The 57671-nt window shown below is 35.7% G+C and carries 59 protein-coding genes and 1 other annotated feature (2 of these 60 running past the window's edge); of the genes, 43 read left to right on the plus strand and 16 right to left on the minus strand.

The genetic code is table 11. From position 1 onward, the window contains the following. The 3 genes in view from AC1DMU_RS20695 to AC1DMU_RS20705 are tightly spaced (at most 56 nt apart) and all read left to right on the plus strand, a layout consistent with a single transcriptional unit that may run on beyond the window. On the plus strand, nt 1-656 hold the 3' portion of the coding sequence (locus AC1DMU_RS20695; RefSeq protein ID WP_088061618.1) for an MFS transporter. 577 nt of this gene lie to the left of the window's left edge; the window shows 656 of its 1233 coding nt (coding positions 578-1233); the start codon falls outside the window, past its left edge; the stop codon is at nt 654-656. A gap of 56 nt (nt 657-712) precedes the next feature. Next, nucleotides 713-964, plus strand: coding sequence for a helix-turn-helix transcriptional regulator (locus AC1DMU_RS20700; protein ID WP_074651450.1), 252 nt, complete (start codon nt 713-715; stop codon nt 962-964). Nucleotides 965-976: 12 nt separating this feature from the next. Continuing rightward, nucleotides 977-1369: a hypothetical protein gene (locus AC1DMU_RS20705; protein WP_000514014.1), complete on the plus strand. Its 393-nt coding sequence runs from the start codon at nt 977-979 to the stop codon at nt 1367-1369. A gap of 44 nt (nt 1370-1413) precedes the next feature. On the opposite strand, the gene AC1DMU_RS20710 is transcribed toward AC1DMU_RS20705, so the two are convergent. Beyond that, nucleotides 1414-2697, minus strand: coding sequence for an MFS transporter (locus AC1DMU_RS20710; RefSeq protein WP_000738835.1), 1284 nt, complete (start codon nt 2695-2697; stop codon nt 1414-1416). A 107-nt stretch (nt 2698-2804) separates the two neighbouring features. Next, entirely contained in the window at nt 2805-4118 is a 1314-nt protein-coding gene (locus AC1DMU_RS20715) for an alkaline phosphatase family protein (RefSeq protein WP_088061620.1), read from the minus strand. Nucleotides 4119-4272: 154 nt separating this feature from the next. Between AC1DMU_RS20715 and AC1DMU_RS20720 the strand changes: the two genes are divergently transcribed. Together AC1DMU_RS20720 and proS are read left to right on the plus strand one after the other, a co-directional pair. Continuing rightward, the gene (locus AC1DMU_RS20720; RefSeq protein WP_060486918.1) at nt 4273-4566 is read left to right on the plus strand and encodes a YesK-like family protein; all 294 of its coding nucleotides are present in this window, start codon (nt 4273-4275) and stop codon (nt 4564-4566) included. A gap of 93 nt (nt 4567-4659) precedes the next feature. Beyond that, nucleotides 4660-4866: a binding site (T-box leader), on the plus strand. Between the two features lie 46 nt (nt 4867-4912). After that, complete coding sequence (gene proS, locus AC1DMU_RS20725; protein WP_088061622.1) at nt 4913-6343, plus strand: proline--tRNA ligase; 1431 nt, start codon at nt 4913-4915, stop codon at nt 6341-6343. Nucleotides 6344-6457: 114 nt separating this feature from the next. On the opposite strand, the gene AC1DMU_RS20730 is transcribed toward proS, so the two are convergent. After that, nucleotides 6458-7507 carry an LPXTG cell wall anchor domain-containing protein gene (locus AC1DMU_RS20730; protein ID WP_476941559.1) on the minus strand — a complete coding sequence of 350 codons (1050 nt, stop codon included), beginning with the start codon at nt 7505-7507 and terminating at the stop codon, nt 6458-6460. Here AC1DMU_RS20730 and AC1DMU_RS20735 point away from each other — a divergent pair. The 8 genes from AC1DMU_RS20735 (at nt 7425) to AC1DMU_RS20770 (ending at nt 14289) form a co-directional block, all read left to right on the plus strand. Next, nucleotides 7425-7640 carry a hypothetical protein gene (locus AC1DMU_RS20735; protein WP_088609559.1) on the plus strand — a complete coding sequence of 72 codons (216 nt, stop codon included), beginning with the start codon at nt 7425-7427 and terminating at the stop codon, nt 7638-7640. The genes AC1DMU_RS20730 and AC1DMU_RS20735 overlap by 83 nt on opposite strands. Nucleotides 7641-7708: 68 nt before the next feature. After that, nucleotides 7709-8578, plus strand: a complete 870-nt coding sequence (locus AC1DMU_RS20740; protein ID WP_088061624.1) for an ROK family protein — start codon at nt 7709-7711, stop codon at nt 8576-8578. A gap of 137 nt (nt 8579-8715) precedes the next feature. Further along, a complete protein-coding gene (locus AC1DMU_RS20745; protein WP_001121585.1) occupies nt 8716-9309 on the plus strand; it encodes a TerD family protein in 594 nt (197 codons plus the stop codon). Nucleotides 9310-9335: 26 nt separating this feature from the next. Continuing rightward, on the plus strand, nt 9336-9920 hold the full coding sequence (locus AC1DMU_RS20750; protein ID WP_000146727.1) for a TerD family protein: 585 nt from the start codon (nt 9336-9338) through the stop codon (nt 9918-9920). 82 nt (nt 9921-10002) lie between these two features. Further along, on the plus strand, nt 10003-10581 hold the full coding sequence (locus tag AC1DMU_RS20755; RefSeq protein WP_000236650.1) for a TerD family protein: 579 nt from the start codon (nt 10003-10005) through the stop codon (nt 10579-10581). A gap of 73 nt (nt 10582-10654) precedes the next feature. Next, a complete protein-coding gene (locus tag AC1DMU_RS20760) occupies nt 10655-11446 on the plus strand; it encodes a TerC family protein (RefSeq protein ID WP_000025692.1) in 792 nt (263 codons plus the stop codon). 110 nt (nt 11447-11556) lie between these two features. Next, nucleotides 11557-13188 carry a YceG family protein gene (locus AC1DMU_RS20765; protein ID WP_000492830.1) on the plus strand — a complete coding sequence of 544 codons (1632 nt, stop codon included), beginning with the start codon at nt 11557-11559 and terminating at the stop codon, nt 13186-13188. 18 nt (nt 13189-13206) lie between these two features. Further along, a complete protein-coding gene (locus AC1DMU_RS20770) occupies nt 13207-14289 on the plus strand; it encodes a toxic anion resistance protein (protein ID WP_001064402.1) in 1083 nt (360 codons plus the stop codon). Between the two features lie 82 nt (nt 14290-14371). Here AC1DMU_RS20770 and AC1DMU_RS20775 read toward each other — a convergent pair whose 3' ends face one another. After that, complete coding sequence (locus AC1DMU_RS20775; protein WP_088061627.1) at nt 14372-17038, minus strand: cation-translocating P-type ATPase; 2667 nt, start codon at nt 17036-17038, stop codon at nt 14372-14374. 193 nt (nt 17039-17231) lie between these two features. Continuing rightward, nucleotides 17232-17456 carry a DUF1128 domain-containing protein gene (locus tag AC1DMU_RS20780; protein ID WP_000366197.1) on the minus strand — a complete coding sequence of 75 codons (225 nt, stop codon included), beginning with the start codon at nt 17454-17456 and terminating at the stop codon, nt 17232-17234. A gap of 173 nt (nt 17457-17629) precedes the next feature. Here AC1DMU_RS20780 and AC1DMU_RS20785 point away from each other — a divergent pair, with 173 nt between their 5' ends. From AC1DMU_RS20785 to AC1DMU_RS20795, 3 genes are read left to right on the plus strand one after another with little or no spacing between them, the layout of a single operon-like run. Further along, nucleotides 17630-18094, plus strand: a complete 465-nt coding sequence (locus AC1DMU_RS20785) for a low molecular weight protein-tyrosine-phosphatase (protein ID WP_000250910.1) — start codon at nt 17630-17632, stop codon at nt 18092-18094. 53 nt (nt 18095-18147) lie between these two features. After that, nucleotides 18148-18663, plus strand: coding sequence for a DUF4075 domain-containing protein (locus AC1DMU_RS20790; protein ID WP_001085384.1), 516 nt, complete (start codon nt 18148-18150; stop codon nt 18661-18663). Nucleotides 18664-18669: 6 nt separating this feature from the next. Then, the gene (locus AC1DMU_RS20795; protein WP_001226530.1) at nt 18670-19539 is read left to right on the plus strand and encodes a YihY/virulence factor BrkB family protein; all 870 of its coding nucleotides are present in this window, start codon (nt 18670-18672) and stop codon (nt 19537-19539) included. A gap of 186 nt (nt 19540-19725) precedes the next feature. Here the strand turns inward: AC1DMU_RS20795 and AC1DMU_RS20800 are convergent, their stop codons facing one another. Then, nucleotides 19726-21651, minus strand: coding sequence for a heavy metal translocating P-type ATPase (locus tag AC1DMU_RS20800; RefSeq protein ID WP_088061631.1), 1926 nt, complete (start codon nt 21649-21651; stop codon nt 19726-19728). 270 nt (nt 21652-21921) lie between these two features. Between AC1DMU_RS20800 and AC1DMU_RS20805 the strand changes: the two genes are divergently transcribed. The 3 genes from AC1DMU_RS20805 (at nt 21922) to lepB (ending at nt 24430) form a co-directional block, all read left to right on the plus strand. Beyond that, nucleotides 21922-22872 (plus strand): DMT family transporter, encoded by a 951-nt coding sequence (locus AC1DMU_RS20805; RefSeq protein ID WP_088061633.1) that lies wholly within the window; start codon nt 21922-21924, stop codon nt 22870-22872. Nucleotides 22873-22994: 122 nt separating this feature from the next. Then, nucleotides 22995-23675 (plus strand): lysoplasmalogenase, encoded by a 681-nt coding sequence (locus AC1DMU_RS20810; RefSeq protein WP_088061635.1) that lies wholly within the window; start codon nt 22995-22997, stop codon nt 23673-23675. A 218-nt stretch (nt 23676-23893) separates the two neighbouring features. Continuing rightward, complete coding sequence (gene lepB / locus AC1DMU_RS20815; protein ID WP_087982334.1) at nt 23894-24430, plus strand: signal peptidase I; 537 nt, start codon at nt 23894-23896, stop codon at nt 24428-24430. A gap of 42 nt (nt 24431-24472) precedes the next feature. On the opposite strand, the gene AC1DMU_RS20820 is transcribed toward lepB, so the two are convergent. Next, on the minus strand, nt 24473-27235 hold the full coding sequence (locus AC1DMU_RS20820) for a tetratricopeptide repeat protein (protein ID WP_088061637.1): 2763 nt from the start codon (nt 27233-27235) through the stop codon (nt 24473-24475). 474 nt (nt 27236-27709) lie between these two features. Here AC1DMU_RS20820 and AC1DMU_RS20825 point away from each other — a divergent pair, with 474 nt between their 5' ends. After that, on the plus strand, nt 27710-28306 hold the full coding sequence (locus tag AC1DMU_RS20825) for a DedA family protein (protein WP_046953695.1): 597 nt from the start codon (nt 27710-27712) through the stop codon (nt 28304-28306). A gap of 8 nt (nt 28307-28314) precedes the next feature. Here AC1DMU_RS20825 and AC1DMU_RS20830 read toward each other — a convergent pair whose 3' ends face one another. From AC1DMU_RS20830 to AC1DMU_RS20840, 3 genes are all read right to left on the minus strand, one after another. Further along, nucleotides 28315-28743, minus strand: coding sequence for an EamA family transporter (locus AC1DMU_RS20830; RefSeq protein ID WP_088061639.1), 429 nt, complete (start codon nt 28741-28743; stop codon nt 28315-28317). A 144-nt stretch (nt 28744-28887) separates the two neighbouring features. Next, nucleotides 28888-29034 (minus strand): BH0509 family protein, encoded by a 147-nt coding sequence (locus AC1DMU_RS20835; protein WP_000817786.1) that lies wholly within the window; start codon nt 29032-29034, stop codon nt 28888-28890. 154 nt (nt 29035-29188) lie between these two features. Then, a complete protein-coding gene (locus tag AC1DMU_RS20840; protein WP_000550224.1) occupies nt 29189-29605 on the minus strand; it encodes a pyridoxamine 5'-phosphate oxidase family protein in 417 nt (138 codons plus the stop codon). A gap of 179 nt (nt 29606-29784) precedes the next feature. Between AC1DMU_RS20840 and cax the strand changes: the two genes are divergently transcribed. Both cax and AC1DMU_RS20850 read left to right on the plus strand, forming a co-directional pair. Continuing rightward, nucleotides 29785-30840: a calcium/proton exchanger gene (gene cax / locus AC1DMU_RS20845; protein WP_142291666.1), complete on the plus strand. Its 1056-nt coding sequence runs from the start codon at nt 29785-29787 to the stop codon at nt 30838-30840. 81 nt (nt 30841-30921) lie between these two features. Beyond that, nucleotides 30922-31719 carry a YfkD famly protein gene (locus AC1DMU_RS20850; protein ID WP_088061643.1) on the plus strand — a complete coding sequence of 266 codons (798 nt, stop codon included), beginning with the start codon at nt 30922-30924 and terminating at the stop codon, nt 31717-31719. A gap of 118 nt (nt 31720-31837) precedes the next feature. Here AC1DMU_RS20850 and yfkAB read toward each other — a convergent pair whose 3' ends face one another. Next, nucleotides 31838-32965, minus strand: a complete 1128-nt coding sequence (yfkAB, locus tag AC1DMU_RS20855) for a radical SAM/CxCxxxxC motif protein YfkAB (protein WP_000156029.1) — start codon at nt 32963-32965, stop codon at nt 31838-31840. A gap of 212 nt (nt 32966-33177) precedes the next feature. Between yfkAB and AC1DMU_RS20860 the strand changes: the two genes are divergently transcribed. The 6 genes from AC1DMU_RS20860 (at nt 33178) to truA (ending at nt 39103) form a co-directional block, all read left to right on the plus strand. Continuing rightward, nucleotides 33178-33360, plus strand: coding sequence for an SE1561 family protein (locus AC1DMU_RS20860; protein WP_000513547.1), 183 nt, complete (start codon nt 33178-33180; stop codon nt 33358-33360). A 206-nt stretch (nt 33361-33566) separates the two neighbouring features. After that, the gene (fumA, locus tag AC1DMU_RS20865; protein ID WP_000413499.1) at nt 33567-35087 is read left to right on the plus strand and encodes a class I fumarate hydratase; all 1521 of its coding nucleotides are present in this window, start codon (nt 33567-33569) and stop codon (nt 35085-35087) included. Between the two features lie 126 nt (nt 35088-35213). Then, on the plus strand, nt 35214-35996 hold the full coding sequence (gene pdaA / locus AC1DMU_RS20870) for a delta-lactam-biosynthetic de-N-acetylase (RefSeq protein ID WP_000875960.1): 783 nt from the start codon (nt 35214-35216) through the stop codon (nt 35994-35996). A gap of 59 nt (nt 35997-36055) precedes the next feature. Beyond that, nucleotides 36056-36919: a DNA-3-methyladenine glycosylase family protein gene (locus tag AC1DMU_RS20875; RefSeq protein ID WP_000269433.1), complete on the plus strand. Its 864-nt coding sequence runs from the start codon at nt 36056-36058 to the stop codon at nt 36917-36919. A 10-nt stretch (nt 36920-36929) separates the two neighbouring features. Then, nucleotides 36930-38309, plus strand: coding sequence for a 23S rRNA (uracil(1939)-C(5))-methyltransferase RlmD (rlmD, locus tag AC1DMU_RS20880; protein WP_000615214.1), 1380 nt, complete (start codon nt 36930-36932; stop codon nt 38307-38309). Between the two features lie 56 nt (nt 38310-38365). After that, nucleotides 38366-39103: a tRNA pseudouridine(38-40) synthase TruA gene (gene truA, locus AC1DMU_RS20885; protein ID WP_075313210.1), complete on the plus strand. Its 738-nt coding sequence runs from the start codon at nt 38366-38368 to the stop codon at nt 39101-39103. 53 nt (nt 39104-39156) lie between these two features. On the opposite strand, the gene AC1DMU_RS20890 is transcribed toward truA, so the two are convergent. Together AC1DMU_RS20890 and AC1DMU_RS20895 are read right to left on the minus strand one after the other, a co-directional pair. After that, nucleotides 39157-39354, minus strand: coding sequence for a hypothetical protein (locus AC1DMU_RS20890; RefSeq protein ID WP_000063921.1), 198 nt, complete (start codon nt 39352-39354; stop codon nt 39157-39159). Between the two features lie 106 nt (nt 39355-39460). After that, the gene (locus AC1DMU_RS20895; protein WP_088061645.1) at nt 39461-40864 is read right to left on the minus strand and encodes a sigma-54 interaction domain-containing protein; all 1404 of its coding nucleotides are present in this window, start codon (nt 40862-40864) and stop codon (nt 39461-39463) included. A 274-nt stretch (nt 40865-41138) separates the two neighbouring features. On the opposite strand from AC1DMU_RS20895, the gene AC1DMU_RS20900 reads away from it, so the two are divergent. From AC1DMU_RS20900 to AC1DMU_RS20910, 3 genes are all read left to right on the plus strand, one after another. After that, nucleotides 41139-41393 (plus strand): biotin/lipoyl-containing protein, encoded by a 255-nt coding sequence (locus tag AC1DMU_RS20900; protein WP_000784766.1) that lies wholly within the window; start codon nt 41139-41141, stop codon nt 41391-41393. 99 nt (nt 41394-41492) lie between these two features. Continuing rightward, nucleotides 41493-42914, plus strand: a complete 1422-nt coding sequence (locus AC1DMU_RS20905; RefSeq protein ID WP_000969239.1) for an amino acid permease — start codon at nt 41493-41495, stop codon at nt 42912-42914. Between the two features lie 60 nt (nt 42915-42974). Continuing rightward, nucleotides 42975-44297, plus strand: a complete 1323-nt coding sequence (locus AC1DMU_RS20910) for an acetylornithine deacetylase (protein ID WP_142291667.1) — start codon at nt 42975-42977, stop codon at nt 44295-44297. A 99-nt stretch (nt 44298-44396) separates the two neighbouring features. On the opposite strand, the gene AC1DMU_RS20915 is transcribed toward AC1DMU_RS20910, so the two are convergent. Then, on the minus strand, nt 44397-45050 hold the full coding sequence (locus AC1DMU_RS20915; RefSeq protein ID WP_001123723.1) for a DUF1232 domain-containing protein: 654 nt from the start codon (nt 45048-45050) through the stop codon (nt 44397-44399). 130 nt (nt 45051-45180) lie between these two features. On the opposite strand from AC1DMU_RS20915, the gene AC1DMU_RS20920 reads away from it, so the two are divergent. Both AC1DMU_RS20920 and AC1DMU_RS20925 read left to right on the plus strand, forming a co-directional pair. Next, entirely contained in the window at nt 45181-45792 is a 612-nt protein-coding gene (locus AC1DMU_RS20920; protein ID WP_000100745.1) for a manganese efflux pump, read from the plus strand. Nucleotides 45793-45907: 115 nt separating this feature from the next. After that, nucleotides 45908-46066, plus strand: a complete 159-nt coding sequence (locus AC1DMU_RS20925; RefSeq protein WP_000532409.1) for a hypothetical protein — start codon at nt 45908-45910, stop codon at nt 46064-46066. Nucleotides 46067-46088: 22 nt separating this feature from the next. On the opposite strand, the gene AC1DMU_RS20930 is transcribed toward AC1DMU_RS20925, so the two are convergent. After that, complete coding sequence (locus AC1DMU_RS20930) at nt 46089-46430, minus strand: DUF3969 family protein (RefSeq protein ID WP_000766602.1); 342 nt, start codon at nt 46428-46430, stop codon at nt 46089-46091. Nucleotides 46431-46605: 175 nt separating this feature from the next. Further along, a complete protein-coding gene (gene glsA / locus AC1DMU_RS20935) occupies nt 46606-47535 on the minus strand; it encodes a glutaminase A (RefSeq protein ID WP_001149862.1) in 930 nt (309 codons plus the stop codon). Nucleotides 47536-47604: 69 nt separating this feature from the next. Between glsA and AC1DMU_RS20940 the strand changes: the two genes are divergently transcribed. The 10 genes from AC1DMU_RS20940 to AC1DMU_RS20985 form a co-directional block, all read left to right on the plus strand. Beyond that, nucleotides 47605-47718: a transcriptional regulator gene (locus tag AC1DMU_RS20940; protein WP_074651593.1), complete on the plus strand. Its 114-nt coding sequence runs from the start codon at nt 47605-47607 to the stop codon at nt 47716-47718. 142 nt (nt 47719-47860) lie between these two features. Beyond that, the gene (nagE, locus tag AC1DMU_RS20945; RefSeq protein WP_048567302.1) at nt 47861-49363 is read left to right on the plus strand and encodes an N-acetylglucosamine-specific PTS transporter subunit IIBC; all 1503 of its coding nucleotides are present in this window, start codon (nt 47861-47863) and stop codon (nt 49361-49363) included. Nucleotides 49364-49617: 254 nt separating this feature from the next. Then, the gene (locus tag AC1DMU_RS20950; protein WP_088061664.1) at nt 49618-50871 is read left to right on the plus strand and encodes a serine hydrolase domain-containing protein; all 1254 of its coding nucleotides are present in this window, start codon (nt 49618-49620) and stop codon (nt 50869-50871) included. A 239-nt stretch (nt 50872-51110) separates the two neighbouring features. Further along, complete coding sequence (locus AC1DMU_RS20955) at nt 51111-51926, plus strand: sugar ABC transporter ATP-binding protein (protein ID WP_088061651.1); 816 nt, start codon at nt 51111-51113, stop codon at nt 51924-51926. Nucleotides 51927-52093: 167 nt separating this feature from the next. After that, a complete protein-coding gene (locus AC1DMU_RS20960) occupies nt 52094-52495 on the plus strand; it encodes an LSm family protein (protein ID WP_000335522.1) in 402 nt (133 codons plus the stop codon). Between the two features lie 16 nt (nt 52496-52511). Then, the gene (locus AC1DMU_RS20965; protein ID WP_000899469.1) at nt 52512-52706 is read left to right on the plus strand and encodes an LSm family protein; all 195 of its coding nucleotides are present in this window, start codon (nt 52512-52514) and stop codon (nt 52704-52706) included. 13 nt (nt 52707-52719) lie between these two features. Next, nucleotides 52720-54264, plus strand: coding sequence for a glycosyltransferase family 2 protein (locus tag AC1DMU_RS20970; RefSeq protein ID WP_088061666.1), 1545 nt, complete (start codon nt 52720-52722; stop codon nt 54262-54264). Beyond that, nucleotides 54257-55498 carry a nucleotide sugar dehydrogenase gene (locus AC1DMU_RS20975; RefSeq protein WP_075313226.1) on the plus strand — a complete coding sequence of 414 codons (1242 nt, stop codon included), beginning with the start codon at nt 54257-54259 and terminating at the stop codon, nt 55496-55498. Before AC1DMU_RS20970 ends, AC1DMU_RS20975 begins: the two co-directional genes overlap by 8 nt. Continuing rightward, the gene (locus AC1DMU_RS20980) at nt 55495-56460 is read left to right on the plus strand and encodes an NAD-dependent epimerase/dehydratase family protein (RefSeq protein WP_060486943.1); all 966 of its coding nucleotides are present in this window, start codon (nt 55495-55497) and stop codon (nt 56458-56460) included. Before AC1DMU_RS20975 ends, AC1DMU_RS20980 begins: the two co-directional genes overlap by 4 nt. After that, a protein-coding gene (locus tag AC1DMU_RS20985; RefSeq protein ID WP_476941560.1) for a glycosyltransferase family 2 protein crosses the window boundary here: on the plus strand, nt 56453-57671 show its 5' portion. It continues 329 nt past the right edge of the window; 1219 of the gene's 1548 nt are visible here — the first part of the coding sequence; it begins with the start codon at nt 56453-56455; the stop codon falls past the right edge of the window. Before AC1DMU_RS20980 ends, AC1DMU_RS20985 begins: the two co-directional genes overlap by 8 nt.

The following is a 57671-nucleotide window of genomic DNA, read 5'->3' on the forward strand; positions in this document are numbered from 1 at the left end:
AGCAAGTGGCGAGAGATTCATTAAAAAATGATATAAAAGAAGGATGGAAATACGTTCTTCATACGAAAAATTTACGTATGATTACGATCACTTTCACCGTTATGGGCTTAGCTGTTGGATTAACGAATCCATTAGAAGTGTTTCTTGTAATAGAGCGTCTTGGAATGGAAAAGGAAGCAGTTCAATATTTAGCCGCAGCTGATGGGATAGGTATGTTAATCGGTGGTATTGTTGCTGCAGTTTTTGCTTCAAAAGTGAACCCGAAAAAGATGTTTGTATTCGGTATGAGCATATTAGCAATGTCATTTTTAGTAGAAGGGCTATCTACATCATTTTGGATTACTAGTTTCATGAGGTTTGGAACAGGTATTTGTTTAGCTTGTGTTAATATCGTTGTCGGTACGCTTATGATTCAACTTGTACCAGAAAATATGATTGGAAGAGTAAATGGAACAATTTTACCACTGTTTATGGGGGCAATGTTAATCGGAACTTCACTAGCTGGAGGATTGAAGGAGATGACCTCACTAGTTACTGTATTTTGTATAGCAATGGCACTTATTTTATTTGCGATAGGGCCAGTTCTACGCATGCAAATAAATAAAGAAGATGTCGCTAATAAAGAGGAACTAACAAATTCGTTAGCTTCGAAATAATCATTGTAAGGGAGCAGGATTGCTCCCTTTTCTTGTGGCAATCTTTTGACAATGACATGCCCCAACTATATACTGATGATGTAAAAACGAGTTTACAGGTTAGGAGAAATGGTGTGAAAAATCAAATCTATGAATTACGCACTGAAAACAATATTTCACAAGGTGCATTGGCTGATAAGTGTAAAGTTTCTAGACAGACGATAAATGCAATTGAGAATAATAAATATGATCCAAGCTTAGCGTTAGCATTCCGTTTAGCTGAAGTATTAGGAACAACTGTTGATAAACTATTTTTGTACAAGTTGTAGGGGGAGTAGTTGTTGGGGAAAGAGAAAATAAGCCTTGTAGTTACGGCATTAGTAGCTATAAGTACGTTAGTGTTTGCACTCTATTATTGGTTAACTGAACTTCAAGTAAACTGGTATGCACTATTTATTTGTAGCATCGCATTACATTATATGTTTAAAAGTTTGGCATCGCATAATGTGGAAGGGACAACGGAGGAGAAAGAAGATGTAGAAAAACATGTATTAAAAATAAGTGCAAATGTTACGTATTATGTACTTGTTGTATTAATTTTTGGTTTGTTTTTCGCATCGGTAGGTTTTAATAAATGGATTGATTTTCATAACATACCGCTTTTGTTTGCGTTATGCGCTGCGATAGTTGTAAAGCCGGCTGTAGAATTTTTAATTGTAAGACGTTATCGCTAAAAATAAAGAAAAGATCCTCTTCTCATGAGAAGAGGATCTTTTTCTTATAGCGTTTTAGTTTTTGGACTAGGTGGTGTAACGGACGTATCATTTTCGGGAACTCTAGTTAGTAAGAATCCACCGATAACGAACAGTACAATAATACTAAGGACACCAGCGTTGGTTTTTCCTGTTAATTGCGTTGTAACACCGACTAATACTGGACCCATAATTGCCGCGAATTTACCAAAGATATTATAAAATCCGAAGAATTCATTTGCAGATTCTTTTGGTACTAGTTTTGCAAAATAGGACCGACTAAGTGCTTGAATACCACCTTGAGAAGTGGCAACTAACATTGCTAAAATCCAGAAATCGAGTGTCGTTTTTAAGAAATAAGCATATATGCAGATAATGATATAAATAATAATACCGACGTATAGCATTTTTTTACCTGTAAATGTTTCTGATAACTTTCCGTATAATAAGGCGAATGGACAAGCTACAATTTGTGTGACAAATAAGATGATTAATAGATTCGTTGCACTAATACCGAGATCTGTTCCGTAAGCGGTAGACATAGTAATAATTGTATCGACCCCGTCAATGTAGAAGAAGTAAGCGATTAGGAACATAAATACGGTTTTATATTCTTTAATATTTTTAAAAGTATCAGCAAGGCGTTTGAAGCTCATTGCAATTGGTCTTGGATGACGTTCAATATAATGTGTTTGCTCTACATTTTTTAGCATTGGAATTGTAAATAATCCCCACCAAAGAGCTGTTATTGCGAACGAAATTTGACTAGCAATGCCGACTGATAAAGGGATAGTTCCTTTTTGAGCAAGAATAATAAGAGCGATACAACCGATAAAAGGAATTGTGCTTCCAATATAACCTAATGCAAAGCCTCTTGTAGAAATTCGGTCCATTCTATCTTTAGAGGTAACATCTACTAAAAATGCATCATAAAAAATGTTTGCTCCCGCAAAACCGACTAATGCGAGCATATAGCAGCCTAGTAATAAGTACCACTGAGATGTTGGGACGACTGCTAGCATACTTGTAAATACGATACCGAGTCCAAAGAAGAATGTGAAAAATCGTTTTTTAAATCCTTTATAATCAGCAACTGTGCCGAGAATAGGGGCAAGTATAGAAATTAAAAGTGTAGCGAAAGAGTTTGCATATCCCCAATATGCCGTTGAAGTTGCACCAGATAGTCCGGCTTCTTTTGCAGCTGCTTTAAAGTAAATTGGGAATAATGCAGTTGTAATGACGAGCGAATATACCGAGTTCGCCCAATCGTATAATATCCAGCTTTTTTCTTGTCTGGACATTTTTTTCATATAATGTTCCCCCTTAAATTGTTCTACTAACAGTGTACAAAAATAAAAATTATAAAAAGAGAAACAGTTATGATTTTTACATAACTTTTACATATATACACAGTTCTTTACAATTGAAGTAAATCCTCTACAATTGATCCGTCTGTTTCACCTAAGTGTAAACCGAGTAGTCTAGCGATAGTTGGACCTTCATCAATAAGTCTCATGTACGGAATGGTAACGCCGCTTTTTATCCCTTTCCCAGCAGCGATAAAAATTGTTTCATAGTTAGGTTTTGTTGGAGAGTACCCATGCGTACCAAATGTATATTTTTTACTGGGCGTAACATCTTTTTCAGTAATTTCTTTTATAAAATCGCCTGTATAGTTTTCAGTGAAATAATATCCTTCTTGTGCTTCCAACATAAATAAACAATTACCATCTGCACCGCAGTCTTTTGCAGCTTCATCATGAAGCATAAATTCAATACCGTTTTGTTTATTTTGAAGTAACTCTTCAAGTAGTAGTTGTACTTTTCGAATTGTATCCGTATCATTTTTGTCTTTCACATATACATAGGCAGAGCCGTCGCAACTTTGGCAATAGACCTTCCAGTCTACTAATTTTCCTTTTGAATTTATAAATATAAGCCCATTTTGATGAAATAGTACATTTAATTGAATGGCTTTGTTTTCACTTAAAGCGCTATGATCACCGAGAGCGATAATTGTACTTTCTTCGTATAGGTCACTGTCTTTTAAAGCTTGAATAATTTTTCCTAGCCGTTCATCATGTCTTTGGATAGCAGCTATTGTTTCGTTAGATTCAAAGCCGTGATAGTGTCTTTGAGTGTCTAAATCGGTGAAATGTATAAACATGACATTAGGCCTCTTCGTCTGGATTGTATGCACAGCAGATGCAAGTACGAAATCATCGAGTTCAGGCTGTGATAAGCCATTTCTTATATGACCAAAACGCTGATTCAAATCTAATTGATATAGTGGGCTACCGCTAAATAATGAAACTAAGATTTGATTTTGCCACGGTCTATTTGGAAAAATTTCAGGTAAATTGTAATCAATATTTGCTCTGCCGGTAACAGGCCATAGAAGGGCAGCTGTCGTTAAATTTGCTTTATGTGCTTCATCGTATAACGTTGTTCCTTTAATGGATTTTCGGTACCAATGCCAATCTGGTGACTCGCGTCCAGGTTGAAGTAACGTATTGCTAACTACGCCATGTTTATTAGGGTAGTTTCCAGTAACGATTGTTGAGTGACTTGGATATGTTACAGAAGGATAAATAGGTTCCACTTTTCTCGCCATCGCGCCCTTGTTTATTAATGTTTGAAAATTAGGGAGTTTTTGTAATATAGGAAAATCTAAAGCTGATAAGCAATCGAAAGATAAAATAATGACGTGATTTGTTAATGCTTTATCCATAAAGTTCCCTCCTGATTATATAAAACCTATTCTTATATATTACTATTAATACCTAGTAATAAAAATATATTTCTAGGTAAAAATTTATTATTTATTTTCAGAAAAATTAAACATATAATTAAGTATAAGGGAATGAATGGAAGGAGGGAATACTATGGATTGGCTAGATGGATTTAGTATCTTTTACATCATTGGCGGAATTACGATTATCCTTGTATTTACTATTTCGTATTTACTAAAGAAACGGTTTCCAAACAAACAGTTCGATATTATATTTGCACTTAGTTTAATACTTCTTTGCTTAGCATCCTTTCCCGTTACAATGATGGTGATTGGTGGATGGGAAGGAATGGGATATGGATTTATTGGTTTCTTCGTTCTACTTGGTACACTTATCGGTATGATTGCACATCAACTGGTAAAAATCTCGCGAAAAAGCTACGTATAAAACTGCAGAAAATGAAAAGAATATATAAAAATGAGAAAATTAGCTATTGTTTAAAAAAAGAATTTGTATTATGATAATCAACAAATTTATTTCGTTATAACGATGAAAAAGGACTAGTACATGTTCAACCTTTTTAGCAGAGAGAGAATCCGCTAGGCTGAAAGATTCTTAAAAAGGCGATATGGAACCTACCTTTGCGTTCTGCATATGCAGCGGGAATTTCCCGTTATCAAAAAGAGAGCATGCACAATTTTTGTGCATGAATCAGGGTGGTAACGCCGGCAAAGCTCGGTCCCTATTTAGGGACACGGGCTTTTTTGTATTTTCAAAAGGAGGAAGATTGACTATGGCAAAAGAACAAGTACAAGCGATTACGAAGATGGAAGAGGATTTTGCACAGTGGTACACAGATATTGTAAAAAAAGCAGAACTTGTTGATTATTCAAGTGTAAAAGGATGTATGATTCTACGTCCGTACGGTTATGCCTTATGGGAAAATATGCAGAAAGTTATGGATGAAAAGTTAAAAGCAACTGGTCATGAAAATGTATATATGCCAATGTTTATCCCAGAGAGCTTATTGCAAAAAGAGAAGGATCATGTAGAAGGATTTGCTCCTGAAGTAGCATGGGTGACACATGGCGGGGATGAAAAATTAGCGGAGAGACTTTGTGTACGCCCTACATCTGAAACTTTATTCTGCGAGCATTTTTCAAAAATTGTGCAATCCTATAATGATTTGCCAAAGCTATATAATCAGTGGTGTTCAGTAGTTCGTTGGGAGAAAACAACGAGACCATTCCTTCGTACAACGGAATTCTTATGGCAAGAGGGCCATACAATTCATGAAACAGCAGAAGAATCGCAAGCTGAAACGTTACATATTTTAAATCTATATGCTTCTTTCTGTGAAGATTATTTAGCGATACCAGTAATTAAAGGGCAAAAAACAGAAAAAGAAAAGTTTGCAGGAGCAAAGGCAACTTATACGATCGAAAGTTTAATGCATGATGGGAAAGCACTTCAAACAGGAACATCCCATAACTTTGGAACGAATTTCTCTGAAGCATTTGATATTAAATTTTTAGATCGCAACGGTAAGTGGCAATATGTACACCAAACATCTTGGGGTGTATCAACAAGAATGATAGGTGGACTTATTATGGTTCATAGCGATAATAATGGTCTTGTAATGCCTCCTAAAGTTGCACCAGTGCAAGTTGTTATTGTACCAATTGCGCAGCATAAGGAAGGAGTTTTAGCGAAAGCAACAGAGTTACAAGAACATATTCAAAAGGTTGCACGAGTAAAAATAGATGCTAGTAATAAAACACCAGGCTGGAAATTTAATGAGTATGAAATGAAGGGTATTCCAATTCGATTAGAAGTTGGTCCTAAAGATATTGAAAAGAATCAAGTTGTACTTGTAAGAAGAGATACGAAAGAAAAAGAATTTATATCAATAGATCAATTAGAAGAGCGTATTCCAGCACTACTTGAGGAAATTCATAATTCTTTATTTAATAAGGCAAAAGTATTCCGCGATGAGAATACATATAGTGTGACGAATTTCGAAGAGATGAAAAAAGTAGCTGATGAAAAGCAAGGATTTATTAAGGCAATGTGGTGCGGAGAATTAGCTTGTGAAGAGAAACTAAAAGAAGAAGTTGGAGTATCTTCTCGCTGTATGCCTTTTGAGCAAGAGCATTTAGCTGACGAATGTATTTGTTGTGGTAAAGAAGCTAAACAAATGGTGTATTGGGGAAAAGCGTATTAATGCTTTTTTGATAGATGATAAAAAGGACTTTGGGCTGCATAATAAAATGCAATCCAAAGTCCTTTTTAGTTTTGCAATTTGTTTCATGTATGTTTTAGATGGAAGGATGTGTTTTTATTTTGCGTTTTTACGGCGAATAAATAGTAACATACCGATTAGGAATGTTGAAAGTCCCATTAAAATAGATGCAGGATAATGTGTTGCCGTATTAGGTAACTTATCGCCTTGTTCTTTCGCATTATCTTTTACATTGCCACCTTGAGAGCCGTTGCCACCCTGAGAACCGCTATCGTCTTTAACGCGGTTGCCGCCTTGAGAGCCATTGCCACCCTGAGAACCGCTATCGTCTTTAACGCGGTTACCGCCTTGAGAGCTATTGCCACCTTGAGAGCCGTTGCCACCCTGAGAACCGCTATCGTCTTTAACGCGGTTACCGCCTTGAGAGCTATTGCCACCTTGAGAGCCGTTGCCACCCTGAGAACCGCTATCGTCTTTAACGCGGTTGCCGCCTTGAGAGCCATTACCACCTTGAGAGCCACTGCTGCCAGAACCACTGCCACCCGAGCCATTGCCACCCGAGCCATTGCCACCCGAGCCATTGCCACCCGAGCCGTTGCCGCCAGAACCGTTACCACCGGAACTGTTGCCACTAGAACCACCGCCATCAGAACCGTTACCGCCTGAGCCGTTGCCACCAGAACCGTTACCACCAGAACCGTTACCACCAGAACCGTTACCACCAGAACCGTTACCACCAGAACCGTTACCACCAGAACCGCTACCACCAGAACCGCTGCCGCCAGAACCATTGCCACCAGAACCGTTACCACCGGAACCGTTGTCGCCAGAACCATTGCCACCCGAGCCATTGCCGCCAGAACCGCTGCCGCCAGAGTCGTTGCCGCCAGAGTCGTTGTCGCCAGAACCATTGCCACCCGAGCCATTGCCACCCGAGTCATTGCCGCCAGAACCACTATCGTCCTGAGAACCATTGTTTCCTGGTGGTTTATTATTATCTTTTGAGTTGCCTTCTGCTAAATGATCGTTATTTTGTACAATCGCATTTGTTACTGGAGAGAAGTTGTCTGTTGCTGCATTACCGATATTTAAACCACTAAAAAAAGATAAAGAAAGAGTTGATGCTAAAATGAAGATTTTTGTCATTGATTTCCTCCTGAAAATTAATATTCCATCTAAAATACATCCCTTTGTAATATTTCATAGGAAAAAGAGTTTTATGCAAAAAAAACTATATATAGAAAAAGGTGGTGTATTTCTGAAGAGAGAAAAGAGTTAGTGTAAATTCTTTATAATAGTAGAGTGGTGGGAATTTTACACTCATTACAGTAGAGGAAGTGACAGCAGATGAAAGAATATATTGCATTTGATATTGGTGGTACGCAAATTAAATATGGGATTGTTTCAGAAACAGGGACGGTATTAAAGCATAAAACAGTTTCAACAGAAATTCATTTGGGCGGGGAACAAATCATTCAAAAACTTATTCTTCTATCCAAAAAATTAATGAATGAGCATACGATTTCGGGAATTGGTATTAGTACTGCGGGAATTGTTAATATTCATAAAGGGGTTGTAACGGGAGGGGGGGAGCATATTCCGAACTACGCGACTATTCCTATTATTGATAGATTGCAAAGGGTATTACAAGTTCCTGTGTCCATTGAAAATGATGTGAATTGTGCAGCTTTGGGAGAGAAATGGAAAGGTATTGGAAACCGAAAAAGAAATTTTATTATGCTTACTCTTGGAACTGGTATTGGAGGAGCAATTTTTATAGATGGAGATTTATATAGAGGGCATTCGTTTAGTGCTGGCGAATGGGGAAATATGTTGATAGAAGGAAGGCCGTTTGAAGAGGTCGCTTCCATTTCAGGGTTAATTTGTCTTGTGCGAAAATATAAAGGTGAAAGTGATTGGAATGGAAAAACGATTTTCGAACTGTATGATAAAGGAGATAGAGAAGTTACGCAAGCAGTTGAGGTTTTCTTTAAACATTTAGCGATTGGAATTAGTAACCTTGCTTATATTTTTAATCCAGAAATGATTGTTATAGGTGGAGGAGTTACTGATAGGGGAAAGCAGTTCTTAAAAGAAGTAAAAGGAGAGGTAGAAAAATATTTAAATAAAGAGATTTATAATAATTGTGAGATTGAACTTGCACAAAACGGAAATTGCGCAGGAATGGTTGGTGCTATTTACCACTTCTTACATTAGCATAAATAAGTTATATGAATGTTTTCATATAACTGAGAATTTATCCTTTTTATCACTAGGTAAATAATGCTACAATATAAGGGAAGAATACAATATTTTCCGATTTGGAAAATGCTTTGTAGAAAGGAAGAAACTTCATGCCTATTATTTTAGAAAAAGGTCAAAAGATCGATTTAACGAAAGGACAACCAAAAGTAGCAAAACTACAGGTTGGCTTAGGCTGGGATCCAATTGGACAATCAGGTGGGTTTCTGTCTTCATTATTTGGAAGTAAACCAAATGTAGATTGTGATGCATCTGTTGTTATGTTAGAAGGGGATCGCTTTTTAAACAAAAACGATTTAGTTTACTTCGGAAACAAACTTTCTACTTGTGGTAGTATTATTCATTCAGGAGATAATTTAACAGGTGAAGGCGCTGGTGACGACGAAACAATTTTCGTAGAATTACATAAAGTTCCAAGCCGTATTAATCGTTTAGTATTCGTTGTAAATATTTATGACTGTGTAAATCGTCGTCAAGATTTCGGGATGATTCGTAATGCATATATTCGTATTCAAAACCCGCAAACTGGTGAAGAATTAGCACGCTATAATTTATCGGATAATTATGCTGGCAAAACGACTCTAATTGCAGGTGAAATGTATCGCCACGGAAGTGAATGGAAGTTTTCAGCTGTTGGAGAAGGCACACAAGATAAAAACTTAAGTGAGATTGTATCACGTTATTAATAAAATAAACCGAGGAGGAATTGAATATGGCATCAATTTCATTGAAAAAAGGACAAAAGGTAGACTTAACAAAAACAAATCCAGGTCTTTCAAAAGTTCTTGTAGGACTTGGTTGGGATACGAATCGTTATGACGGACAAAACGATTTCGATTTAGATGTTAGTATTTTCTTAGTAGGTGCTAACGGTAAAGTTTCAGGTGCAGAGGATTTCGTCTTCTATAATAATCCAAAAGGTGCGAATGGTGCTGTCGAGCATTTAGGAGATAACCGAACTGGTGAAGGTGAAGGCGATGACGAATCGATTAAAGTAGATTTAAAAAATGTACCTGCACATATCGAACGTATTTGTTTCTCAATCACAATTTACGATGGAGAAGGTCGTAGCCAAAACTTCGGACAAGTTTCTAACTCTTTCGTACGTATTTTAGATGAAGAAAAGAATGCAGAGTTAATTCGTTACGATTTAGGAGAAGATTTCTCTATTGAAACAGCTGTTGTAGTAGGGGAATTATACCGTCATGCAGGTGACTGGAAGTTCAATGCAATCGGAAGTGGGTTCCAGGGCGGATTAGCATCTCTATGTAATAATTTCGGTTTAGATGTAGAGTAATAGATTTTATATATCCATCGGTGAAACAGGTGTTTACTGATGGATATATTTTTAAAGATATAAAATATAGAGGTGAATATAAATGGTTATTCAATTGCAAAAAGGACAGAAGATTGATTTAGGTAAGACAAGCCCTGGCTTAACAAAAGCAGTAATTGGTCTTGGATGGGATATTAAATCTTATGACGGTGGATCAGATTTCGATTTAGATGCATCAGCATTCCTATTAGATGCGAACGGAAAATGTACGAAGGAAACCGATTTTATTTTCTATAATAATTTACAGTCTCCTTGTGGATCTGTTCTGCATACAGGGGATAACCGGACAGGTGAAGGTGAAGGCGATGATGAACAACTTGTTGTGGACTTAAAGAAAGTTCCGGCAGATGTGCACAAAATTGCTATTACAGTTACAATTTATGATGGAGAAGGCCGTAATCAAAACTTTGGACAAGTTGGAAACGCATTCGTTCGTTTAGCGAATGAAGAAACTAGTGAAGAAGTTCTTCGTTTTGATTTAGGGGAAGATTTCTCCATTGAAACAGCAGTTGTCTTTTGTGAATTATACCGTCATAATGGACAGTGGAAGTTTAATGCAGTAGGAAGCGGTTTCCAAGGTGGCTTAGGTGCGCTTGTAAGAGCGTATGGCTTGGATGCATAAGAAGGGAAACGATATTCGTTTCCTTTTTTTGACCTTTCTATAAATCTAGCAAAGAATAGGGGATAAAGGTAAGATGAGTATTTTGCAAGGGATCCTTGATACGTATGCTCAGTTTTTCGACTTGGACATGTGGATTAAAGTGTTGCAAGATCCAGTATCTTGGGGATTAATAGGTACACTTGTTGTACTTGAAGGTTTGTTATCTGCTGATAATGCACTTGTATTAGCAGTAATGGTAAAACACCTTCCGGAAGAAAAACGTAAAAAGGCATTATTCTATGGACTTATTGGAGCTTATGTATTCCGATTTATTGCGATTGGAATTGGAATGTTCTTAATTAAATTAGCTTGGGTAAAAGTGTTAGGTGCACTTTACTTAGCTTGGCTTTCAATTAAATACTTCATTGATAAAAGAAAAGGTAATGCAGAAGAAGAGGAAGCTCATGGTATGAACCAAAACAGTATTCTCTTCAGAATGTTTGGTGTCTTCTGGGGAACAGTTGCGATGGTTGAATTAATGGATATCGCGTTCTCTGTAGATAGCGTACTTGCTGCATTTGGTGTATCAAATGAAGTTTGGATTCTATTATTAGGTGGAATGCTCGGTATTTTAATGATGCGTGGTATCGCTGGTGTATTCTTAAAATTGTTAGAGCGTATTCCAGAACTTGAAACGACAGCATATATTTTAATCTTAATTATTGCAGCAAAAATGTTACTGTCTGTTATTCATATTGAAATAAGTCATATGCTATTCTTTATCATTTTAGTTGTAGCATTTGGAGCAACGTTTATACTTCACTACATGAAGAATTCTGGACAAGCTAAAGAAGAAGTTGCAGCTACTAAAAATAATCATAAATAATTGAAATGGGTTTGCTCGTTATGCGAGCGCCCATTTTTTATAACTAAAAATAGTTTATAATAGAAGAGAGACTTTATAAAAAAAGTAAATGTTTTTGGAGGTGAACTGTTGTGTTTTCACGTTTTACACTTCAACCATGTGCATTAAAAGACGAATCAGATTTAAAGCAATTTGAAGCGCTTTTAGAAAAACGCCCACAATATGAACTGACAGAGAATGAGATGAAGTTTAGTTATATAGCAACTCGTATTCTTGGTGTTCCTAATGATGTAGATGAATATTTCAATGAGCTATTTGATTATAGCGAAGTGAAAGGGATCGTGGTTTTGCATGAACAAAATTTAAATAAGGTGATTGATCCCGAAAAACTGCGCCATATTCAAGAGGTTTTTACATTACATCAAGAAGCACCGAATGGCCTTACAGTAAATAGGCTTGTCGCCCATCTGTCTGGAAAACAACTATTACCACAAGTAGACAATCCTGACTTACAGCATTATATACATACGACGTTTATTTCTGTATTGAAATTGTATGAAAAACAACATAACCAATCATTAAAAACAGAAGGGTTCCGTCGTTTCTTAATCGATATGATTAAGTTAAGTGACAATTACGTAGCGAAGTGGTTCTCTACGATTAATTATAAGAAACAAATGCCGCGCATTATTTGGTACGGTGATGCACAGGAAAGCCGTATATATTTCTTATACTTTCTTATTATGCTCGGTTGCGATGTACTTTATTATCACCCAGAAGGAAAAGATGGATTTGAGAATGTTGATGAGGAAGGAAGAAGTTTTGTTGTGTCTCATCCAGGTCGCATTTCTCTTGAGCCATTTCCAGATCGCCGCCGTGAGCGAGTTGCGACAGTAGCGTATCAGGCTTCAAAAGAAATTGAACAAGTACTTCACCACGATAACTCACTGCTGTACAAGCCATGGCAATTTCGTTCCTATACGCCTGTAGCTCGTACGCTCAAAACAACGTATGATGAACTCTTTTTAATTACGAAAGAAAAGGCATTTGTGCGTCCAACATTCTTTGTTGAAAATAAACACATTTATATCCCTTCTTTATTTGCGAAAATATCAGGTGTCTCAAAAAATGATAAAGAATATTTTCAGCGATTAAAGGCTATTACATCATTTGATAACAGTTTATTAATTAATACATTTCCGTTTACGAAAGAACAAAAAGCGAATTTCCAATATCATTACCGAGATGCGTTAGACCGCGGGGGGAAATTACACCCTGATTTAATTATGAACAGTCATTGGTGGCCACATAAACGTTTGCCAGAAGGATTGCAACATGGTATTGCAGAGGCGATCATCCATACGTGCGAAAGTGAAATGTGTAAACCCATTGCGAAAGAGACGAAACAAGATGTAGCACTGTATGTTTTCGCACAGCTTTCTCAAATACCGCCGAACATTTTAGAGCAACTTGAGAAATTTGATTACTCGCAAGAAGTACCGAAAATTGTTATATTTAATAATGAGAAGAGCGGAGAATTAAGCCGTTCAGATGCTGTTTTATTACTATTTTTAAATCAAATTGGAGTAGATGTATTCCATTTCAATCCAACGGGAAGAAACGATATCGAACCGTATATTGAAGCAGGAGCATTTGATTCCCATTGGCTTGAAGAAGTTAATTTCGATCTTGAGTTTCATGGTTCATCAGCCTATAAAAATTTATCACAAACAATAAAAGGACTATTTCGTCCATTTTTATAAGGAAAGGGAGAATACCATATGAATAACCCAGTCATACTAGATTCGAAAACAGAATTAAATGAGCAAACGGCACAAGATGTTCGTTTACAACTTAGACAAGATGCAGAAGTACAACGTATTTATAATGCAGTAGATATTAAAGATCAGTTAGAATTAATCGAGCTTGGAAAAGAACCATCTATGGAAATTTCACGTTTCGCTGATCAAATTTTACATACAATGTCTTTATCAAAAATAGAAGACTCTGGAGAATTATTAAAACAGCTTGGTAAAATTATGGACAGATTCGATAGCAAAGACTTTGCGGAAGAGAAAAGCGGTTTCTTCTCACGCATGTTCAAAAAAGCTGATAAAATGATTGAACAGATCTTTAGTAAGTACCAAACAATGGGTCGCGAAATGGATAAAGTATACGTAGAAATTACAAAGTATCAAGATGAAATGAAAAAATCAATCGGTACGTTAGATGGTTTATATGAGCAAAATTTGAAATATTATTTAGACTTAGAAAAGTATGTAGTAGCAGGGGAAATGTTATTAGAGCGTTTAAATACAGAGTTGGTTCCAATGTACGAAGAGCGTGTGCGTAACAATGACCAATTAGCAGGTATTGAATTAGAATCACTGAAAAACTCTGTTGAAATTTTAGAGCAGCGTATTGATGATTTAGAAAAAGCACGTATGGTTGCGCTACTTACAGCACCACAAATTCGTATGGTTCAACGTGGTAATAATAAATTAATTGGTAAAATCAATACAGCATTTATTACAACGATTCCTATCTTTAAAAATGGTATTATTCAAGCGGTAAATGCGAAACGTCAAAAGCTTGTTGCAGATTCTATGGCTGAACTTGATCGCCGCACAAATGAATTACTTAAGAAAAATGCACAAAATATCGCAACGCAAAGTGTGGAAGTAGCGAGATTATCAGGTTCTTCTAGTATTAAGATGGAAACACTTGAGGAAACTTGGAACATTATTTCAAGAGGTATGCAAGAAACACAACAAATTGAAGAGCAAAATAAACGTGAGCGCGAAGAAAGCCGCAAGCGTATGGCTACGTTAACAGAGAACATAAAAAAAGAATTACAAGGATAAAGTGAAACTTTAATCAGCGGGGACATCTCCCACAAATAGTGAAATAAATGAAAAGGCAATGAGGAATAATCCTCATTGCCTTTTAGTTTCTCTTTACTAATTTAATGATCTCATTCACAACAAGTGGAATGATACTTAAGAAGAGAACAAATCCCCAATCTCGCATCGTTAATGCATGTACACCGAATATATTTGCAAGAGGTGGGATGGAGATAATACACACTTGCATAAGAACACCGATAAGAAGGGAGAAGACTAAATATTTATTTGTAAAGATCCCAATTGAAAAAATGGATTTCGTTCTTGAACGCAAGTTAAATGAATGAACGAGCTGAGAAAAACTAAGAACGACAAATGCCATTGTTTGAGCGTGTAATAGAGCATCTTCATCAATTTTCTCTGGGAAAAGAGGAAATAAATTTGTATCTCCGGTATAGAATTTTGCCCCGATGATAAAGGCTGTTAGCGTTAAAAGTCCAATGACAACTCCATTGAAAATAAGAAAAGGAACGCTACCACTAAATAAGCTTTCTTTCGCATGTCGTGGTTTTTCCTTCATCACATCTGGATCTTCAGGGTCAACCCCAAGTGATAATGCAGGCAGTGTATCTGTAATCAAATTGACCCACAAAATGTGAATAGGTCGTAGTGGTGTTGCCCAACCGAGTAAAATAGCTAAAAATAAAGCGATAATTTCTCCAAAGTTACAAGAGAGTAGGAAGAGAATTGATTTTTTTATGTTACGATAAATATTTCTACCTTCCTCAACAGCTTTCACTATAGATGAGAAATTATCATCTGTTAACACTACATCCGCTGCCCCTTTTGCAACGTCTGTTCCTGTAATGCCCATCGCTACGCCAACATCAGCCTGCTTTAAAGATGGAGCATCATTGACACCATCACCAGTCATAGAAACGATATTTCCTTTTGCACGTAATGCTTTTACAATCTTTACTTTATGCTCTGGAGAGACCCTAGCGAATACATTTAAGTGATCAATTTTGCTTGCTAGCTCTGTATCTGAAATGTTATCTAATTCAGTTCCAATCATAATTTCAGATATGTCTTCAGCAATGCCAAGTTCTTTGGCAATTGCAAAGGCGGTATCTTTATGGTCACCAGTAATCATAACTGTGCGAATACCGGCCTTTTTACATTCTGTAATTGAATCTTTTACTTCAGTTCGCGGTGGATCAATCATACCGACAAGACCAATAAAGATGAGATTTTCTTCAAGATGATCTATAACCACATCGTTTGAATTGTATTGTTTAAATGCAAATGAAAGTACTCTTAAAGCCTCTTGAGACATTGCCCCGGCAGCTTCTAATATTTGATTTTTATTAGCATCTGTTAGAACCTCGATTTTACCGTTTTTAAATATGTGGGTACATCGAGGTAAGAGTTTATCAATAGCACCTTTTGTCATGCTATAGTAGCTTTCATCGTATGTATGAACGGTTGACATCATTTTACGATCTGAATCGAAAGGCAGCTCGTTAACGCGTTCATGTATCTTTTCTAAATGATCTTTTTGCATGTTAAAAGTGTTTCCGGCAACAAGAAGGGCGATTTCTGTAGGGTCCCCTGTTTGTGAATCGGAACCGTAAGACGCATCGTTGCATAGCACCATATTTTCTAACAATAGACGTTGTACATCATTATTTACATTTAAGTTTTCTAAGTGGTCGTATGTGTTATCACTATAAAAGTGAGTAACGGTCATTTTATTTTGCGTTAACGTACCTGTTTTATCTGAACAAATAATTGTGACAGAACCGAGAGCTTCGACAGCTGGTAGTTTACGAATGATAACATTTTGTTTAATCATTCGCTGCACACCAATTGCAAGAACGATGGAAACGATAGCCGGCAAGCCTTCTGGAATAGCTGCAACGGCTAAACTAATAGCAGTCATAAACATTTCTAAAGTATCTCGTCCTTGTAAAAAACCGATGATAAACATAATGACGCAAATAGATACAGCGACAAAGCCTAAATACTTTCCGACTTGTGCTAAGCTCTTTTGAAGTGGTGTCATATCATCGTCGGCTTCATGTAAAAGGGTAGCAATCTTACCAATTTGTGAGTTCATTCCCGTTTCAACAGCGACACCGACTCCGCGCCCATATGTTACTAGTGTCGACATAAAGGCCATATTTTTTTGATCGCCCAGTGGTACTTGCTCATCGCTTTGCATAGAAGGGTGGTAAATTGCATCTTTATCAACAGGGACGGATTCACCAGTTAGAGCAGATTCTTCAACTTTCAAATTTGCGGTTTCGATAAGCCGTAAATCACATGGGATATAACGTCCTGCATCCAGCATGACAATATCACCTGGAACGACTTGTTCAGATGGAATTTCTTTTAGTTCACCATCTCGCTTGACGATAGCTTTAGGTGTCGCCATCTTTTTCAATGCCTCTAAAGCTTGTTCTGCTTTCGATTCTTGGATGACACCGATAACAGCGTTTAAAACTACAACGAGCGCGATAATACTTGCATCAGCCCATTCACCTACAAAGGCAGAAATAAGGGCAGCAATAATAAGGACATATACGAGGACGTCATTAATTTGGGCGAAAATACGCTGCCATAACGTGCGTTTTTGTTTTGTAGCTAATTCATTAGAACCGTATTGCTTTAAACGTTCATTTACGATTTCATCTGTTAAACCGTGTTGTTCGTTTGTTTCTAAGTCGATTAATGTTTGATCTTTCGTCTTACTGTACCAATTGCTCATAAGTAAGCACCTCCAGTAAAAACAGTTAGCAATGGTAGTGTTGCTATTATTTGTGAGTAGTATGTATGGAGAAAAAATCTAAGGTGAGGTTCTACTTCCATTGTACAGTATTTTACAGTTGGTTGAGGGAAAGAGAAGAGTTGTCATGAATTTGTTGGAAATAAAAAAAAGCCTCATATAAACGAGGCTTTTTTTACTTTTTAATTAATGTACCTAATTCTTCTGTAATAGCTTGCATTTCACTGATGCTGAATGTTTCACGTTTCATAACATGCTCATAAATGTCACGTAAGTCTTCGTACATTTCTTCATTAAAGCTAGCAGCTCTCATCGCTCCAGCATTAACCATACGTAATTTTTCTTTAATAGCTTCGACCATATATTCAACGTTTTCTTCTGACTTTACGGATAAATCCACCGAAGTGTCCCCCTTTAAAATAACATAAGGATATCTTAACATTTTTTATCATTTTCGTTAATGAATCTTTTCAATCCTATTAAATTAGTAGGGATTTCCTTTATAATTAATAATTGGTTGTTTATACTATAAGTATATATAAAGAAATGCACCAAGAAGGGAAGAACAAAAATATGGTTCAAGTATTGTTTGTTTGTCTTGGGAACATTTGCCGTTCACCGATGGCAGAAGCAATTTTTCGAGATCTTGTCGTAAAAGAGGGACTCGAGGAGAAAATTGTCATTGATTCTGCAGGAACTGGAGATTGGCATGTTGGCCATCCGCCACATAAAGGAACACAAAAAATTTTAAAAGAAAATGCAGTCACTTTTGAAGGAATTAAAGCAAGGCAAGTAGAAAAAGAAGACTTAACAAAGTTTGATTATATTATTGCCATGGACAACAAGAATATAGCAGATTTAAAAAGTTTAGGTAAAACTGGAGGCTATATTGGTAGACTGTCCGATTTTGTTCCAGACGGTGGCTGGACAGACGTTCCCGACCCTTACTATACAGGGAATTTCCAAGAAGTATATGACCTTGTAACAGAAGGGTGTGCAAAGCTATTAGCTTTCATTCGAAATGAACAAGGAATATGAGGAAGCTTAGAAAGAAATACTTTCTAACATAAGAAATGAAAGGGTGAAGGAATATGGCAAAGAAAAATAATATTGCTCGAAACATTGCGATTGGTGTAGCTGCAGGTGTGGCTGTATCTATGTTGAAGAAGGAAAACCGTGAAAAAGTAAAAAATACTGCGGAAAAAGCAAAAACAAAGATGATTGAAATCGGTGAAAATGCGAAGATAAAAGAAAAAGTGCAAACTGTTACAGATAAAGGACGCGAACTCGCTGACTTCAATGTAGTAAAAGCGAAAGTAGCAGAAATTAAAAAATTGACGCCGTCTGTTGTAGAGACGTTAAAAGAAACGAAAGAAATTTTTAGTAAGAAAAAGGTTGAGCCAGCAGAGAAGCCAGAAACGATTGAAATTCAAGCTGTATCTTCAAAGGTAGATGAGCTGAAAGCAGAAGAAGAGCCAATAGTTGCTGAAGAGGGCGGTATGAAAGAAGCGCGTGAACTATTTATGAAAGACTCAAATGTAGAGGAAAAAAAAACTGAAGCGTACATTGAGTTGAAGCAAGATAAAGAAGAGAAGAAAAGCGTTTAAACATATATGAGAAAAATTTTAGAAAAGGTGAGAAGAAATCGTACTTATTCGTTTGGTAAAGATTTGTATGACCGGACGATGCGCGATGATGTAGCGGGCTTGGCAGCACAGCTCGCTTATTTCTTCTTGCTTGCGATTTTTCCTGGGCTTGTTTTCTTAATTACGCTTCTTGGATTCATTGACCTTCAAACAGAAAGTGTGCTCAACTTATTAGAACCGTACGTACCCGAAGATGCAATGTCTTTAATTGAAGTAAACGTTGATAAAGTTGTAAATGAGCAAAATGGTGGTTTATTATCATTTGGTTTATTATCAATGCTATGGTTTGCTTCAAACGGGGTAAATGCGGTTATGAATGCTTTTAATCGTGCGTATGATGTAACAGAAACACGTTCCTTTATTAAAACGAGAGCTTTATCCATTGTGTTTACATTAGCGATTATTTTTATGATTGTGTTTGCGCTAATTGTTCCAGTGTTTGGACAAGTCATTGGAGCAGCGGTATTTAAAGCAATTGGGTTATCGGATAGTTTTTCTTACGTGTGGAGTATTACGCGATTAGTAGCGAGTTTTTTCGTGCTATTTGCATTGTTTAGTTTTTTATATACATTTGCACCAGATCGAAAGTTAAAAAGAAGAGAAGTCATTTCAGGAGCAACATTTGCTACTGTGGGATGGATTGTGGTATCGTACTCATTTGCTTATTATGTAGATAAGTTTGCGAATTACGCCAATACATATGGTGGTCTCGGTGGTATTATTATTTTAATGTTATGGTTTTATTTGACTGGATGGGTCATTTTACTTGGCGGTGAAATTAATGGTTTACTCCATCATTATAGGACGGGTGACAATAATTCCCGTAATGAAAAGTGAGCTCTTGTTCCATAATAATAGGGAACAGGGGGGATATTTCATGAGTAATAATAAAAAGAATCACAACAATAAAAATAACAATAAACAAAAGAGTAGTTCGCATCCAAAGCATAAAACGAGTGGGAGTGCGAACGGGCATAATAGCTACCATTAAAAAAAACGGGTCCTCTATGAGGGACCCGTTTCTTATTTGTTTCCTTTTAATAATCGTAAGCCATTCAAAATGACAAGAATTGTACTTCCTTCATGCCCAATAACACCGAATGGAAGAGCTAAAAATTGCAAGAAGTTTGAACAAATCAGCATTGCAATTACAGCTAGTGAAAAGATTACGTTTTGCTTTACAATACGATTCATTCGTTTTGATAAGCGGATCGCTTGAGAAAGTCGAGATAATTCGTTTTTCATAAGTACAACGTCTGCAGTTTCTAAAGCTACGTCTGTTCCTTCTCCCATTGCTACACCAATGCTAGCAGTAGCGAGTGCAGGGGCATCATTTATACCATCTCCGACCATTGCTACTGTCCCGTATTTTTCCTTTAGCTTTTTAATCGTTTCAACTTTTGTTTCTGGTAAGCATGATGCGTAATATTCTTTTATATTACTTTCAGAGGCAATAGCTTTTGCCGTTTCTTCATTATCTCCAGTAATCATAATTGCCTCGACACCGATGCTTTGTAATTCGCGAATAGCAGCTATTGTTTCTTGGCGAAGTGTATCTTTTAAAGCGATAAGTCCAAGAATGCCTCTCTCATCACTAATATAAACGACAGTTTTACCTTCTTTTTCAAGTGAGGCAGAAATACCATTATGAAATGTCTTTGTTTCTTCACCGATAAAATCAGCTTTACCTATTTTATAAGCTTTGTTTTCAAATATTCCTTTGAGTCCAAAACCAGTTACATCTTCAACATTTTCTGGTTTTTTTAATGCAATGTCATACGCATGTTGTGCATATTTAACAATAGATTCAGCTAAAGGGTGTGTAGAGTGACTTTCAATTGATGCTGTAATAGAAAGTACTTCTTTTTCTGTCATACTTTCTCGAACATATACATCTGTTACGGTAGGTTTTCCTTGTGTTAATGTTCCTGTTTTATCAAAGGCGATCGCTTTTACTGAAGCGAGGCGTTCTAAATGTATGCCACCTTTAAAGAGAATTCCATTTCTTGCTCCGTTAGAAATTGCAGATAATGTTGCTGGTGTAATGGCAGCAACGAGTGCACAAGGAGATGCGACTACAAGTAAGATCATAGCGCGATAAAACGTTTCATTCCAGCTCCAGTCAAGTAAGAAATGAGGGACGAACATCATAAGCGCAACAACGAGTAGTACACCTTTTACGTATGTTCCTTCAAACTTTTCGATGAATAGTTGTGATGGTGATTTTTCACTTTGTGCACTTTGGACGAGACGGATAATCTTTTGGAATAATGTTTGATCGCTCGGCTTCGTAATTTTAACTTCGATAGCACCGCGTAAATTTACAGTACCGGCAAATACTTCATCGCCATATTTTTTTTCATTTGGAATAGGTTCTCCAGTAATTGCTGCTTCATCGATATTTGTTTCACCGTTATGAATCGTACCGTCAGCAGGAACGCGCTCACCTGGCTTAATTAAAATAATGTCGTTAATTTGTAATCGTCCAACAGGAACACGTTCCTCGGTTCCATTAGAAATACGTAATGCTTCTTCTGGTTGTAAATCAAGAAGCGCTGAAATTTCTTTTTGACTTTTACTTAATGTATAAGACTCCATCGCACCGCTCAGTGCAAAGATAAAGATTAAAATCGCGCCTTCTGCCCAGTAGCCAATGATTGCAGCACCGATAGCAGCGAAGAGCATGAGCATTTCGACATTTAGCTCTTTCTCTTCAATTGTATCTTCAATACCTTCTTTCGCCTTTGCATATCCACCAACTATATAAGCAAGGATATAGCAAGTAATGCCTACATTCACTGCATCGTTCTTTGTGAATAACCAACCAGCTAAAATGAAAATACCAGATGCGATTGCAAATATAAGTTCATGATGTTTCTTTAATGTATCCCATAAAGAGGGATGAGAAATAGACTTTTGTACTTGTAATGTTTTTACTTCTGAGTTCATTCTACTCGCTCCTTCCAAATTCTTATTGAGAAAAAGAATCAAAATCGAAACCCCTATAAAACGACGAAAGCTGCCATCCATAATGGATAGCAGCATTTCTGTTGAATCTGATTTTAATAGTTATTATGTTGTAATTATTCTATAGTATATCATATCTTTTTATAAGATGGCACAGTTTTGTTTCAAGTATAAACGGAAAACTTGTGTTTTCGCAATACCTTTGGTATATATGAATATTGTTCATATAAAGATCGGAAAGGAAGACAACAAGTGAAGACAGAGAAATTTTTTACCCATCCGATTGGCGTACTAATTGCTGCAATAGTAGCGACTTTTTTATGGGGGAGCGCATTCCCATTTATTAAATTAAGTTATGCTGAACTTGGAATTCAGCCACAAGAAGTTGGGGAGCAAATATTATTTGCTGGTTATCGTTTCTTTTTATCTGGAGTCATGCTCTTATTATTCTTTAAAGTATTAGGAAAAGATATGAGCTTCAAAAAAGGAACGGGGAAACAGTTAGTACAAATTGGTTTATTTCAAACATTTCTTCAATATATATGTTTTTATATTGGAATGAGTTATAGTTCTGGCATTGAAGGAGCTATCATTTCAGGAACATCATCATTCTTTCAAATTTTACTCGCTCACTTTTTATATAAAGATGACGCTCTCAATATGAGAAAAATAATTGGGGTCTCTATCGGCTTTTGTGGTGTCATTTTAGTAAATGTACCGAGTGATGGTAGTTTGTCATTCCATTTCGGAATCGGTAGCTTATTACTTCTTAGTGCAGCAATGTTGTATTCATATGGAAACATATTGGCGAAAGAAGGTAGCAAAACATTAGATGTTGGCTATATGACAGCATACCAAATGATTTTTGGTTCTATCGGGCTATTATGTATAGGGGCTTTGCAAGTTGGAGCCATGCCATTTACATTTAGTGTACATGCAATACTTATGCTTCTCTACTTATCTTTCTTATCCGCAGCAGGCTTTTGCATTTGGAATACAATTATGAAGTATAACAAGGTTGGAAAAGTATCAATGTACATGTTCTTTATACCCGTATTTGGTGTGTTATTATCGAGCATGATTTTAGGAGAAGCAATTCATTCATTTGTATTATTCGGTTTGGCATGTGTAGCCGCGGGAATTATCGTGGTGAATCGAACGACAGCTAAGCAGAAAAGGGCGAACGAAAAACAAGTAGCATAGATAACAGGAAAACGATTACAATGGAAGAACAGTACTGTTCTTCTTTTTTTATATAGAAAAAGGATAATAGACTAGGTGTAACGAAAAAAGATACAAAAAGCATTTATTGAGGAGAACATGTTATGAATCTATTTTACATGGTGTTAATTGGACAAATCATTCTTTTTTTAATTGGTGCAATGTACGCAATAGGACAGACAAAAAAAACAAGAAATAATATGCCGTTACCTTTAGCGGTGCGTCTTATTCTTAGTTTTTCTTTAACAGCAAGTGCAATTTGGATATGGTTACAAGATCCATCAGTAGAGTATAGTACGTGGGTTGCACTAGGTATGACGTTATCAACTGTAGGAGATTTATTTATGGCAGGTTTGATTCCAATTGGTCATCGATTAATTGGAGGTATGATTACTTTTGCCCTTGCGCATTGTTTTTATGTAAAAGCATTTTTGCAAACAGGCATCTCATGGAATGGTTTTTGGATTGGTTTACTCGTATACGGACTCTTTCTAATTATAGGATGGTTCTTTTTTATACGAAATGATAAACAAGATAAATTGTTTACGATAGGAGCTCTAATTTACGGATTGTGGGTTGGAGGAATGGCTTGCTTTGCATTCGCCCTATACTATGAGAATATAGGAATATGGTGGATACCGGCTTTTGGTGGTTTACTATTTGTGATTTCTGATTTTATTATAGGTGTGACAGATATTGGAGGACGCAAATTAAAGTATGAACCACTTTGGATTTGGTTTACATATGTAGCGGCTCAAATGTGTATTGTATATGTGGGAATATAAAAAGATACTCTCAAAATAGTGGATAGACTATTTTGAGAGTATCTTTTTTACTGCTCGCAAATAGTGAGATAAATATAGATTATGGTATATAAAAATAATAAATTTATGAGGATGTTATTTTTAAGTTTGTAATATTACAATTTTATAATTCGGAATTTTGTGGAAATTTTACAGTTGAATTCCTTATAATAAAAGTAAAAAGATGATGAGATGGTGGAATGATGCAAAAGAAAAAACGTTTGCGTGAATTCTTTGGAACAATTGCAATTGCATGTTTGTTAGTGTTTTTAGCGAAAATTTTTGTGTTTTTTCCTACGACTGTAAAAGGAGCGTCCATGAAGCCGACGTTACAAGATGGGGATAAGCTGATTGTTAATAAGTTAGCAAAGCAGTTTGAAAGTTATGGGAGAGAAGATATTATTGTTGTGAAGACGGATAATTTTTATGTGAAAAGGGTTATTGGTTTGCCTGGCGATGTAATCGAGGTGAGAAATGATCAATTATATGTGAATCATGAAGTGACACAGGAAGCGTATTTGTATAGTAATAAAAAACAAGCTGAAAAAAAACTTATGAATTTAACAGAGGACTTTGGACCGATTACAATTCCTAAAAATAAGATTTTTGTTATGGGAGATAATCGCTTAATAAGCAGAGATAGTAGAAATGGTTTAGGACTTATTGATAGAGAAGATGTATTAGGAGAATTAGCGGCAATTTATTATCCATTTGAACATATGAAAATAATGAATTAAAGTAAAAAACCAAGCAAACTGAAATTTGCTTGGTTTTTTATGTTAAATCGTAGGAGACTCATTAAATTCATAGACGTCTTCATTGTTTTTGTTTGTACTTAAAACGAATTTGTGTTGCAATAGTTGCAGTTTAAAGAATGCTAACGGATCGTGATAAGTTTCTGGGTTGCTTCTTAATGTTGCTAATGTTTGCTCGTCTTCCTGTATTTCAAGTTGAGCTGCTTCTACATTTTGTTTCAATATGCTAAGTGGATCTTTAAAGAACATCATGATATCTCGTTCTAATGCGCCTTCAAATACTTCAAATTGAAGGAAGAATTGTTTTGAGATTGTTTGAGCAATTTCCGTATAGTCTTCCGTTTCAATGTATTGTTTATATTTGTTTGCGAGCATAGACTGATTTTTTTGCATGTTACCAAATAGTTTTCCCGCACTTTTTAAGAAAAATTGTGTCGGTGTAAAGCGTAATAAAATATTGATGTTCGTTACTGTAATTCTATTTGTCATGCGTACAACATCTCGATGCCAGTCATCTAGTAATTTGAAATCACAAGGAAGTTTCATGCGTTCTTCTTTATATAATTTATTAAACGTTTCACTCATTTCATCTAAATAAGATTGAGCTTGAATAAATTCATTATGAGCTGTTTCAATCCATTCCTGAATAGAACCAGTAAATTTAGGAAGAAGCACTTGTTGTACATGTTTTTGAACTCGTTCGTTCATCGCAGTATTTAATTCTTCATGAACTAATTTGAAGTCGCTATCTTCTTGAACGAGGTCAGAACAACTCTGTAATAATTCAGGAATTTGAGAATGGATATCTCGTGTGATTTCTTCTTTCGTTAAAAGATAAGATTCTGTAATAGAACGAATTTTATCTTTTTCAAGAGCAGTAAGGTTGTTAATAAATCCATTTAATTTAACTGAGATATGTTTATTCCAGCGTACGGATTTCACTAATGTATTTTCTAACTCCACACGTTCATTTACAAGGTATGCGATTGTCTTTTGAGTAAACCATATTAGTTTTTCTATACGTTCTTGTTCCATGTTACGTTCTGCTAGATTAGAAAGAATAGACTCTGTCACGTCTCCAAGTTGCTGGCTACTCTCTTGTGAAGGAGAGTATGGGAAGAACTGTGCATTTGGGAAATGGACTTTAATTTTACTCATTAGTTTTTCGTTATTGGTCGTATTATTTGTGTGTAATACGAAATGAATTTGTAAATTTGGCACTTGTTCACGTAAATAAAGTAATGTATCAAGTTCTTCACCATGTAATGGTGAAGAAGAATTTAATACGTAAATAAGGCTATCTGCTGCTTGTAAGTATTCAAAATATGAGCTGTTTTTATCCACTTGCCCTTGAACAGGTGGCGTAACAAGAAATGCAAATTTATTTTTTCTTAAAAATCTACTTGGTAACTTAATTTCTATACATTTTTTCTCAAGTTCTGATTCGGAAGGTGTAGCCATTCTTTGATGGAATTCATCAAAGCTAGGTATATTGTGTACATCTAACGCAGTGAATTCTGTTATTTCAGTTTGGCTATCATCTTTAAATAGAATAGGAGTTGTTACAGTCTCAGTTAAGATGTTCTCTCCTAGTATAGAATTGATGAATGATGATTTATCCTGGTCACTAGTTCCCGCTATTAGTAATTGTGTAACATTTAAATCACACAGTTCGTGAACGAGTAACGTAAATTGATGACTTAAATCCACATCGTTTTTTTCAGCCCATACAGCAATTGTTTCGAATAAATGAGAAACTGTTTCCATATTTACATTTGTTTCAGCTGTTGAATTAGAAAGTAGGGCTCCCGCACTTTTTACGAGTAATGACTCTAAAGTTGTAGGTGAAACTTCATTCCATGCTAACACTGCAGCAGAGACAAATAGGGCATCTTTTGCTTTCGTTAAACTAAACCAATTGGTTAATAAATCTGGTACAAGTCCCTGCATTTCATGCATGAAATGCTCACCAGTAATTAACTCAAAGTACGTATCTTGATAGCGTTCAACAATTTCATGCCAATCGTCATTGTTGTCTGTTTCAATATGTAAGAATAAATGATTTATTGTTTGAATCCAAGGTAGATGCAAGTTTTCATTTTGATAGCTGTTCCAAAGCGCAATAACAAGTTCTTTAAATTGGACTTGATCAATTGCATATAATGCTTTTAAAGATTCATAGAAATATTCTGGTTTGATTTGTTTCGTGAATCCTTGATTCACATAATTGATTAAAGTATCGAACCAGTGTAACGATTTTGTTCGAATTCCTTCTTGAACGGCAAGTTCGATAGCATTATTCCAATCTTCTTGTTTTTCATAGAATGAGCGAGCAATTGCAGTAATATTAGGATAGTCAGGTTGAAATGCAACGGCCTCACTAATCGTCTTAAATGCTAGACCTAAACGATCTTGTTCGATGTACAGAGAAAGAAGTTGTAAGGAAACTTCCATTGTAAGAGTTGTATCTTCCGTTTGAATAGATTGATAAATCTCTTCTGCTTTTGGCAAGAATCCTAGTTCAAAATAAGAATCTGCAATATTTTTGGTTGCCCAAAGTGCAAGTTCGTTATTTACTTTCTCCCATTTAAATATCGCTGCTTCAAAGTCTTTATTTTGGTAATAAAATTCACCTTGAGCAAAGCGGATATTAGAAATGTTGGAGAATTCATTTGTAGATTCATTTATATATGCTTCACCGAGTACTTCTGATACTGGAGTAGAAGTTTCTTCTGTTAAAAATGTTTTATAGTAAACCTTTTGGATAAATTGATTTTCAATGGTCATGTTCGTTCCCCCTGTATAATTTAGAAAAATGATGTTGTATGTAAAGGGTGTATGTTCTTTTAATAGGTAGAAGTTGCATTATATCGACCAAACTATGTTTTTGCTAGATATATCATTTTTCCTGAGAGTTAAACCGTTGCGAAAAGTAACTTTCCTTTATTGTAACAAAAAAACAAGCATATGAATTTTTATTTTTTAATCCCACTATTTACAGATAATAAGACTAGCACTTTAAAAAGCGGTGAATACAAGGGAAGTAGGAGGGAGTCGGGCGCACAATTGGTGTGTGCTAAAAATTAGTTAGGATGAACAAATCACCACTGATTAATGGTTCACTTTCTTCCTGCTAAAGGAATGGATAGAAGTAGAGTTCATTATAAAAACAATGTATAGTGAATATGTATACCATGTTTGTCTGAAAGATAGAAAGGGCACAATGTGGAATAACGATCGTGCATAGGATGTGTTTTCCGAATGGAACAACATATTGGCGAGTTAATCGCGCATTATGGGTATTTTGGAATTATTATAGCGTTGGCCGGTGGAATTGTTGGATTACCGATACCAGACGAGTTTTTATTGACCTTCGTTGGTTATAATGTTTCTAAAGGAGTTATGTCAGGAACTGCTGCTTTTTTAAGCGGGATGGCTGGTGCGATGTTAGGTATTACATTAAGCTACATATTAGGTTTAAAACTTGGACTCCCTGTTTTAAAAAAATATGGACCGAAGATTAGAATTAAAGAACATCACATTGAAAAAACGCATATTTTATTTGAAAAATATGGACCATTTCTTTTAATGATTGGTTACTTTATCCCGGGAGTACGTCATTTAACAGCATATTTTGCTGGGATGTCGAATTTAACACTTTGGCGTTTTTGTTTGTACGCTTACGGTGGTGCGCTTATTTGGATAAGTGTTTTTATTGGACTTGGCTGGAAGTTAGGAGAGAAGTGGCGTTTCGTTGAGTATAGCCTACATCATTACGGAGTATGGATTTTATTCATTTCAGTAGTTGTTACATGTATTGTATGGTTTTATATAAAGAAAAAGAAAAACCGCTATTAGCGGTTTTTTTAGCTGAAAGCAATAAATAATACACCAGCTGTAATAAAGACTACACCAACGCCAGTCATAAAGTTTAACTTTTCACCGAGTATAATCATCGCGAGGATGATAGAAAATACGACGCTTAATTTATCGACAGGAGCCACTTGTGAAACTTTCCCTGTTTTAAGGGCAAGAAAATAAAATAGCCATGACGAAGCACCTGCAACCCCACTTAATGTGATAAAGAGCAGTGCTTTTTTATTTAGCAGTACGTCGCTGATATTTTGAAATTTACCTTGGATAATAATAACGCCCACCATAAATAATGCCATAATAATAGAACGAACCGTTGTTGCAACATTGGCATCGATTCCATCTAAACCAATCTTTCCGAAAATAGATACAAGGGCAGCAGCGATTGCTGATAATAGTGCGAATAAGAGCCATGAACTCATAGTAAAATTCCTCCAATCTTACATTATTATACATGAAAACCATTCTCACGTATAAAGCGAAACTTTAATCAGTGGGATTTTACCGCTCCGCAAATAACGAAATAATCCCCACCTTATATTTCTAATAAGGTGGGGATTATTATACTACTCTGCAATTTCTTCATACAAAAAGTACGTTACATTATAAATATGTTCTACTTCATCGTCTGTCATAAACAATAATTCATCACGCTCAATCCCTTTTTTCTTTTCAATAAACTCAATCATGTTTTTGCGTTCTTCTCTTTTCATCAATTTGATTTCTCCTCTCAATCTGTTTTAATACAGTTTATTTAAGTTACTGCTATTATATAACAGAATCTTTAGAAAGTTCCACCTATTTTATTGTTTTTTTCAGAAGAACTTTTCGACAAAACAAGCCCACCTAAAGGGGGCTTGTTTTATTTTATAGTCGTAAAAACTCGGGCTCCGTCGTACCAGCACCATCGATGTAATAAATTGTGTCGGGATTGATTTTTATTAATACGTAATTAGGGTCTTCAGGACCAAGTAACCAGCGTTTTAAGCTATTATTCCAAAACTTGTTTTTTAATGTGGAGTCTTCCTCGATGGAGGCTAAGCCTTCAACTTCAATATAATCTTCATCTAATTTTTTTCCTTCACGTCCAAGTAGTACATGTACATTTGGATTGTTTTCGATATCTGTTATCTTTTTTGATTTCCGATCTGTTGCAACATATAACACAAAATCTTCGTGGAAAAACATCATAAAGGTACTATGAGGCTTATTTTCACGTACAGTAGATAATACACCAGTTCGTTGACCGCAAATAATAGTTTCAATTTTTTCTTTTAAATGCATGCTTTTAACCCCTGTTCATAATTTATTGTTTTCTCCGTTTAAACAAGATAATTTAAATATCTTTTATACTGTTTTCTTCAATCCGATTTTTTAAACGTAATTGTGATGAAATCGGACAAGTTAGGAGAAGAATAATAATAATATCGAGGAGAAATACATACGATGGAAGGATGAAAAGCATGTTTAATAAAATATTTCTTATAGTAGCGCTGATCGGGGTACCACTTTCTGTACTTGGAAAAATGCTTCATTGGCCTCAAACAATTATGTTCGCTGTGTATTGCATTACTATTATCGCCTTAGCGGGTTTTATGGGGAGAGCGACAGAAAGTTTGGCAATTGTCTCTGGACCTAGAATAGGCGGATTATTAAATGCTACTTTTGGTAATGCTGTTGAACTAATTATTTCGATTTTTGCACTTCAGGCGGGATTAATTGAGGTTGTATTAGCCTCTTTAACGGGTTCTGTACTTGGGAATTTATTATTAGTAGGAGGGCTATCCTTCTTTATAGGAGGGCTTAAATACAAAAGACAAAGTTTTAATGTATATGATGCAAGGCATAATTCAGCTTTATTAATCTTTGCGGTAGTAGTAGCTTTTGTTATTCCAGAGATTTTTTCAATGAAGATGGATGCTGGGAAGACGTATCAATTAAGTATCGGTGTTTCTATCATTATGATTATTATGTACCTTGCTGCACTGCTATTTAAGCTCGTTACGCATCGTGGTGTATATCAACATAAAACGGATGAAGTAGCTCATGAGGAAGAACCAGAGTGGTCGAAAGGTAAAGCGCTACTCATTTTAGCAATAGCGACAATTGCGGTCGCTTATGTGTCAGAGGCGCTTGTGCATACATTTGAGACAGTTGCAAAGTCATTTGGTTGGTCAGAGTTATTTATAGGGGTTATTATCGTTGCAATTGTTGGGAATGCAGCGGAACATGCATCTGCAATTATTATGGCGTATAAAAATAAAGTAAATATTGCAGTTGAAATTGCAGTCGGTTCTACGTTGCAAATTGCCATGTTTGTTGCTCCTGTATTAGTACTGCTTTCTATGTTCCTTGCACAAAGGATGCCTTTAGTATTTACAATACCAGAACTTGTTTCTATGATTACAGCTGTTTTCTTAACGATTGCGATTTCAAATGATGGAGATACAAATTGGTTTGAAGGCGGTACTTTATTAGCGGCGTATGTCATTATGGGAATTGGTTTTTATTTATTATGAAAAATAGGCATAACAATTGTATTGAGAGAAAACAATAAACAAAGTAGTATATATACCTTTACATAGGAAGGAGCCAGACAGGTGAAACGAGTATACAGCATATGTCTTTCAACTATGGTCTCGTTTATTCTATTATTTCCTAACATGAGTTTTGCAAAGACAACGGTAGAAACAAAAATGCCTTCATCTGTTTTAAATATTTCTAAAGACAATACGTTTCCAAATGATGCGCAAGATTTGCCGCGCTTACAACCGAGTAAGTTTGCTCAAGAACTATTGAAAACAGCAAATATTAAAATTGAAAATCCGGACTTAATTCGAATGTTTAATGAAACGACAATTTCGAATGCGCCGCTTGCGGTAGGGTACCGAGCGAAGATTTATCTAGGTCAATGGGCTTTAAATTATGAATCGGTTGATACGTCGATTAATTGGGAATATAAACAAGTAAATCGCAATGTGTACGATAATCGCGGAGGAGATCGCTTATATCCGCTACGCTATAAGCAAGAAACGCAAAAGACGGTTGAAGGTGATTTAACAGCAGATATGAAAAATACTGCGGATGTGAAAAAAATGATGCTTCTCAAAGCACTTGAAAAAGTACAATTGCCACTTGCATTTAAAACGACCATTGGTTATGGTACTGGACATGAGCGTGTGTATAATATTAGTCCGAGTCAACTTGGATATTTATACGCTTATACACCAGCAGTAAATGAAAAAGGAAAAGTAACATTTGGAGAAGTGTACCTTGTGTTAAAAGGAAATCAAAAGAGGCTTGTAGTAAAAAATATTACCTCACAAGGAATCGGAGCTGCTATTCCAATTCATGATCATTTGTATTTTAAATTCATTTCTTCTTCTCACTCGCAATAATATGAAAAAACGTCAGCTTATAAGCTGACGTTTTTATTTATCCCGCTATTTGTGGGCAATTGGTTCAACTAATAATCAGTGGGGAATGAACAAAACCCCCACTGATTAAAGTTGAACTTTAAAATGTTATGTTTGCTGTTTTTGATAAGAAGTCTTCTGTCGGATAGTAGCTATTTTTTACAAGAACATTTGGTCCAAGGCATTTTACTGCAGGACAGTGACAGCTTAATGATTGTGCTGTTTTTGAAGCACTCCATTTGTCATACGCTTCTTGTAGTGTGTTTGTTTGTACGTTACCTAGAAGAGGAACGTCACCGAAATCAGTTACAATAATATTTCCATCGAAAATGTTGACGTTTAAACGAGAACGACCATCTGGATCGTTACGAACTGTTACATTTTTGCTTTCTTGTAATTTCTTAAATGTGGCGATGTCTCGCTCGTCATCGCTACAAGCGTAGAAAGGTAAAGTTCCAAATAACATCCATACATTTTCATCGCGAATTTCTAGTAAATGCTCAATTGCATCTCGAATTTCAGCTTTTGTTAAGATCTCTAGATTACTCGCGAAGTCACTTGGATACATTGGATGAACTTCATGACGTTTACAGCCCATCTCTTCGACAATTTGACGATGAATATGTTCAATATGCGGTAGAGTCCTTTTGTTTAACATCGTTTCGGCTGATACGAGTACACCTGCATCTGATAGAGCTTTACTATTTGTAATCATTCGTTCAAATAATTTTGCACGTTGTTCATAAGTAGGTTTACGTTCCATCATTGCAAATCCACCTTCAACGAAGTCATCAATTGTTCCCCAGTTATGAGATATATGCAATACGTCTAAATAAGGAATAATTTGTTCGTAACGTGCTAAATCTATAGTTAAGTTTGAGTTGATTTGAGTGCGAACGCCTCGTTCATGAGCGTATTTTAAGAGTGGTGTTACATAGTTGTCGACGGATTTCTTTGAAAGCATTGGTTCTCCGCCAGTAATACTTAAAGAACGTAAATGAGGAATCTCATCTAATCGTTTTAATAAAAGTTCCATAGGAAGCGGATTTGGATCTTTCGGCTGTAATGTGTAACCAACAGCACAATGCTCGCAACGCATATTGCATAACGTTGTCGTTGTAAACTCAACGTTTGTTAATAGTAGTTTGCCGTACTCTTCAAGGTCCATATACGCTTCCCATGGATCGTAAGAAGGAGTAATCGGCTTCATTTTTTGTGATATCGTCATATGAAATACTCCTTTGACTATTGAAATAACAATTTGTCCATTCTCTATAATAGAAGAATATGTACTTTTTATAAAGTGAAACTTTTTTGTGAAAAAAGAGAGAGGGCTTACATTTGAATGAATGGCTGTGACAAATTGATGAAATTTCATGCCCATAGCAATCATTTTTGCGGTATAATAAAAGCATCTCGAATTAAAAGGAGAGTGCCTTCATGGGAAAAGCAATTGAAGATAAAGATTCACAACTAGTATATTTAAAAGAACGTTTAAATATGTTCATTGAAGTAATTGATACAATTGAACCTGAAGAAGTAGAGTTAGAAGATGTAGATCGTCTTCTTGCGATGTTAGATGAATTAGAATTAAAATGTGAGCAATTTAAAAAAGACGAATAATATATTAAAAAGGCTGCCAATGCAAAATTGGCAGCCTTTTTCTGTATGGATAATAGAAGGACGGTAGAAAAAAAGGTATAATCAAGTTGTGAAAAATTTCATTTATGCTTTAATAGCGTGAAACAAATAAAAAGCTGAAGAGCATAACGATGGAATTTTCAGCTCATAACGTTTTGGTAGCGTTCACAATTGAGGGGGAAGTAACAATGGAAAAGCTTCAAGAAAGCATGTATCAACTAATTGTTGAAACGTCAACGAACTTACCGAAAGATGTTCGTCGTGCGATTCAACAAGCGAAAGAACGAGAAAATGCAGGGACTCGTTCTGCGATGGCACTTGGCACAATTACGAATAATATTAAAATGGCTGATGATAACATCTCGCCAATTTGCCAAGATACAGGGATGCCAACGTTTAAAATTTATACACCAGTTGGTGTGAATCAATTACATTTGAAGGAAGCTATCTATAATGCGCTTGAGCGGGCGACAAAAGATGGTAAACTTCGTCCCAATTCTGTTGATTCTCTTTTTGGAGACAATAGTGGAAATAATTTAGGACCAGGTACACCGGTTATTAAGTTTGAACAATGGGAAAAAGATTATATTGATGCACGCTTAATCCTAAAGGGTGGTGGCTGTGAGAATAAAAATATTCAGTATAGCTTACCGTGTGAATTAGAAGGACTTGGACGCGCTGGCCGTGATTTAGAAGGGATTCGTAAATGCCTTCTTCATGCTGTATATCAAGCGCAAGGTCAAGGCTGTAGTGCAGGTGTAATTGGTGTTGGTATCGGGGGAGACCGCACATCAGGTTACGAATTAGCAAAAAATCAATTATTCCGTACATTAGATGATGTCAATCCAGTACCAGAGTTACAAAAACTTGAAGAGTACGTATTAGAAAATGCGAATAAGCTTGGCATTGGTACGATGGGATTTGGCGGAGAAACAACTTTACTTGGTTGTAAAATTGGCGTGTATAATCGTCTGCCAGCTAGTTTCTACGTATCTGTTGCGTATAATTGCTGGGCATATCGCCGCCTTGGCGTAACAATCCATCCTGAAACAGGTGAAATTATGGATTGGCTATATCAAGAAGGTGAGGATACACTTCAGCAAGAAGCGCAAGAAAAAACAGAGCAACGTGAGATTGTATTACAAGCACCAATTACAGAAGAGCAAATTCGTGAACTTCGCGTTGGTGATGTTGTAACAATTAATGGCATGATGTATACAGGTCGTGACGCAATCCATAAGCATTTAATGGATAACGATTGTCCAGTAGATTTAAAAGGACAAGTTATTTATCACTGTGGTCCAGTTGTCGTGAAAGATGAAAATGAAAACTGGCAAATTAAAGCGGCAGGTCCAACGACAAGTATTCGTGAAGAACCGTACCAAGGCGATATTATGAAGAAATTCGGTATTCGCGCTGTCATTGGAAAAGGTGGTATGGGTGCAAAAACATTAGCGGCTTTAGAAGAGCACGGTGGTGTATATTTAAATGCAATTGGCGGTGCAGCGCAATATTATGCCGAATGTATTAAAGAAGTAAAAGATGTTGATTTCTTACAATTTGGTATTCCAGAGGCAATGTGGCATTTACGTATCGAAGGATTTAAAGCAGTTGTAACGATGGATTCTCATGGTAATAGCTTACATGCAGATGTTGATAAAACATCACTTGAAAAATTAGCTAGCTTTAAAGAGCCAGTATTTAAGTAAACAAAAATGCATCTCGAATGATTCGAGATGCATTTTTTTGGTATATATAGAAAAACATGTTCAGCATGAAAGAATGCACGGCAACAGAAACTACAAGTACGATTATATATGGAAAGGAGACTATTTATGAAATATAAATGGTTATATATCGGTCTCATTTTTTCAATTATGATGGCACTTGTTCCAGTTTCAGCATTAGCTTATACAAATACTCCACATAACTGGGGAATCCCGCGTCCTAAAAATGAAACAGTACCAGATGCAGGAAAGTTATACACAGATTTACTACAAAAAAATGGTGGGTTTTATTTAGGGGATACAAAGAAAAAAGATATTTATTTAACATTCGATAATGGGTACGAGAATGGATACACAGGGAAAATCTTAGATGTATTAAAAGAGAAAAAAGTACCGGCAACTTTCTTTGTAACGGGTCATTATATTAAAACACAAAAAGATTTGTTATTAAGAATGAAGAATGAAGGACATATTATTGGAAATCATTCGTGGAGTCATCCTGATTTTACAACGGTAAATGATGCGAAACTTCGTGAAGAATTAACGAGTGTAACGGAAGAGATTAAAAAAGTAACTGGGCAAAAAGAAGTAAAATATGTACGTCCGCCGCGCGGCGTATTTAGTGAAAGAACGTTGGCTCTTACGAAAGAAATGGGCTATTATAATGTATTTTGGTCACTTGCATTTTTGGATTGGAAAGTGGACGAGCAAAGAGGATGGCAATATGCACATAATAATGTAATGACGATGATTCATCCAGGATCTGTTTTATTACTTCATGCAATATCAAAAGATAATGCAGAAGCACTTGCGAAAATCATTGATGATTTGCGCGAGAAAGGGTATCATTTTAAAAGTCTAGATGACTTAGTAAAAAGCAATCAACCGTAAGCATGTATGCTTGCGGTTTTCTCATGCTATAATGATGTGTAAAAAGGATGGGGAAACGTATGTGGAGCGAACATGTTACGTTAGAGTATCCGTATCATTTTGAAGAGGTATTAAAACGTTTATCTTTTGATCCTCTTAACGTCATTCAATTAGATGAGAAAGTCATTTATGTCCCGCTTTGTATAGACGAGGAACAGATTGTTGTTCGCTTGCAAGGGATTGGTACTGTTCAAAATCCACAGTTTTGGATCTCTAGTCAGGCAGGAGATCAAGAGAAAGTCATGAAACGAATGAGGGCCATTTTTCATTGGAATGAACCGTTTCAAGATATACAAAATCATTTTTTAAACACATCATTACGTCCACTATTTGAAACATATGCTTATACTCCAATTATTTTAGAGTTTGATTATTTTGCTTGTCTTCTTCGCTGTATCATTCATCAACAAATAAATTTGAAATTTGCTACTGTGTTAACAGAACAGTTTGTGAAACGATATGGAACAGAGAAGAACGGTGTATTCTTTTTCCCCACTCCAGAAATAGTAGCAAATATTTCAATAGAAGAATTGAGGGAGCAGAAGTTTAGTCAGCGAAAGGCTGAATATATAGTAGGGTTAGGTCGAAGTATTGTCAGCGGTACATTAAATTTAGCGAGTATAGAAACCAGGGCGGATGAAGAGGTTTCCGCACAATTGTTACCAATTAGGGGGATTGGTACATGGACAGTGCAAAATTTTTTAATGTTCGGGCTTGGACGGAAAAATATGTTTCCGAAAGCGGACATTGGGATTCAGCGTGCAGTGCAAGGTGTATTTCAATTAGATGATAAACCTGATGATGCATTTTTAGAAAAAGTGAAACAAGAGTGTGAACCATACTGCAGTTATGCAGCGTTATATTTATGGAAAAGTATAGAGTAGAGGTGTAATAATGATACAAAAGCAACATGAGAGTAAGTTGGAAGTTGGTCAAACGTTTCCTGTGACAATTAAACGTCTTGGGATTAACGGAGAAGGCGTTGGTTATTTTAAGAGACAAGTTGTTTTCATTCCAGGGGCATTACCAGGAGAAGAAGTTGTTGCTGAAACAACGAAAATTCAGCGTGGCTTCGCTGAAGCGAAAGTGAAAAAAGTTCGTAAAGCTTCACCACATCGTGTGAAAGCACCATGTCCGGTATATGAAGAGTGTGGCGGTTGTCAGCTGCAACATTTAGATTATAAAGAACAATTAAATCAAAAGCGTGATATCGTCGTACAAGCATTCGAGAAGTATATGAACAACAGCTTGGAAGAAAAAATTCGTCCAACGCTTGGTATGGAAAACCCATGGCATTATCGTAATAAGAGTCAATTACAAGTGGGACGTAAAGACGAAAAGGTTATTACAGGGCTGTATAAGCAAAATTCACATCAGTTAATTGATATTGCTCACTGTATGATTCAACATAAAGCAACGAATGAAGCGACAAAAGTTGTAAGACGTATATTAGAAAAATTAAATGTTTCTATTTACAATGAGAAAAAACAAAAAGGTTTAGTACGCACAATTGTGACACGTACTGCAGTTCAAACAGGGGAAGTACAAGTTACACTTATTACAACAAAAGAAGAATTACCAAATAAAGATCAATTTATCGCAGAAGTACAAAAACAGATGCCAGCTGTTAAATCAATTATGCAAAACGTAAACTGGCGTAAAACATCTGTTATTTTCGGTGATAAAACATTTAAATTAGCTGGAAAAGAAGTAATTCAAGAAACACTAGGTGATTTATCATTTGAATTATCAGCACGTGCATTCTTCCAGTTAAATCCAGAACAAACAGTTGTTTTATACGATGAAGCGAAAAAAGCAGCTGCTTTAACAGGCGATGAGAAAATTGTAGATGCTTATTGTGGTGTTGGTACAATCGGTCTTTGGCTTGCAAATGATGCAGCGGAAGTACGTGGTATGGATGTAATTCCAGAAGCGATTGAAGATGCAAGAAAAAATGCGAAGCGTCACGGATTTACAAATACGAAATATGAAGCAGGTAAAGCTGAACAATGGTTACCGAAATGGGTAAAAGAAGGATGGCGTCCAGATGTAATTGTTGTCGATCCACCTCGTACAGGTTGCGATGATAAATTACTGGAAACAATTTTAAAAGTGAAACCAAAACAAGTTGTTTACGTATCTTGTAATCCTTCTTCATTAGCACGTGATGTACAAGCATTAATGAAGAGTTATGAAGTGGAATATGTACAACCAGTTGATATGTTCCCACATACAGCCCATGTAGAAAATGTAGTGAAGCTTGTTAGAAAGTAAAGTGTATTCATATTCCCTCACGATATGAGGGAATATTTTCTATGAAGGAGAGTAAAATGAATAATTATAAATTAACGATTCAGTACGATGGTGCACGTTTTAAAGGATGGCAACGTCTCGGTAATAACGATAATACAATTCAAGGAAAAATCGAGAGTGTCATATCTGAAATGATCGGAAAAGAAATTGAAATTATCGGTTGTAGTAGAACAGATGCGGGTGTACATGCTTTGAATCAAGTTGCTAACTTTCAAAGTGATGAGAAGTTAGTGGAACATAAAGTGAAAAAATATTTAAATCAATATTTACCCAACGATATTAGCATTACGAATGTAGAAGAAGTACAAGATCGCTTCCATGCCCGTTATAATTCTAAAGCAAAAACATATCTTTATAAAATTTGGAATGAAGAGCATACAAATCCATTTATGCGTAAATACAGCATGCATGTGAATAAAAAATTAAATGTGAAAAGCATGAAAGAAGCTGCGAAACATTTAGTTGGTTCACATGACTTTACTGCTTTTTCAAATGCGAAATCAAAGAAAAAGTCTATGGTTCGAGAAGTATATACACTTGAAGTGATGGAAGAAGCAGGATTTGTACAAATTAGAGTAAGTGGTAACGGATTCCTTCATAACATGGTACGAAAAATTGTTGGAGCATTAATTGAAGTTGGATTAGGACAATTAGATGCGGACGCAATCCCAAATATTTTAGAGGAAAAACAACGTAATCAAATTAATTGTCTTGCTGAGGCGAGTGGTTTGTATTTGGAGAATGTTGAATTTTAATAAACAATAAAAAAATCGAGCTTTGTAAGCTCGATTTTTTTATTGTTTTGGCATTAAGAAGATTTTTCTTTCTTCATACGTATCTTCAAATTCCAAAAAGCAGCAAGCATAATAGCTGCAAAGGAGCCGCTAATTGTTGCTAATAGTTTTGCATAAGGATAAGCATTCATATCAACTAGTAACATCATACATACAAGGGTAGGGAAGAAGGCTAAGTATTGTAATAACTTTAATTTGTTATCATTACTCATATATATCGTTCCTTTCTAGTATGTTATATGTTTATTGCAGCATATTTTCCCAATTTTCATTTGCGCTTGGAAGCGGATTCATCCTACATTTGATTAAAGTTTCATTTCATATGTGTAAATGCAATTTTTTAATTCGATATTGTAAGTTTTGCCTACTTAATCCTAAAAACTTTGCAGCCTGTGAGATATTACCGTGATACTCTGTCAGAATTTGATTGATGTAGTTCTTCTCCATTGTCTCTATTGTGTGCTTTAACGTTTTAGGTGCATCATCCTCGTTATTAGTTAGGGAAGGTTGCATATTGAATTCTTTTTTTATTTGTTCACGAAAGCGAGCGGGAAGATGAAACGCTGTAATGATATTTTCATCTTCAACTAAATTCATCGAACCTTCAATGATATGTTCCAATTCTCGTACGTTTCCAGGCCAATCATATGCATACAAGAATTCTCTTACATGTACATCTAGATCCGTTACGCCAAGTCCAAATTGAATGTTGTACTTTTCGATAAAGTGCTGCACAAGATCAGGAATATCTTCTTTTCGTTCACGTAAAGGCGGGAGACATAAAGTAACGACGCTTAATCGGTAATATAAGTCTTCCCGTAATCGATTATGTGTAATAGCTTCAAGAGGATCTTCATTAATAGTTGCTATAATACGAACATCAATTTCTTTTTCTTGTGTGCCTCCGATTCTTCGTATTGTTTTTTCTTGTATAGCTCGTAGTAACTTCGCTTGAAGTGCTGGACTTAATGAGTTGATCTCATCTAATAACAAAGTTCCTCCATTTGCTTCTTCAAATAAACCAGCTTTATCGATAGCTCCTGTAAATGCACCTCGGTTCGTACCAAATAATAAGCTTTCCATGAGTGTATCAGGTATAGCGGCACAGTTTTGTGAAATAAATGGTTTTGTTGAACGTTGACTTTCATTATGGATACTTTGTGCAAATAGTTCTTTACCGGTCCCTGTTTCTCCTACGAGAAGTATGGATGAGGATGTACGAATTACTCTCTTTGCTTCTGTAATGACAGATTGAATAGCATTAGAATCACCGATTATGTGATCAAAGGTAAACTTATTATTTTGTTTTCGAGAAAGGTTCGTTTTCATTGTTTGTTTGAAATGGCTAATCTCTGTTGAAATTTCAATAGCGCCTTTAATTTTTCCGTTTTCTATTATAGGGAAAGTATTGTTAATTGTTGTAATTTCTTGCCCTTTATTGTTAAAATACGTTTGTTTTATATTTTTGTTTGTTTTTCCTAATTTTAATGCCTCTATTAGAGTACTATTTTTATTTTCTTCAAATGCGAATACTTCTAAAGGACTTTTATATAGCACATCTGAGCGTTCCATTGATTCAATTTCCATCATTTTGCGGTTATAGATAATCGTTTTACTTTCCTCATTAATAATATGAATCCCGATATCGAGCTCATTGAGTAAAGTTTCATATAGCATATTCATTTCAATGATCTGTTTAAAATTAATTTCTTCTGTACGCATAGATTATCTTCTCCTCATTTCACCCTATGAAGACTGACTTTTTATAATTTTATTAAAATTCTTATAAAATCGCAAAATTTTTTTGCTATTTTCCCTTTAAAACTTCTCAAATGATAGAAAAATTTTGCGGTTATGAAGATTTTTTTTTGAGAAACCTTCATTTTAAATAGGAATTGGAGATTGGTACGCATTTTGCATAAATAATAGTTGAAATCTCTAAAGGAGGGATATGCAACGTTTCAGTACCGATTAATAAGAAGGAGGAGTTTATAAAGTGAAGATGGTTATAGAAGGCGTGTATAGTCCTTGTTACGGGAAAGTAGAGAAGTTATTTGTTACGGAAAGTTCTTACGTATACGAGTGGGAGAAATTAGCGTTAATTGAAACAATAGATAAACAGAAAGTAGAAATTAAAGTAGGAATCAGTGGATATATCGAATCATTAGAAGTAGTAGAAGGACAAGCTATCGCTGATAAAAAGTTATTAATAACAGTGAGGGATGATCTTTTAATAACAGGTAGTGATTGATACTATGTATTTTGCTCTTTTCAATAATTATTCTTATTATGAACATTTTTAAAAACGCTTACATGAAATGGGTTTCCAAAGTGAAAAGGGGGGATTTATATGATGGATCAAAACCAAGGGTTAAAAAGGGAATTGAAAAGCAGGCACATCTTTATGATTGCACTTGGAGGAGTTATTGGTACCGGTCTTTTTTTAGGATCTGGGTATACAATTCATGAAGCTGGGCCTGGAGGAGCGATTGTAGCGTATCTTGTTGGAGGATTTGTTATGTATTTAACGATGCTCTGTCTTGGAGAGTTAGCTGTTGCGATGCCTGACGCAGGATCTTATCAAACGTATGCTACAAAGCACATTTCCCCTGCAGCGGGTTATGTAGTCGGCTGGATGTCATGGCTAAACTGGTCTGCTACGATAGGTATTGAACTGATTGCAGTTAGTATTTTAATGAAACGATGGTTTCCTGATGTACCGTCATGGATTTGGTGTGTAGCGTTTGCGGTGCTTCTCTTTGCTATCAATGCGTTATCTTCAAGAAGTTTTGCAGAAGTTGAATTTTGGTTTGCAAGTATTAAAGTAATTACAATCATTGCATTTATTATTTTAGGCGGGGCAGCAATGTTTGGTTTTCTAGATATGAAAGGAAATGAACCAGCACCGATGTTCTCTAGCTTTACTGATTATGGTGGGTTGTTTCCAAATGGATTATCAGCCATTTTAATTACGATGATTGCAGTTAATTTTTCCTTCCAAGGAACGGAACTAGTTGGTATTGCAGCTGGAGAGAGTGAAAATCCAGAGAAAACGATTCCGAAGGCAATTAATAATACAGTTTGGCGTATACTTGTGTTCTTTGTATTATCTATTTTCATTCTTGCAGGCTTATTCCCTTGGCAGCAAGCGGGAGTGATAGAAAGTCCATTCGTAGTTGTATTTGATAAAATTGGTATTCCTTATGCAGCCGATATTATAAATTTCGTTATTATTACAGCGGTTCTATCCGTTGCGAATTCAGGATTATATGCAACTTCTCGTATGCTATGGTCTATGTCTAATCAAGGAATGATTAGTCCAATTTTCGGTAAGTTATCTAAAAATGGTGTTCCTATTTATGCATTGATTGTAAGTACAATTGTAGGTTGCCTTTCATTACTATCAGGTATTTATGCGGAAGATACAGTTTATTTATGGCTACTTTCTATTGCCGGGTTCGGGGCGATATTAGTTTGGGCATCTATTGCTCTATCTAACTTGTTGGCTAGAAGGTCATACATTAAGCAGGGCGGGGATGTGAAGGACTTGAAATTTAAAACACCGCTGTATCCATTCGTACCACTGCTTGCGTTAGTATTAAATGTAACAGTAATTGTTGGTATGGCTTTTATTCCAGAACAAAGAATGGCATTATATTGTGGTATTCCATTTATGATTGTTTGTTTACTGTTTTACCGTGCGACAAGAAATAAGGCACGTAAGGTAGAACATATTGAAAAAACAAATACAACAGAGGCAGAAAGTTTGTAAATATATTAGAAACTTATGCTAAAAAAAGAGACTGTAAAATTGTAAACAGTCTCTTTTTTTGTGACAATAAAGCTGGAAACATACTATGTATGCAAAGGGGAACTAGCGATGAATCAAGAAGTTTCACAGCTATTAGAACAGATTGATTTACGAAAAGATGAGTTACTAGAGCTTACAAAGATTTTAATTCGTTTTGAAACACCAGCACCGCCGGCGAGAAACACAAATGAGGCGCAAGAATTTGTTGCAGATTTTCTAAAAAAACGAAATTTTAGTGTTGATAAATGGGATGTATATCCGAATGACCCGAACGTTGTTGGGGTGAGAAAAGGGCTAGAAAGTGACACACATAAAAGTCTTATTATTAATGGACATGTGGATGTAGCAGAAGTATCGGTAGATGAAGCGTGGGAAACCAATCCGTTTGAGCCATTTATAAAAGATGGTTGGTTAGTTGGACGTGGTGCGGCGGATATGAAAGGAGGACTGGCTGGAGCACTATTTGCTATTCAACTGTTACAAGAAGCTGGAATTGAATTACCTGGAGATTTAATCTTTCAATCAGTAATTGGGGAAGAAGTTGGAGAAGCAGGTGCACTTCAATGCTGCAAAAGAGGTTATGATGCTGATTTTGCAGTCGTAGTGGATACAAGTGATTTACATATGCAAGGACAGGGCGGCGTAATTACTGGATGGATTACTGTGAAAAGCCCCCAGACGTTTCATGATGCAACACGCAGGCAAATGATTCATGCTGGAGGACGTTTATTCGGAGCGAGTGCGATTGAAAAAATGATGAAAATTGTGCAAAGTTTACAAGAATTAGAGCGTCATTGGGCAGTTATGAAAACATATGAAGGTTATCCATCTGGAACAACAACAATTAACCCAGCTGTTATTGAAGGCGGACGGCATGCAGCATTTATTGCGGATGAGTGCCGGTTATGGATAACGGTGCACTTCTATCCGAATGAAACACATGAACAAATAATAAAAGAAATTGAAGAGTATATTGAGAAAGTAGCGGCTGCCGATCCATGGTTAAGTGAAAATCCACCACAATTTAAGTGGGGCGGAGAATCAATGATTGTGGATCGTGGCGAAATTTTCCCTTCTTTAGAAGTAGATAGTGAACATGAAGCAGTAAAAACTCTTAGCTCAGTACACGAATCAATTCTATCTAAAAATGCAATTTTAGATATGTCTGCAACGGTAACGGATGGTGGTTGGTTTAGTGAATTTCATATTCCAGCTGTTATTTACGGACCAGGTACATTAGAAGAAGCTCATTCAATAAATGAGAAAGTTGAAGTAGAACAGTTAATTGAATTTACAAAAGTAATAACAGCATTTATATATAAATGGTGTCACACGAAAAAATAGATTAGTGTGTTGAAATCGTACAGGTATGTATACTTGTACGATTTTTTAGTGAACTATTTCAGAGTTGAACAGAAACAACTGAAATAGTTCTTTATTTTTCTATGTTTTTCGTTTTAGTTCGATTAATTTTTCTTTCGCTAATTCAACAGCAATTGCATCATCTAAATAGCCAATTGGAAAGAGATAGTCGGGAATAATATCTGTCGATAAAATGAAATACAGTAATGCGCCTCCAAGAACTGCACGCTCTTCTTTTGAGATAGTTTCATTGCAAAATTGTTGATACATATCGGTTAATTGTTCAATAAAAGGACCAGCGCTATCAATTTGTTCTAATTTACTCGCGAAACTTTCATGAATACGTTTTTCACCTTCTGTTGTCTGAGCATAGCGTTCATAGTTTTCAAGTTCTTGTTTTACGCGAGTTGTTGTATAGTCAAAATCGAATAAGTTAGAGGATTGCAGTGTTTGCTGAATTGTATCAAGAGATGTGTACATATCCGTCTTTTCTTTATTAATGTGAGGAGAATCAGGATACATTTCATCAAATAACAATTGGGGTGGAACTTGCAAACATTCTGCAAATTTTTGTAGATGTTTTTGTTTTGGCGGTTGTTTACCATTCATAATTCTTGAGATTGTTGCGGGATCAATATTTGTATGCATTCCTAATTGACGCATGGATAAGGCACGTTCTTTTAAAAGTTTTTTTATTAATGTACTAAGCCGCTCATTTGGGTTTTCTTTAGGCATAGTGAAGGCACTCCTTTTTTATTGTTGAAAAAATGTTGAGCATTTCTTACATGTATATGAAACAGACAGGCACAGTTGCTCAACATTTTCATAATATGCATTGAAAAGTGAGAAAAAGGGGTGGCTGTTTATGAGTACGGCAGGTCTATTTTCAATTTTTTTAATCGGTATTGCTTCTAATTTAGATAATGCAGGTGTTGGGATTGCATATGGCATTCGTAAAATTCGAATTTCGTGGCTTAACAATTTTATCATCGCATTTTTTGGTTTTTTATTTACTTTATTAGCTGGCTTTTTTGGGAACTGGATAGCGTTATTTATTTCAGAGTTTACTGCAAACCTAATTGGAGCAATCGTTTTAGGTATAATCGGTGTGTTTATTTTGTGCCAGCCTTTCTTGGGGCAAAGAAATACTGTAGGTTCTAAAGATGGTAATGTACTTATGGGCATTTTACGTGATCCAGAAAAAGCAGATTTTGATGGTTCTAAAACAATTAGTTTTTCAGAAGCAATTGTTTTAGGGGTTGCGTTGTCTATTAATAATATTGCAGGTGGATTTGACGCTGGGGTAACAAACTTGAATCTGTGGCTTACAGCAACTATTTCTGGGGTGTTTAGTTTTATTTGTATTAGTGGTTTTGCTTATGTAGGAAAACGATTTTTAGCAGAATACTTAGGGAAATGGGCTACTGTTATTGCGGGCGTGCTATTAATTCTTATTGGGATAGATCAGTTATTGTGAGGAGAACAGAAAACAATGTTCGAGTATTTCCTTGGAAATATGGCAAAGGATTGCATATATCGACGTACTTTTCTCCATACTAATACGGATTTCTTTTAAAGAAAGGATGATCCGTATGGGACGCGGAAAAGCATTTGATCATAAGAAAAAAGGGCATGACCATCAACCGCCTAAAGGTGCGTTTATTCATAAAGATGTAAATGAACATACTTTAGAAGAGGAAGAGCTACCAGTAAATATTGAGGCGTATAAAAATAGTTTAAAAAAACATTAAAAGCACCTACATAGGTGCTTTTTCAACGTATATCTTCAATTAGTTGTTCCGATTCTTCATGCATACTGTATTCACTTAACACTTGAATGCAAAGCCACTTTAATTCTTCGATAGTATGTTCAAGTTCTTCTGGAAGCACATGATGAATGTCTTCAAGTCCCATTCCGAAATGAATAAGTTCAAGTACTTGATCATCGATGTTCCGATCCATTAGTAGTTCAAGTACTTCTAAATTGAATATGTATCGGTGAGCTTCATCGAGTGAAACCACTTTTAACTTCAAGCTTTCTACAATACTCAATATAAAAAGAAGAATCGTTTTTTCAAGAACAGGCTGTTTTTCCATTTGAAATATTAGTTTCATCTTTCACACCTCCACATATAGCGCTAGGTTGTACTATATTATTCAGGAGGGGGGAGCAAATATGCATGATATAGAGAAACTTTTAGTACTGTTTTGTAAGGGGATGGATAGCGGATAAAGTTGAGGTTTTTATGAAATGAAAAAAATCCTGCTAGTATAGCAGGATAACTCTGAATTAAAAAATGCTCCAACCTTCTTGAGCAGAAAGAAGTTCAAGAATTTTAAAACCAGCGATACTATTTCCGTTTGCATCTAAAGCCGGTCCGAAAATGCCAATTCCCATTTCTCCTTTTACGCAGCCGAAAATGCCACCAGCTACGCCGCTTTTTGCGGGGATACCAACGCGGATCGCAAATTCACCAGACTCGTTATACATACCACATGTAACCATAAATGTTTTACAGATTTTTGTAATATGTTTAGGGATAATTTGTTTTTTCTTATATGGATCATATCCATCCATCGCAAAAATTAAGCCGATACGTGCTAAATCGATACAGTTTACTTCAACTGCACATTGTCGAGTGTATAAATCCATAAGTTCTTCGATGTCACAATCGATAATTCCGTTTTGTTTCATGTAGTAACAAAGTGAACGGTTTAAGTAAGCTGTCTCTAATTCTGAATTGGCAACTTTAGAAGAATAATTAATGGTAGGATTATCTGTTATTTCACGTACAAAATGAAGGATGCGCTCCATTTTTTTTTCATTATCTTTTCCTGTTAACATGCTCGTAATAGCTAGTGCTCCCGCATTAATCATTGGATTAAGTGGTTTGGATGGACTTGTTGTTTCTAACTTAATAATAGAGTTGAATGGATCACCAGTTGGTTCCATTCCAACTTTAGAAAATACATATTCTTCACCACGATCTAAAAGGGCAAGTGCAAGTGTAATTACTTTTGAAATACTTTGAAGAGTAAATAGTGTTTGTGAGTTGCCAGCATGGATATATTCTGTTTCTTTATGGAAAATGGCAATCCCTAAATCGTCTGGATTTGCATTTCCTAGTTCGGGGATATAAGTAGCAAGCTTTCCTTTTTTCGTATATGGTTTTACTTGTTCTAACAACTGTTGTAAGTTGTTTGTTTCAATGCACTGCATAGTACCAACGCTCCTATTTCGAATTAACTACGTTTACTTTTCCCGATATGCTCGGAAATAAATAATAACATGAAAAGGTGGAATGATAAAACGAAAGTTACATGTTCTATAGTAGGTATTTCGTTTCGAGTATTCTATATTAAAAAAGGAGAATTTTCCTTTTATATAACAGTTTGGAAATAGGAGATTTATCCATAAAAAATTCAAAAATAAAAACTACACATCTATACAACTATATGTTATTATGGTTATGTAAATAGAAAGCGTTTTCTAAGGCGTACTTATAATGATAACGATTTCATAAATTGAATTAGGGGGAATTAAAATGTTGCAGTTTCTACAACGTATTGGTAAAGCGTTAATGCTTCCAATCGCAGTGCTACCAGCAGCAGGATTATTGCTTCGTCTAGGACAACCAGATGTATTTGATATTCCTGTTATGGCACAGGCCGGTGCAGCAGTTTTTGATAATTTAGCACTTATTTTTGCAATTGGTATTGCAATCGGTTTGTCTGTTGATGGTAGTGGTGCAGCAGGTCTTGCAGGTGCAATTGGTTATCTAGTTATGAAAAACAGTATTGATGCACTTAGTAAGGGATATTCTACTGTAGAATTACAAGATAAATTAGGCAAAGTTCAAGATTTAATAGGTAATAGCGCTAATGTAGACCCATCTAAGCTTGCAGATACAATGACACAGGTATCTAAGGCAGCCGAATTATCGACTAAAGTGGATATGAAAGTTTTAGGTGGTATTATTGTCGGTGTTATAGCAGGACTTCTTTATAATAAATTCCATAAGATTAAACTTCCAGAATGGTTAGGGTTCTTTGCTGGAAAACGTTTCGTTCCGATTGTTACATCGGTTGTGATGTTACTATTAGGAATTCTATTCGCACAAATTTGGCCAGCAATTCAAAATGCTATCGATGCATTAGCTCATGGAATTGTTAATTTAGGGGCAGTTGGTTCAGGTCTATTTGGTTTATTAAACCGTCTATTAATTCCAATCGGTTTACACCACGTAATGAACACATACTTCTGGTTCGTACTTGGTGACTTTACAAATGCAGCAGGTAATGTTGTAAATGGTGATATTGCTCGCTTCCTTGCAGGAGATAAAACAGCGGGTATGTTTATGACTGGTTTCTTCCCAGTTATGATGTTCGGTTTACCAGCAGCATGTTTCGCAATGATTGCGGCTGCTAAACCAGAAAAACGTAAAATGGTTACAGGTATGTTAGGTGGTCTAGCATTAACTTCATTCTTAACTGGTATTACAGAACCAATTGAATTCTCATTCATGTTCTTATCACCAGTATTATATGGTATTCATGCTGTATTAACAGGTCTGTCTCTATTTATTACAACAACTCTTGGCATTCACGATGGTTTCACATTTAGTGCCGGTGCAATCGATTACTTCTTAAACTTCGGTATTGCAACAAAACCAGTATTACTCGCGGGAGTCGGTTTAATTTACGCAGTAATTTATTTCGTTGTATTTTACTTCTTAATTAAGAAGTTCGATCTAAAAACTCCTGGTCGCGAAGATGACGACGAGCTAGCTGAAGAGGGTGACGCACCTGTTGCAGGTTCAATTGGTGAAACTTACGTAGCAGCTTTAGGTGGAAAAGAAAACTTAACAGTTATTGATAACTGTGCAACACGTCTACGCTTACAAGTGAAAGATGCTGGTCAAGTAAACGAAGCAGCATTAAAACGTGCTGGTGCAAAAGGTGTTATGAAATTAAGTAACACGAGTGTCCAAGTTATCGTAGGTACAAATGTTGAATCTGTTGCCGATGATATGAAAAAACACGTATAAATAATGAGATAAGAGGATATCCCAAAAGATTGATAACATCAATTTTTTTAGAGGATATCCTCTTTTTTATGTTAACGATTTAACGGGAATCTTACTTTTGTAAATTTTCTTTTTCTTTTTTATACATATAGGTTGGTAATATGTGCAGTGCGTGATAAAGTAGGGATGATATAGAATAGAGTATCCATAATCTGCTAAAATAAATCTTTAGTAGAGGAAGTAAATTATTGGTGAGTAAGGGGAAAAAAGCAATCATGGATCAGGAAAAAAATAATGCGAATGGGAAAGCACGTCGGCCGATTGTATACATAAAAAGAACAATCATTCTCGTCTTACTATTTTCACTTGTATATTTCATGTATACAAAAATTGTTGCGCATAATAAGAAAGAAGAAACTTTAAAAGCAGCGGCAGAAATGAAGAAACAAGAAGAGCTGAAAAAGAAAGAAGAAGAAAAAAAGAAACAAGAAGCACAAAAACAAAAAGAGCAGGAAGAACAAGAAGAACAAGTGAAGCAAGCACAAGCTGTGGAAAAGCCTGCTGAGGGACCACCTCAAGAAATTAATGAAAACGCTCAATTAGATCAATATTTACAAAACGCAGGATTTAGCGGGACAGCTGTTATTGTGAAGAACGGAAAAGTTCTTTTGAATAAAGGATACGGTATGGCGAACAAAGAGAAACAAGTACCGAATAATTCAGAGACAACTTTTTATATTGGTTCTATTTCAAAGGCATTTGTAGCGACTGCTATTATGCAATTAAAGGATCAAAATAAATTAAATGTAGAGGATACGGTTGCAAAGTATATTCCAGATTTCCCTCAAGGTAATGGGATTCAGTTAAAGCATTTACTAACACATACATCAGGAATTCCAGAGTATGAGCAAGGAACAGAGGATATTTCTCATGAAGAACTGATAAAACGAATAGGAAAGCAAAAGCGTGTTGGGAGCCCAGGAGAGAAATGGAAATATTCCGATTCGAACTATTCGATACTCGCCTATATCGCTGAGAAGGTAAGTGGACAACCGTTAGAAGACTATATTAAACAACATATTTTTGCTACTGCGGGTATGAAACATTCTGGTTTCGGTAAAGCGTTAGAGCAAACAAGGTTCCCATCAACAGGTTATAAAATAGTAAATAACAATATGACAACACCTAATATTCCAAGTATGTCACAACTATATGGTTGTGGTGATATATATACAAGTGCACATGATTTATATTTATTTAATGAAGCACTCTTCTCTGGAAAGCTGATTTCAAAAGAGAGTTATAATCAAATGTTTACGGCTGTGAAAAAGGATTACGGATTTGGTTGGTATGTAGACCCGGGAAGTTATTCGAATCACGGTGTAATGCCAGGATGGAATTGTTTAAATGGATTTAGCAAAAACGGAAGTGTGTATGTCGTTTTATTATCTAATATTCAAAATAATATTAAATCGTTTGGTAAAGTGAATAACGACATTTATACGATGTTGCGAAATATTGAAGTGTAAGAGGCTATCCTATTGGATAGTCTTTTTTTATTGAGGAAGTGTAGGGGCAATGGGATAATGAAATAAAGTGAAACTTTAATCAGTGGGGGATTCTTCATCCCTCACTGATTATTAGCCCTCACCAATCGGGCTTTTACGGGCAGTCGATCCCCCACCTAACTTCTTTGCTTTCGCTGAATTTTGAAGTGGGGGTCTTACTGCCCGGCGAATAGCGGGATAAATGGAAAAGGGGGAGGAGTATGAGTATAGATAGGCATCACGCACGTAATGCAAAACGCATTTTTTTTGTATCTATTATTGTATGGGTTATTGTCACAATTGTATTAGTGATGGAATATAAAAAAGGGACGCTATTCACTTCGGAGAAAGAAAATTTGAAATTAATAAGTGTTGTAATACCGGCATTTGGATTATTCATATATAGCTTTATGGAAAAACGAAGATCAAAAATACTTAAAAAGGAAATTTATAATATAGATAATTCTGAATTATTTGAACAACAAAAATTTGTTGTTCGTAAAGAGGTAGGGATATTTCAAGTAATAACGTACTTTGGATTAGATGGCAGTGCATTAGGTTTTTTAAAAGAAGAGTATGATTTTGTTATTCAACGTGTATGGCAAGTTGTACTTTCTTTTCTTTTAAAGGGACTACATAAGCAACAATTTTATTTATATAATCATTCGGGAGAAAGATTGTTGCGTGTTCAAAAGGAGATGGGAGTACGAAACTTCTATACTTTTTCTAATATAGATGGAAAGAAAATTGGAGAGTTGAAACAAGTACTAAGTTTAACAAAGTGGGAATGGACCTTTTTAGGGATGGATGGTGAAGAAATTGGTAAAGTGGCTGGCGATTTCTCAGCAACAATGCAGAAAATAGATTGGCGAGATGGAACGCATATTGATGTAAAAGAAGATGGTATTCCTTTAGAAGCTGTTAAGTATTTCTCGGCAAGTGGTGGTTCACTTGTTACAGCTTCTATAAGTGAACAGGCAGAATTGCCACGAGCGGTTTATTATAGTGCAGCTGCCATTGTTACAATTAAAAATTAAAATATACATAAAGATAGATGGGATACCATCTATCTTTTTTGTGTGACTAGAAAAGATGGTTTCTTTGAAAAATGTATGCCTTACCTATCACAAAAAAAGCCTGCTCTGTATACATTAAGATGTATGGATGTGTTTTTATACTTTAAAAATAATAGGAGGAGAAGTGTATGTGTTTGTTCGGTAAGTATTGGAAAAAGCTATCGAGATTGTTTAATAGACAATTAGATTATTTTTTAGATAATAAGTTATTGCCTGCTGTGGAGAGACTTTTATTTTCACAAAACTTCGCGAGATTTATTCAAAGAAACTCTAAGCAAGCTACGGAAGAAGTTATTGAATCAAGTAGATTTCAATCTATTATTTGTAACATTTTAAAAGAATGTAATACATCACCTTTTAAAGAAATTGCAGAGCAGTATTTGGGTAAAAACGTAGAGATTACTGTGACAGTTGGACAGTTAACGGGTGTGATTGTAGCAGTTGGTGATGATTTCTTAACACTGCAAGAAGGAATAGGAACAGAAGTTTTATTACCATTTACAAGTATTATATCAATTAAAGAAGTGTAAGAAAGGAGAGTTATATATGTTATTTACTGATGAATTACGTAACCATGTTGGTGAACTAGTGCAAGTTGTGACAGCTGTAGAAATCATTGCAGGCGTTCTTTTATCTGTGACGGATGGGGCAGTAATTGTTCGTACTTCTCCTTCTTATGGACCACCAGAAGATGTAGTTGTACGTATTCCGATTATTGCTTATGTTCGCTTGGAAGGGTAAGCGTGATACAAGTATGAGAGTGTCAGTTGTTATTCCAGTGCATAATGAAGCAAGTACTTTATCAAAAGTTTTAGTAGAAGTAAGGAAGTTGGAACCATATGAAATTATCATAGTAGATAATGGATCGACAGATGGTACGAAAGAAATAGCGTTACAGCTTAATTGCCGTGTGATTTATTATAGATATTCTCTTGGTAATGATGTGGGACGGGCAATTGGTGCTAGAGAAGCAAAAGGTGAAATTGTTTTATTTTTAGATGGCGATATCGTCATGAAAAGTGAAGAATTATACAATTTTATTAAAGGAATACAGCAAGGACATGAGATTGTTTTAAATAATTTAACATGGTCCGTTTATTTGAAGATGAGACCGCATTATACGACGGTTGGAAAATATATGTTAAACCGTTATTTGAACAAAAAAGAATTTGTTGTAGGATCTTTAATTGCGATACCACATGCGATAAGTCGTGAAGTGATTGAAGAACTAGGGTGGTGGAATTTAGCGGATCCAGCACTATTTCAAGCGATGGCGATGTCTAGAGGAGTAGATATTTCTGATATGGCTTCAGTTGATGTCATTTACACAAATAAAGTTCGTCCTGTCCATACGGGCACGTCACCTGGCTCTCCTTATCCGAAAGCGACTAGTCGTATTATGGGTGATCATTTGCGAGCTTTACAATACGTAATCGAAACATACGGTAATCGCGGTGGTTTTTCAGAGGGCAATAAAGATAGGGAGTTTGTAGGAAAGTATAAACCAGTTTTATTACAAAAGAAAAAAGCGAAATATAGTGCCATTATCCCAGTATCAGAAGAGAAAACAACTATAAGGTCTGTTATACAAGAAGTGAAAAAAGCAGGTGTAGATGAAATTATAGTTGTTGTGAATGGAGCTGCCGTAAAGACCATTAAACAAGTAAAGCTAGAGAATGTTATTGTTGTTGAGTTGGATGAAGTGCTTGGGCATAATGTAGCACGGGCGATAGGGGCCATGTATGCTACGGCAGATATTTGTTTATTTGTTGATAGTGATTTTGTTATTCCAGCAACAAATTTAATTCTATTTTTGCGTGCTATTGAAGATGGAAGTGATGTGGCATTAAATGATTTACAGTGTTTATTAGATATGTTTCATCCAGCAGATCCAATTAGCATGGGAAAATATTTTGTGAATTTGATAGCGAAGCGACCAGATTTATGGAATAACTCATTAACAGCAGTACCACACGCTATGCATAAAAAAGTAATAGAGAAAATTGGTTATGATTCTCTTGTGATTCCTCCATTAGCTCAGGTGAAAGCTATTTTAGAAGGATTCTCTATTACAGCAGTAGAGTTATTAGATGTTATAAAAACAAATCGAGTACGTCCAGAGCAACACGAATTTGTAAATGGGCGTATTTCAGCATTTGATCGTATTTTCGGTGATCAAATTGAGGCGATTGCGTATTTATTACAATGTACAGACGAACGCGGTGGCTTTACGGATGGAGATAGAGAGAGAGATATCATTCAACAATTGAGAAGGGAAGAAGAGAATACAAATGAATAGTAGTAAAGTAGCTATTATTGGCTTAGGGTATGTTGGCCTTCCTTTAGCAGTCCATTTTGCAGAGAGAGGGCATACAGTACTTGGGTTAGATAAAGATATTAGAAAAATAGAATCAATTATAAAAGGAGAAAGCTATATTCCGGATGTTTCTTCTAAAGAGTTACAAAGTTTATTGGTGAAAAAAAAATTAATAGTGAACACACCGGATCAAGGCATTGCTGATTTTCAAAATAGTGATTATGTTATTGTTACTGTCCCGACTCCGATTAATGAACAAAGAGAACCAGACTTAAGTGCCCTCATTTCAGCCTCACATTATATACAACAAAACCTTCAAAAAGGACAAACCTTCATTTTTGAAAGCTCCACATATCCAGGTACACTCGAGGAAGTTATCATTCCTATTATTTCTCAAACAGGTAAAAAGGTAGGAGAAGATTTCTATATCGGATATTCCCCTGAGAGAATTGATCCGGCTAATAGTCACTATTCTGTTCAAACGATTCCAAAAGTTATTAGTGGACAAACAGAAAAGTGTAAACAAAAAGTTCAGGAGTTGTATAGCACTACATTTGATGTCGTTGTTCCAGTTAGTTCTCCGAAAGTAGCGGAAATGTGTAAGTTATTTGAAAATATTCAGCGCCTAGTCAATATTTCATTAGTAAATGAGTTAAACACACTATGTGAAAGTTTAGGAATTGATTTTTATGAGGCGATTGAAGCCGCATCTACAAAACCGTTTGGATTTACTCCATATTGGCCAGGACCAGGAATAGGAGGACATTGTATTCCAGTAGATCCTTTATATTTCCAATGGAGAATAAAAAGGAATGGGGAAATTAGTCAATTAATTGAGGCTGCACATGTGATTAATGAAGAAATGCCAGAGAAAATAGTCCGGAAAGTAAAAGGCATGGTGCAATCACCTGCATCAGTTTTAATTGTAGGAATTGCATATAAGAAAGATGTAAATGATTTGAGAGAATCACCGGCTTTACCAATTATTGAATTGTTACTAAAAGAAGGATATGAAATCGAATATCACGATCCATATATTTCTTCTGCAAAGTTTGAAGGCAAGGTGTACCAATCTGTTTCTTTGGATGAACATGTCGTTAAACAAGCGGGTTGTATATTAATTTTAACTGATCACTCTAATATCGATTGGAAGCTTTTTAAAGGTATGAAGCGAGTAATAGATACACGTGGAATTATAAAGAAGGTGAGTGTATGAGTAAGAAATGTTTAATTACAGGTGGAGCAGGATTTATTGGTTCACATTTAGCTGAAGAGCTGGTGAAAAGAGGGTATGGGGTTACGATCGTTGATAACTTCTATAAAGGGAAAAATAAATATCATGATGAGTTAATGAAAGAAATTCGAGTTATTCCAATAAGTGTTTTAGATAAAAATTCTATTTATGAATTAGTAAACCAACATGATGTAGTGTTTCATTTAGCAGCAATTTTAGGCGTGAAAACGACAATGGAAAAGAGTATAGAGCTTATTGAAACGAATTTTGATGGAACGAGAAACATTTTACAAGCAGCGCTAAAAGAAAAGAAGAAAGTGGTCTTTGCTTCTACTTCAGAAGTATATGGTAAGGCAAAGCCACCCTTCTCTGAAGAGGGAGATCGATTATACGGGGCAACTTCTAAAATACGCTGGAGTTATGCAGTGTGTAAAACATTAGAAGAAACATTATGTTTAGGATACGCATTAGAAGGTTTACCGGTAACGATTGTTCGTTATTTTAATATTTATGGTCCAAGAGCGAAAGATGGTCCGTATGCAGGGGTAATCCCACGATTTATTAGTGCGGCTTTGCAAGGAGAAGACATTCTCGTATATGGAGATGGAGAGCAGACACGTTGTTTTACGTATGTAAGTGATGCGGTAGAGGCAACGATTCGAGCGATGGATGAGAAGGTAAATGGTGAAATTATTAACATAGGTTCTGACAATGAAAAGAGTATAAAAGAAGTGGCAGAAGTAATTAAAAAGCTAACGAAATCCTCTTCAAAGATTGTTCAAGTTCCTTTTGAAGAGGTGTACCCACATGGCTTTGAAGAAATTCCAAATAGAAGACCAGATGTTGCGAAATTAAGAGAACTTGTTCAGTTTCAAGCAGAAGTAACATGGGAAGAAGGATTGAAAGAAACTATTAAGTGGTTCCGTGAAGAAAATAATGGCTAAGTCACTATCGGTCATTATACCTGTATGTAATGAAGCTGAAACGATTTCAGATGTTATCCAATCGGCAAAAGGATTAAATCCAATAGAGATTATTGTAGTAGCAAACGGTTGTAACGATGGTACAGAAGAGGTTGCTGATCGTTTAGGGTGTAAAGTAATCAAGTATATAGAGCTACTAGGGAACGATGTTGGCCGCGCGATTGGCGCAAAACATGCGATAGGTGATGTATTACTATTTATAGATGGAGATTTTGCTATTCAAACTTCAAAATTACAATTATTCCTTAATCCGATTTTACATGATCAGGCCGACATCGTTTTAAATAATTTGGACGCATTATTTTTAAAGAAACAAAAACCGTACGCCGTGACAGTATGGCGCCAAATATTAAATGCAATGTTAGAGCGTGAAGAATTAAAAATTGATTCCTTATTAGATGCACCTCATGCGCTGACGAAAGAGGTCGTTCAAAGCATCGGATATGAATGTTTTGTTAATCCTATTTTGGCTCATTTACGCCTCGTTCAAAGTGAATGGAGAATTAGTCGGCATTGTGCAATTGACGTTATTACGCCAAATAAATTTCGGCCGACCGAGCATGCTGCGTACGGCACGGGTCTTTCGCAATCTGAAAAACGGATGATAGGTGATCATATAGAAGCTGTAGCGGAGCGAATAGTAGGTAGTGATGAGCGCGGAGGATATTATGATGGAAATAGGAAAAGAGATAGTGTCTATCATACTTTAGATTTCGAAGATCTTTATCAAGGATGGGGCATTACATCTAAATTGTATAAAGGAAAGCAATTATCAGTCATTATTCCTGTACAAGATGAAGAGAAAACAATTGGAAATGTTATAGAAGAGCTTCGCAAAATTGAACCTTTTGAAATTATCGTTGTTGTAAATGGTTCGTCTGATAAAACAGCAACGATTGCAAAAGACAAGGGAGCAACAACAATTGTATATAAAGAAGCACTTGGCAACGATGTGGGACGTTCACTTGGGACTTATTTCGCCAAAGGAGAAATTGTATTATTTATAGACGGTGATTTTGTTATTCCAGCTAGTGAGCTATATCCATTTGCAAAAGCTATTGCAGATGGAATGGATGTCGCATTAAATGATCTAAATCATTATTTAGATTTAAGAGTACCGCTTCATCTTGTAACTGCATTTAAATATGCATTAAATTTAGCTTGTGATAGAA

The organism is Bacillus sp. 01N45 (genome assembly GCF_056399205.1).

Excerpts from the sequence above, each read along its gene's own strand:
- AC1DMU_RS20930 (WP_000766602.1), bottom strand. The coding sequence starts at position 46,430 with ATGAAACTAATATTTCAAATGGAAAAACAGCCTGTTCTTGAAAAAACG.
- AC1DMU_RS20940 (WP_074651593.1), top strand. The coding sequence starts at position 47,605 with ATGAAAAGGTGGAATGATAAAACGAAAGTTACATGTTCTATAGTAGGT.
- AC1DMU_RS20840 (WP_000550224.1), bottom strand. The coding sequence starts at position 29,605 with ATGCATTTAAAAGAAAAAATTGAAACTATTATTTGCGGTCAACGAACT.
- AC1DMU_RS20810 (WP_088061635.1), top strand. The coding sequence starts at position 22,995 with ATGAATCTATTTTACATGGTGTTAATTGGACAAATCATTCTTTTTTTA.
- lepB (WP_087982334.1), top strand. The coding sequence starts at position 23,894 with ATGATGCAAAAGAAAAAACGTTTGCGTGAATTCTTTGGAACAATTGCA.
- AC1DMU_RS20875 (WP_000269433.1), top strand. The coding sequence starts at position 36,056 with ATGTGGAGCGAACATGTTACGTTAGAGTATCCGTATCATTTTGAAGAG.
- AC1DMU_RS20960 (WP_000335522.1), top strand. The coding sequence starts at position 52,094 with ATGTGTTTGTTCGGTAAGTATTGGAAAAAGCTATCGAGATTGTTTAAT.
- AC1DMU_RS20800 (WP_088061631.1), bottom strand. The coding sequence starts at position 21,651 with ATGAACTCAGAAGTAAAAACATTACAAGTACAAAAGTCTATTTCTCAT.
- AC1DMU_RS20955 (WP_088061651.1), top strand. The coding sequence starts at position 51,111 with ATGAGTATAGATAGGCATCACGCACGTAATGCAAAACGCATTTTTTTT.
- rlmD (WP_000615214.1), top strand. The coding sequence starts at position 36,930 with ATGATACAAAAGCAACATGAGAGTAAGTTGGAAGTTGGTCAAACGTTT.
- AC1DMU_RS20890 (WP_000063921.1), bottom strand. The coding sequence starts at position 39,354 with ATGAGTAATGATAACAAATTAAAGTTATTACAATACTTAGCCTTCTTC.
- AC1DMU_RS20925 (WP_000532409.1), top strand. The coding sequence starts at position 45,908 with ATGGGACGCGGAAAAGCATTTGATCATAAGAAAAAAGGGCATGACCAT.
- nagE (WP_048567302.1), top strand. The coding sequence starts at position 47,861 with ATGTTGCAGTTTCTACAACGTATTGGTAAAGCGTTAATGCTTCCAATC.
- AC1DMU_RS20720 (WP_060486918.1), top strand. The coding sequence starts at position 4,273 with ATGGATTGGCTAGATGGATTTAGTATCTTTTACATCATTGGCGGAATT.
- cax (WP_142291666.1), top strand. The coding sequence starts at position 29,785 with ATGTTTAATAAAATATTTCTTATAGTAGCGCTGATCGGGGTACCACTT.
- proS (WP_088061622.1), top strand. The coding sequence starts at position 4,913 with ATGGCAAAAGAACAAGTACAAGCGATTACGAAGATGGAAGAGGATTTT.
- AC1DMU_RS20820 (WP_088061637.1), bottom strand. The coding sequence starts at position 27,235 with ATGACCATTGAAAATCAATTTATCCAAAAGGTTTACTATAAAACATTT.
- AC1DMU_RS20750 (WP_000146727.1), top strand. The coding sequence starts at position 9,336 with ATGGCATCAATTTCATTGAAAAAAGGACAAAAGGTAGACTTAACAAAA.
- AC1DMU_RS20770 (WP_001064402.1), top strand. The coding sequence starts at position 13,207 with ATGAATAACCCAGTCATACTAGATTCGAAAACAGAATTAAATGAGCAA.
- AC1DMU_RS20775 (WP_088061627.1), bottom strand. The coding sequence starts at position 17,038 with ATGAGCAATTGGTACAGTAAGACGAAAGATCAAACATTAATCGACTTA.
- AC1DMU_RS20740 (WP_088061624.1), top strand. The coding sequence starts at position 7,709 with ATGAAAGAATATATTGCATTTGATATTGGTGGTACGCAAATTAAATAT.
- AC1DMU_RS20975 (WP_075313226.1), top strand. The coding sequence starts at position 54,257 with ATGAATAGTAGTAAAGTAGCTATTATTGGCTTAGGGTATGTTGGCCTT.
- pdaA (WP_000875960.1), top strand. The coding sequence starts at position 35,214 with ATGAAATATAAATGGTTATATATCGGTCTCATTTTTTCAATTATGATG.
- AC1DMU_RS20715 (WP_088061620.1), bottom strand. The coding sequence starts at position 4,118 with ATGGATAAAGCATTAACAAATCACGTCATTATTTTATCTTTCGATTGC.
- AC1DMU_RS20835 (WP_000817786.1), bottom strand. The coding sequence starts at position 29,034 with ATGAAAAGAGAAGAACGCAAAAACATGATTGAGTTTATTGAAAAGAAA.
- glsA (WP_001149862.1), bottom strand. The coding sequence starts at position 47,535 with ATGCAGTGCATTGAAACAAACAACTTACAACAGTTGTTAGAACAAGTA.
- AC1DMU_RS20980 (WP_060486943.1), top strand. The coding sequence starts at position 55,495 with ATGAGTAAGAAATGTTTAATTACAGGTGGAGCAGGATTTATTGGTTCA.
- fumA (WP_000413499.1), top strand. The coding sequence starts at position 33,567 with ATGGAAAAGCTTCAAGAAAGCATGTATCAACTAATTGTTGAAACGTCA.
- AC1DMU_RS20710 (WP_000738835.1), bottom strand. The coding sequence starts at position 2,697 with ATGAAAAAAATGTCCAGACAAGAAAAAAGCTGGATATTATACGATTGG.
- AC1DMU_RS20895 (WP_088061645.1), bottom strand. The coding sequence starts at position 40,864 with ATGCGTACAGAAGAAATTAATTTTAAACAGATCATTGAAATGAATATG.
- AC1DMU_RS20920 (WP_000100745.1), top strand. The coding sequence starts at position 45,181 with ATGAGTACGGCAGGTCTATTTTCAATTTTTTTAATCGGTATTGCTTCT.
- truA (WP_075313210.1), top strand. The coding sequence starts at position 38,366 with ATGAATAATTATAAATTAACGATTCAGTACGATGGTGCACGTTTTAAA.
- AC1DMU_RS20760 (WP_000025692.1), top strand. The coding sequence starts at position 10,655 with ATGAGTATTTTGCAAGGGATCCTTGATACGTATGCTCAGTTTTTCGAC.
- AC1DMU_RS20915 (WP_001123723.1), bottom strand. The coding sequence starts at position 45,050 with ATGCCTAAAGAAAACCCAAATGAGCGGCTTAGTACATTAATAAAAAAA.
- AC1DMU_RS20825 (WP_046953695.1), top strand. The coding sequence starts at position 27,710 with ATGGAACAACATATTGGCGAGTTAATCGCGCATTATGGGTATTTTGGA.
- AC1DMU_RS20790 (WP_001085384.1), top strand. The coding sequence starts at position 18,148 with ATGGCAAAGAAAAATAATATTGCTCGAAACATTGCGATTGGTGTAGCT.
- AC1DMU_RS20785 (WP_000250910.1), top strand. The coding sequence starts at position 17,630 with ATGGTTCAAGTATTGTTTGTTTGTCTTGGGAACATTTGCCGTTCACCG.
- AC1DMU_RS20950 (WP_088061664.1), top strand. The coding sequence starts at position 49,618 with ATGGATCAGGAAAAAAATAATGCGAATGGGAAAGCACGTCGGCCGATT.
- AC1DMU_RS20830 (WP_088061639.1), bottom strand. The coding sequence starts at position 28,743 with ATGAGTTCATGGCTCTTATTCGCACTATTATCAGCAATCGCTGCTGCC.
- AC1DMU_RS20755 (WP_000236650.1), top strand. The coding sequence starts at position 10,003 with ATGGTTATTCAATTGCAAAAAGGACAGAAGATTGATTTAGGTAAGACA.
- AC1DMU_RS20970 (WP_088061666.1), top strand. The coding sequence starts at position 52,720 with ATGAGAGTGTCAGTTGTTATTCCAGTGCATAATGAAGCAAGTACTTTA.
- yfkAB (WP_000156029.1), bottom strand. The coding sequence starts at position 32,965 with ATGACGATATCACAAAAAATGAAGCCGATTACTCCTTCTTACGATCCA.
- AC1DMU_RS20700 (WP_074651450.1), top strand. The coding sequence starts at position 713 with ATGCCCCAACTATATACTGATGATGTAAAAACGAGTTTACAGGTTAGG.
- AC1DMU_RS20860 (WP_000513547.1), top strand. The coding sequence starts at position 33,178 with ATGGGAAAAGCAATTGAAGATAAAGATTCACAACTAGTATATTTAAAA.
- AC1DMU_RS20745 (WP_001121585.1), top strand. The coding sequence starts at position 8,716 with ATGCCTATTATTTTAGAAAAAGGTCAAAAGATCGATTTAACGAAAGGA.
- AC1DMU_RS20730 (WP_476941559.1), bottom strand. The coding sequence starts at position 7,507 with ATGACAAAAATCTTCATTTTAGCATCAACTCTTTCTTTATCTTTTTTT.
- AC1DMU_RS20905 (WP_000969239.1), top strand. The coding sequence starts at position 41,493 with ATGATGGATCAAAACCAAGGGTTAAAAAGGGAATTGAAAAGCAGGCAC.
- AC1DMU_RS20965 (WP_000899469.1), top strand. The coding sequence starts at position 52,512 with ATGTTATTTACTGATGAATTACGTAACCATGTTGGTGAACTAGTGCAA.
- AC1DMU_RS20795 (WP_001226530.1), top strand. The coding sequence starts at position 18,670 with ATGAGAAAAATTTTAGAAAAGGTGAGAAGAAATCGTACTTATTCGTTT.